Source organism: Wolbachia endosymbiont (group B) of Eupithecia inturbata (assembly GCF_964030915.1).
Lineage (GTDB): Bacteria > Pseudomonadota > Alphaproteobacteria > Rickettsiales > Anaplasmataceae > Wolbachia.
The window spans coordinates 173,015-230,685 of record NZ_OZ034987.1; the positions used below are offsets into that span (position 1 = coordinate 173,015).

41 protein-coding genes and 5 pseudogenes (2 of these 46 running past the window's edge) are annotated in these 57,671 nt (G+C 35.2%); 26 read left to right on the top strand and 20 right to left on the bottom strand.

The window, feature by feature from the left end:
- The 6 genes from uvrB to ACQH21_RS00835 form a co-directional block, all read right to left on the bottom strand.
- Positions 1-1,552: the 5' portion of an excinuclease ABC subunit UvrB gene (gene uvrB, locus ACQH21_RS00810; protein ID WP_425384287.1), read on the bottom strand. The gene continues 383 nt to the left of window position 1, outside the view; 1,552 of the gene's 1,935 nt are visible here — the first part of the coding sequence; its start codon is at positions 1,550-1,552; its stop codon lies beyond the left edge, outside the window.
- Positions 1,553-1,637: 85 nt separating this feature from the next.
- On the bottom strand, positions 1,638-2,399 hold the full coding sequence (locus ACQH21_RS00815; RefSeq protein ID WP_264376048.1) for a cytochrome c1: 762 nt from the start codon (positions 2,397-2,399) through the stop codon (positions 1,638-1,640).
- Positions 2,399-3,625, bottom strand: a complete 1,227-nt coding sequence (locus tag ACQH21_RS00820; protein ID WP_425384288.1) for a cytochrome b — start codon at positions 3,623-3,625, stop codon at positions 2,399-2,401. The genes ACQH21_RS00815 and ACQH21_RS00820 overlap by 1 nt, the downstream gene beginning before the upstream one ends.
- Positions 3,626-3,747: 122 nt before the next feature.
- The gene (locus tag ACQH21_RS00825; protein WP_425384289.1) at positions 3,748-4,920 is read right to left on the bottom strand and encodes an ankyrin repeat domain-containing protein; all 1,173 of its coding nucleotides are present in this window, start codon (positions 4,918-4,920) and stop codon (positions 3,748-3,750) included.
- A 259-nt stretch (positions 4,921-5,179) separates the two neighbouring features.
- Entirely contained in the window at positions 5,180-6,277 is a 1,098-nt protein-coding gene (locus ACQH21_RS00830; protein WP_425384290.1) for an ankyrin repeat domain-containing protein, read from the bottom strand.
- A gap of 91 nt (positions 6,278-6,368) precedes the next feature.
- A complete protein-coding gene (locus ACQH21_RS00835; protein WP_280143668.1) occupies positions 6,369-6,647 on the bottom strand; it encodes a DnaJ domain-containing protein in 279 nt (92 codons plus the stop codon).
- Between the two features lie 142 nt (positions 6,648-6,789).
- Here ACQH21_RS00835 and ACQH21_RS00840 point away from each other — a divergent pair, with 142 nt between their 5' ends.
- A complete protein-coding gene (locus tag ACQH21_RS00840) occupies positions 6,790-7,362 on the top strand; it encodes a NifU family protein (RefSeq protein ID WP_425384291.1) in 573 nt (190 codons plus the stop codon).
- Entirely contained in the window at positions 7,359-8,582 is a 1,224-nt protein-coding gene (gene hisS, locus ACQH21_RS00845; RefSeq protein WP_425384292.1) for a histidine--tRNA ligase, read from the top strand. Before ACQH21_RS00840 ends, hisS begins: the two co-directional genes overlap by 4 nt.
- Positions 8,583-8,673: 91 nt before the next feature.
- Here the strand turns inward: hisS and ACQH21_RS00850 are convergent.
- The 5 genes and pseudogenes from ACQH21_RS00850 to ACQH21_RS00870 all read right to left on the bottom strand — a co-directional run bounded on the left by ACQH21_RS00850 (position 8,674) and on the right by ACQH21_RS00870 (position 15,171).
- A pseudogene (locus ACQH21_RS00850) lies at positions 8,674-9,904 on the bottom strand (IS256 family transposase).
- A gap of 24 nt (positions 9,905-9,928) precedes the next feature.
- A complete protein-coding gene (locus tag ACQH21_RS00855) occupies positions 9,929-10,261 on the bottom strand; it encodes an integrase core domain-containing protein (protein ID WP_425384556.1) in 333 nt (110 codons plus the stop codon).
- A pseudogene (locus tag ACQH21_RS00860) lies at positions 10,262-10,414 on the bottom strand (IS481 family transposase); the annotation flags it as partial.
- A gap of 285 nt (positions 10,415-10,699) precedes the next feature.
- Positions 10,700-13,489, bottom strand: coding sequence for an ankyrin repeat domain-containing protein (locus tag ACQH21_RS00865; protein ID WP_425384293.1), 2,790 nt, complete (start codon positions 13,487-13,489; stop codon positions 10,700-10,702).
- 212 nt (positions 13,490-13,701) lie between these two features.
- The gene (locus ACQH21_RS00870; protein WP_425384294.1) at positions 13,702-15,171 is read right to left on the bottom strand and encodes an AAA family ATPase; all 1,470 of its coding nucleotides are present in this window, start codon (positions 15,169-15,171) and stop codon (positions 13,702-13,704) included.
- A gap of 853 nt (positions 15,172-16,024) precedes the next feature.
- On the opposite strand from ACQH21_RS00870, the gene ACQH21_RS00875 reads away from it, so the two are divergent.
- Together ACQH21_RS00875 and ACQH21_RS00880 are read left to right on the top strand one after the other, a co-directional pair.
- The gene (locus ACQH21_RS00875) at positions 16,025-17,329 is read left to right on the top strand and encodes a hypothetical protein (RefSeq protein WP_425384295.1); all 1,305 of its coding nucleotides are present in this window, start codon (positions 16,025-16,027) and stop codon (positions 17,327-17,329) included.
- Positions 17,330-17,358: 29 nt separating this feature from the next.
- Positions 17,359-23,217, top strand: a complete 5,859-nt coding sequence (locus ACQH21_RS00880) for a hypothetical protein (protein WP_425384296.1) — start codon at positions 17,359-17,361, stop codon at positions 23,215-23,217.
- Here the strand turns inward: ACQH21_RS00880 and ACQH21_RS00885 are convergent.
- Positions 23,161-24,033 carry an IS982 family transposase gene (locus tag ACQH21_RS00885; RefSeq protein WP_425383942.1) on the bottom strand — a complete coding sequence of 291 codons (873 nt, stop codon included), beginning with the start codon at positions 24,031-24,033 and terminating at the stop codon, positions 23,161-23,163. The genes ACQH21_RS00880 and ACQH21_RS00885 overlap by 57 nt on opposite strands.
- A 117-nt stretch (positions 24,034-24,150) precedes the next feature.
- On the opposite strand from ACQH21_RS00885, the gene ACQH21_RS00890 reads away from it, so the two are divergent.
- The gene (locus ACQH21_RS00890; protein WP_425384297.1) at positions 24,151-25,935 is read left to right on the top strand and encodes an ankyrin repeat domain-containing protein; all 1,785 of its coding nucleotides are present in this window, start codon (positions 24,151-24,153) and stop codon (positions 25,933-25,935) included.
- Here ACQH21_RS00890 and ACQH21_RS00895 read toward each other — a convergent pair.
- Positions 25,879-26,751 carry an IS982 family transposase gene (locus ACQH21_RS00895; protein WP_425383942.1) on the bottom strand — a complete coding sequence of 291 codons (873 nt, stop codon included), beginning with the start codon at positions 26,749-26,751 and terminating at the stop codon, positions 25,879-25,881. The genes ACQH21_RS00890 and ACQH21_RS00895 overlap by 57 nt on opposite strands.
- A 198-nt stretch (positions 26,752-26,949) precedes the next feature.
- Here ACQH21_RS00895 and ACQH21_RS00900 point away from each other — a divergent pair, with 198 nt between their 5' ends.
- Positions 26,950-27,594 carry a latrotoxin-related protein gene (locus tag ACQH21_RS00900; RefSeq protein ID WP_425384298.1) on the top strand — a complete coding sequence of 215 codons (645 nt, stop codon included), beginning with the start codon at positions 26,950-26,952 and terminating at the stop codon, positions 27,592-27,594.
- 337 nt (positions 27,595-27,931) lie between these two features.
- On the opposite strand, the gene ACQH21_RS00905 is transcribed toward ACQH21_RS00900, so the two are convergent.
- From ACQH21_RS00905 to ACQH21_RS00915, 3 genes and pseudogenes are all read right to left on the bottom strand, one after another.
- The gene (locus ACQH21_RS00905) at positions 27,932-28,726 is read right to left on the bottom strand and encodes an Rpn family recombination-promoting nuclease/putative transposase (RefSeq protein ID WP_425384299.1); all 795 of its coding nucleotides are present in this window, start codon (positions 28,724-28,726) and stop codon (positions 27,932-27,934) included.
- Positions 28,723-30,270 carry a group II intron reverse transcriptase/maturase gene (gene ltrA / locus ACQH21_RS00910; protein WP_149168704.1) on the bottom strand — a complete coding sequence of 516 codons (1,548 nt, stop codon included), beginning with the start codon at positions 30,268-30,270 and terminating at the stop codon, positions 28,723-28,725. The genes ACQH21_RS00905 and ltrA overlap by 4 nt, the downstream gene beginning before the upstream one ends.
- Positions 30,271-30,903: 633 nt before the next feature.
- Positions 30,904-31,149: pseudogene (locus ACQH21_RS00915) on the bottom strand (PD-(D/E)XK nuclease family transposase); the annotation flags it as partial.
- A 120-nt stretch (positions 31,150-31,269) separates the two neighbouring features.
- Between ACQH21_RS00915 and wmk the strand changes: the two are divergent.
- The 4 genes from wmk to ACQH21_RS00935 all read left to right on the top strand — a co-directional run bounded on the left by wmk (position 31,270) and on the right by ACQH21_RS00935 (position 34,367).
- On the top strand, positions 31,270-32,172 hold the full coding sequence (gene wmk / locus ACQH21_RS00920) for a WO male-killing family protein Wmk (RefSeq protein ID WP_425384300.1): 903 nt from the start codon (positions 31,270-31,272) through the stop codon (positions 32,170-32,172).
- Positions 32,173-32,357: 185 nt separating this feature from the next.
- On the top strand, positions 32,358-33,026 hold the full coding sequence (locus ACQH21_RS00925) for a JAB domain-containing protein (protein WP_264704329.1): 669 nt from the start codon (positions 32,358-32,360) through the stop codon (positions 33,024-33,026).
- Between the two features lie 279 nt (positions 33,027-33,305).
- Positions 33,306-33,458 (top strand): hypothetical protein, encoded by a 153-nt coding sequence (locus ACQH21_RS00930; RefSeq protein WP_425384301.1) that lies wholly within the window; start codon positions 33,306-33,308, stop codon positions 33,456-33,458.
- 36 nt (positions 33,459-33,494) lie between these two features.
- A complete protein-coding gene (locus ACQH21_RS00935) occupies positions 33,495-34,367 on the top strand; it encodes an IS982 family transposase (RefSeq protein ID WP_425383942.1) in 873 nt (290 codons plus the stop codon).
- 90 nt (positions 34,368-34,457) lie between these two features.
- Here ACQH21_RS00935 and ACQH21_RS00940 read toward each other — a convergent pair.
- The 3 genes and pseudogenes from ACQH21_RS00940 to rnhA form a co-directional block, all read right to left on the bottom strand.
- Positions 34,458-34,754, bottom strand: a pseudogene (locus tag ACQH21_RS00940) (helix-turn-helix domain-containing protein); the annotation flags it as partial.
- Positions 34,755-34,821: 67 nt separating this feature from the next.
- On the bottom strand, positions 34,822-36,639 hold the full coding sequence (mutL, locus tag ACQH21_RS00945) for a DNA mismatch repair endonuclease MutL (RefSeq protein WP_425384302.1): 1,818 nt from the start codon (positions 36,637-36,639) through the stop codon (positions 34,822-34,824).
- 89 nt (positions 36,640-36,728) lie between these two features.
- Positions 36,729-37,158, bottom strand: a pseudogene (rnhA, locus tag ACQH21_RS00950) (ribonuclease HI); the annotation flags it as partial.
- Positions 37,159-37,567: 409 nt separating this feature from the next.
- Here rnhA and ACQH21_RS00955 point away from each other — a divergent pair.
- The 5 genes from ACQH21_RS00955 to ACQH21_RS00975 all read left to right on the top strand — a co-directional run bounded on the left by ACQH21_RS00955 (position 37,568) and on the right by ACQH21_RS00975 (position 46,660).
- The gene (locus ACQH21_RS00955; RefSeq protein ID WP_425384303.1) at positions 37,568-38,473 is read left to right on the top strand and encodes an Rpn family recombination-promoting nuclease/putative transposase; all 906 of its coding nucleotides are present in this window, start codon (positions 37,568-37,570) and stop codon (positions 38,471-38,473) included.
- A 264-nt stretch (positions 38,474-38,737) separates the two neighbouring features.
- A complete protein-coding gene (locus ACQH21_RS00960) occupies positions 38,738-40,129 on the top strand; it encodes a hypothetical protein (protein WP_425384304.1) in 1,392 nt (463 codons plus the stop codon).
- 8 nt (positions 40,130-40,137) lie between these two features.
- On the top strand, positions 40,138-42,231 hold the full coding sequence (locus ACQH21_RS00965) for a hypothetical protein (RefSeq protein WP_425384305.1): 2,094 nt from the start codon (positions 40,138-40,140) through the stop codon (positions 42,229-42,231).
- Between the two features lie 182 nt (positions 42,232-42,413).
- On the top strand, positions 42,414-46,448 hold the full coding sequence (locus tag ACQH21_RS00970) for a hypothetical protein (protein ID WP_425384306.1): 4,035 nt from the start codon (positions 42,414-42,416) through the stop codon (positions 46,446-46,448).
- A 35-nt stretch (positions 46,449-46,483) separates the two neighbouring features.
- Positions 46,484-46,660, top strand: coding sequence for a hypothetical protein (locus ACQH21_RS00975; protein ID WP_425384307.1), 177 nt, complete (start codon positions 46,484-46,486; stop codon positions 46,658-46,660).
- Between the two features lie 19 nt (positions 46,661-46,679).
- Here ACQH21_RS00975 and ACQH21_RS00980 read toward each other — a convergent pair whose 3' ends face one another.
- Positions 46,680-47,552 carry an IS982 family transposase gene (locus tag ACQH21_RS00980; RefSeq protein ID WP_425383942.1) on the bottom strand — a complete coding sequence of 291 codons (873 nt, stop codon included), beginning with the start codon at positions 47,550-47,552 and terminating at the stop codon, positions 46,680-46,682.
- Positions 47,553-48,492: 940 nt separating this feature from the next.
- Between ACQH21_RS00980 and ACQH21_RS00985 the strand changes: the two genes are divergently transcribed.
- The 11 genes from ACQH21_RS00985 to ACQH21_RS01035 all read left to right on the top strand — a co-directional run.
- A complete protein-coding gene (locus ACQH21_RS00985; protein ID WP_425384308.1) occupies positions 48,493-48,969 on the top strand; it encodes a Holliday junction resolvase in 477 nt (158 codons plus the stop codon).
- 103 nt (positions 48,970-49,072) lie between these two features.
- A complete protein-coding gene (locus tag ACQH21_RS00990; protein ID WP_425384309.1) occupies positions 49,073-50,293 on the top strand; it encodes a DNA modification methylase in 1,221 nt (406 codons plus the stop codon).
- A gap of 29 nt (positions 50,294-50,322) precedes the next feature.
- Positions 50,323-50,808: a hypothetical protein gene (locus tag ACQH21_RS00995; RefSeq protein ID WP_425384310.1), complete on the top strand. Its 486-nt coding sequence runs from the start codon at positions 50,323-50,325 to the stop codon at positions 50,806-50,808.
- 19 nt (positions 50,809-50,827) lie between these two features.
- Positions 50,828-52,306, top strand: a complete 1,479-nt coding sequence (locus ACQH21_RS01000; RefSeq protein ID WP_425384311.1) for an ankyrin repeat domain-containing protein — start codon at positions 50,828-50,830, stop codon at positions 52,304-52,306.
- Positions 52,303-54,138: a phage terminase large subunit family protein gene (locus ACQH21_RS01005; protein WP_425384312.1), complete on the top strand. Its 1,836-nt coding sequence runs from the start codon at positions 52,303-52,305 to the stop codon at positions 54,136-54,138. The genes ACQH21_RS01000 and ACQH21_RS01005 overlap by 4 nt, the downstream gene beginning before the upstream one ends.
- A gap of 1 nt (position 54,139) precedes the next feature.
- The gene (locus ACQH21_RS01010) at positions 54,140-54,373 is read left to right on the top strand and encodes a gpW family head-tail joining protein (protein ID WP_143688830.1); all 234 of its coding nucleotides are present in this window, start codon (positions 54,140-54,142) and stop codon (positions 54,371-54,373) included.
- Positions 54,374-54,412: 39 nt separating this feature from the next.
- Entirely contained in the window at positions 54,413-54,700 is a 288-nt protein-coding gene (locus tag ACQH21_RS01015; RefSeq protein ID WP_143688829.1) for a hypothetical protein, read from the top strand.
- Between the two features lie 93 nt (positions 54,701-54,793).
- Positions 54,794-54,991: a type II toxin-antitoxin system RelE family toxin gene (locus ACQH21_RS01020; RefSeq protein ID WP_237350101.1), complete on the top strand. Its 198-nt coding sequence runs from the start codon at positions 54,794-54,796 to the stop codon at positions 54,989-54,991.
- A 128-nt stretch (positions 54,992-55,119) separates the two neighbouring features.
- Positions 55,120-56,526 (top strand): phage portal protein, encoded by a 1,407-nt coding sequence (locus ACQH21_RS01025; RefSeq protein WP_425384313.1) that lies wholly within the window; start codon positions 55,120-55,122, stop codon positions 56,524-56,526.
- A 23-nt stretch (positions 56,527-56,549) separates the two neighbouring features.
- Complete coding sequence (locus ACQH21_RS01030; RefSeq protein WP_264376980.1) at positions 56,550-57,575, top strand: S49 family peptidase; 1,026 nt, start codon at positions 56,550-56,552, stop codon at positions 57,573-57,575.
- Between the two features lie 77 nt (positions 57,576-57,652).
- Positions 57,653-57,671 carry the start of a head decoration protein gene (locus tag ACQH21_RS01035; protein WP_264376981.1) on the top strand. 350 nt of this gene lie beyond the right edge of the window, so the window shows 19 of its 369 coding nt (coding positions 1-19); the start codon lies at positions 57,653-57,655; its stop codon lies off the right edge, out of view.

Consider the following 57,671-nt stretch of genomic DNA (forward strand, 5'->3'; position numbering starts at 1 on the left):
TTGCAACCAATCCACACTCGGGAATATCAAGACCTTCCCGCAACAAGTTAACGCCAACAAGAACATCTATTTCTTTAGATCTTAATTTGCATATAATTTCAATTCTTTCCAGTGCACCAATATCTGAATGTAGGTAAGTTACTTTCATACTGAGCTCACTCATATGTTCAGCTAGTTTTTCAGCCATTTTTTTTGTCAATGTGGTAATTAGAATACAAAACCCTTTTTTTATCGTCACTTGTGCCTCATGAATCACATCATCAACCTGACTCCCTGTTGGTTTTATGATGCAGATGGGATCTGTCAGTCCTGTTGGGCGGATAACTTGCTCTATAAATGCGTGATTAGTCTTTTCTAATTCATATTTTCCTGGAGTAGCCGAAACGTAAATAGTCTGTGGCCGTATTGCCTCCCACTCTTCCAATTTTAATGGACGGTTATCAAAAGCAGAAGGTAGCCTAAAACCATAATCTATCAATTTCTTTTTACGTGCTTCATTACCGCTATACATTGCACCTATCTGGGGAACGGTTACATGGCTTTCATCAACAAATAAAATTACATCTTTAGGTAAATACTCAAACAATGTAGGCGGTGGATCTCCGGCTTTCATTCCGTAAAGATAACGCGAATAATTTTCAATACCTTTACACACTCCCGTTGCCATCATCATTTCAATATCAAAATTAGTACGCTGCTCAAGGCGTTTTGCTTCAACAATTTTGTTCTGTGAATAGTAATAATCCAGGCGTTCATGTAGTTCTTTTTTAATCAATTGAACTGCTTGCAAAAGAGTCTCACGTGATGTAGTGTAATAGCTATTTGGAAAAATGGTGACTGTATCTATGCGTCTGATAATATTGCCGTTCATGGCATCAATCTCAGAAATTTCCTCTATTTCATCACCAAACAATGATAAACGCCAAGCTTTATTTTCATAATAGGCAGGAAATATATCAATAATATCGCCGCGCACTCTGAAATATCCTCGCTCAAATCTGACATCAGAACGTTTATATTGGAGATTAACTAAATTATTCAGAAAGTCATTAACATGAATCTTATCTCCAGCACTTAAAGTCAAGGTCATGCTGAGATAGCTCTCAGGCGAACCAAGACCATATATACAAGAAACACTCGCAACTACAATCGTGTCCCTACGCTCCAAAAGAGAGCATATAGCAGAATAGCGTAGCATATCAATTCTTTCATTTATTAAAGAGTCTTTTTCAATATAAGTGTCTGTTTGTGGCGAATAAGCCTCAGGCTGATAATAATCATAATAAGAAATGAAGTATCCAACAGCATTGTGAGGGAAAAATCCTCTCATCTCCTCGTAAAGCTGCGCCGCTAAAGTTTTATTATGTGCTATAATTAATGCAGGCCTGTTTGTTCTTGCAATAACATTTGCCATAGTGAAGGTTTTTCCAGAGCCAGTAACTCCAAGCAAAACCTGATCTCTTTTATTACTATTTAACCCTGCAACTAAGTTGTCTATTGCCTGTGGTTGATCTCCAGCTGGCTGAAAATGTGTAACTATTTGAAATTCCATACCTTTATATTTTCATAATGTATTTATTACTATACAATACATTTACTAGTGTAAATAAGGTATGAAAGAATGAACATAAAAAACTCTATTTTTTCTTTTTATAGAGCCTGCTCCAAATCCTGTTGTTGGTTAATACAAAAAACACCGTCAAAATTATAAAATATGTCACTATTTTTAGCCCAAGTTTATGTCGGCGCTCCAGTTCTGGCTCTGCTGCCCATTGTAAGAAATTTACCACATCATATGCCATATTTTCAACTGTGGCTTGCCTTGTACCATCATATTCTACCATTCCTTCAGAGAGTGGTGGTGCCATAGCTAACCTGCCTGTTGAAAAATATGGATTAAAATATAAACCGTTCTCATCATGTTCACCGTTTTGATAACCAATTAGTAGTGAATAGACATAATTTGCACCATCATGTCTTGCTTTGACAATTAATGATAAGTCCGGTGGAATTGCTCCATTGTTGCTTGCTGCAGCTGCTTCTTTTGTATCAAAAGGTGCAATAAAATAATCCGAAGACACTCCCGGCCTATCAAACATTTCACCCAAATCATTCGGACCATCTTTAACTTGGTAAGAGGCTGCAATTTGTTTTACATCCTCTTCAGAAAAACCAACATCTTGCAAATTACGAAACGCTATTCTATTCATTGAATGGCAAGCAGCACAGACTTCCTTGTATACTTTATAGCCACGCTGAATTGACTCTCTATCGAAAGATCCAGTAATTCCATCAAAACTCCAGTCGATTTTCTTATTTGGTAAAGGTTTAAACTCCTCTGCAGACAAAGAATTAGTGAGAAGTAATATACAAAATACAGCAACTTTAACCAACAGCATCACTTCATCTCCGGAACGGAATCGCTTATTGTTTTTGGTAATTTTTTTGGTTTCTCATACTTACTAAGTAAAGGTAAAATTATCACAAAATATGAAAAATAATAAAGAGTTGAAAGCCTACTTAAAGTAATGTAAGGCTCCTTAACTTCTTGTCCCCCAAGCCAGGCAAGAAATGCAAAATTTATTGCAAAAACCCAAAAAAATTTCTTAAATAATGGACGGTAGGAACCACTTTTAACCTTTGATTTATCAAGCCAAGGCAAAAGAAACCACACTAAAATAGATCCAAACATGGTAAGTACACCAATAAGTTTATTTGGAATTGAACGCAGCATCGCATAAAAAGGTAAGAAATACCACTCTGGCACTATATGTACTGGAGTTACCATAGGATCAGCCTCTATATAATTGTCAGGATGCCCAAGATAATTAGGGGCATAAAAAACAAATCCAAATAAAATTATAAAAAATAAACCAAAAGTTATGCAGTCCTTTGCTATATAGTAAGGATAAAAAGGAATGGTATCCTTATCTGACCTGACTTCTATTCCACTTGGATTATTAGAGCCAAACCTATGCAGAGCAACAACATGCAACATAGCTAAAGCGATAATAATGAAAGGCATAAGATAATGCAGCGCAAAAAAACGATTGAGCGTTGGATTATCAACAGAGAAACTTCCCCATAGCCATATAACTATTTTATCACCAATTAAAGGTATAGCCGAGAATAAATTAGTTATAACTGTTGCACCCCAAAAACTCATTTGTCCCCATGGAAGAACATATCCCATAAAGGCAGTTGCCATCATTGCAAAAAATATAAATATGCCAATAAACCATACCATTTCTCGCGGTCTCTTATAAGATCCGTAATATAATCCACGCATGATATGAACATAGACCACCATAAAGAAGAGCGACGCCCCAACAGCATGAGTATAACGTATCAGCCATCCATAACTTACGTCACGCATTATACGCTCCACACTATTAAATGCATGATCAACATGCGGAGTGTAGTGCATGGCAAGAAATATACCTGTTATTATTTGTAAAATCAGCGCTATACCAGCTAAAGAACCAAAATTCCAAGCATAATTTAAATTTTTTGGTACTTGATAAGAAGCAGTATGTTTTAGAAAAGAAAATATAGGCAGTCTATACTCTATCCAACCTAATATACCTTTTTCTTCTATTATTTCTTTTTTGCTATCATCTTCCATAACTTAAAGCTTTGTCATCTTAACTCATTGTATTGTAACAATTTAACGCTAATAAACAATAAAAAGTTTAAGTTTAAAGAGTAGATTTCACAAAAACAAGCACTCAAATTTGAGTGCTTGTTTTAAAGGGACTTTTGATGACATACACCTTTAGATATTGTTGAATTGCTTAATGAACTTCGAGGACATTGATAAAGTTTTTCACACTTACTGAGTGCCGTCTCGAATTTTTTTTCTATAATGTCAAGTTCTCTTTCTTTATTTTTTTCTGCTGTCAAAGGTGAATCGTCTAGTGGCCTAAAATGTTGTTTTCTTGTGAACTTACTTATTGCTAAAGCAGTTAGCAGAACTGTTCCATTACAATCAATTTGTGAAGAACCAATAGGACTTCCAGTTAAACGTGCAACAGATTGCTGTACAGTAGGTAAAGCAGGAGCGCTGCTGAATAAGCAACTGATGGTGGTAGTCATCCAACTAAATATACTATTAATAAAAGAAGAAGGTTTTACTGCATTGCTTGCAGTGCTGCTAACTTCTTCAAAATTTTCTCTGATAAGAGTGAAGGAAGAATTCACTGTTCTACTTGCCAAGTCTGTGGTATTACTAACTTCCAATTCTATCTTGATTGCTTTGGTAGGGAATAATGAAAGATTCGCTGCACTACTTACAGAATCTGTGGCGTCATTAGCGTCTAACCCTACCTTAACACCTGCTTTTATAGAAGTTAATTTTGCTTCACAATCATCTTCAGTAGCACTGCTCAATACAGATTCTATCTCTTGAATTTTACTATTGCTATTACATCTATCTTTTCTATAACCTCCAACAACATCTAATGCTGTTTTGCCGTACTGACTTTGAATACTAGCATCAGCACCTCTACAGAGTAGGAGTTTTACCATATCTAAATGACAATGGTTAAATGCTAAGTACAAAGGTGTAAAGCCTTTATAATTTGTAGCATTGATGTTAGCATCACGATCAAGTAAAAACTGTGCTATTTCTAGTTTGCCATTAATAGCAGCAATGTGTAAGGGAGTACTCAAATATCGACTGCTAATAGTAGTATTAACATCAGCACCACTATCACACAAAAACTGCAATACCTTTAAGTTACCTATGTAAGTAGCAGAATGCATAGGCTTCATACTATATTTTTCATTATTCAAAATCTCATTTTTTATGTGTCTATGTTCTGCCTCTTCAATATATTCTTTAACTTTCTCAAAATCATCTCTGTTTATAGCAGAAAATAATTTTTTTCTCAGGCTCTCAATTATTTCTTGTCTTTCCATCAAATACCTCCTAAAAGACAACGTTCCCGGCTTTATATCACACAATTTAGTATGTGCAAGTGAAATTTACAGAGAAAAAATTTCAATAGTTAAAAATTAGGTCTTCATCAATCTATCACTTTAACTTTCGTACAAGACATGCTGAGCTTCCTTATTCAAATTTTTTTGCTCTTAATAAGAAGCAATATGCTTTAGAAAAGGAAATAAGGGATAAGTTTTGTAAATAAGCACTCGAATTCGAGTGCTTATTTTAACTGATTTAGAGGGACTTTTGATGCATACCTTTAGATATCGTTAAATTGCTTAATGAACTTTCAGGATGTTGATAAAGTTTTTCACACTTACTAAGTGCTGTCTCGAAGTTTTTTTCTATAGTGTTAAGACTTCTTTCTCTAATTTCTTGTATTGTGAGAAGTGAATCTTCTAGTGGCCTTGAGTATTTTTTCTCTGTGAACTTTCTGATCATTACATCAGTTAGTAGAGCTGTTGAATTAAAATCAACTTGTGAAGAACCAATTGGGCTACCAGCCAAGTGATCAACAGATTGCTGTGCAGGAAGTAAAGTAGGAGCACTGCTGAATAAGCCATTGAGTGTGGCAGTGGTTACCCAACTAAATATACTATTAATAAAAGAAAAAGGTTTTACTGCACTGCTTGGTGCAGGATCTGGAGTATCACCAGCTTCCAATCCTATCTTAGTATTTGCCCTGGTGGAGGCTGAGAAAGGGTTCGCTGTACTACTTGCTGCATCTGGAGTATCACCAGCTTCTAATTCTAACTTAGTATTTATTCTAGCAGAAAGTAATAGTTCTGTACAATTATTTTTATGAAATCTTAACACAGCTAAGAATATTTTTTTTATGTCACAGCCATCACTGCAAAGACTTTCATAACCTGGAATAACCTCAAATGCTATTTTGCCATTTGTACTTCTAATATTAATATCAATATTATTATCAAGCAGAACTTTTGCTATATCTAATCGACACTGATAAAGTGCTAAGTGTAAAGCTGTAAAATTTTGCATTCCTTGAAAGCTAGTGTTGCCGTGAATACAATCAAATACAACTTTCTCCATATCATATGTTACAACAATGGATACGGAAGGAACAATGCACGCATCACTCACAGCATTAACACGAGCACCATTGTTAATCAAAAACTGCAATATCTTTGAGTTAGCTCTGTAAGTAGCAAAATGTATAGGTGCCATGCCATATTGCTTACCATTAATAATATCATTTTGTACACCTTTAATCTTTGCCTTTCTGACACATCTTTTAACTTTCTCAAAATCAAGTTTGTTTATAGCAATAAACAATTTATTCCTTAACTCTTCTATTCTGTATTTTCGCATCAAATACCTCCTATAAGACAATGCCCTTGGCTTTGTATCACATGATTTAGTATTTACAAGTAAAATTTACAGAGAAAACAATAGTTAAAAATTAGGTCTTTAGCAATCTATCACGTGCTGCGTTTAACTTTTGTGCAAAATATTCCGAGCCTCCCTTGTCTGGATGGACCAGTTTCATTAAATTTTGGTATGCCTTATTGATTTCATTTTGGCTTGCCTCGGAATTCAGCCCCAGTATTTTTAATGCTTCATCTTTGGACATATTATCACCAGTGTAATTTTTGGTGTAACTTTTACTGCTGTTAAATTCGTTCAAAAACTTACTTAATATAGAGTTCATCATAAAACTTATGTTATTTCTCTTTGCCAAAAAGAGAAAAAATACAACAACGCTAGGTAAAACAAACGTGATTATTGTGAATATCAAAAAAAGGAAGAAGATGAATGACATGTATATTTTTTTATCATTTTATGATTAAATAGTAACAATTATAATTGTCATGGTAAATAACATGTTTATCCAGATTGAAGAAACACCAAACCCAAACACGCTGAAATTTCTTCCTGGTTTTGAAATTTTAAGCGAAGGAGAAACAGCTGATTTTTCAAATGCAGATGAAATAAAGAACTCCAAACTAGCAGTAAATCTTTTTCAAATAGAACATGTTGTAAGAGTATTTTTTGGTCATGATTTTATTTCGGTAACAAAATCAGATAGAATGAATTGGGATATAGTAAAGGTGGAAATTTTAACTACAATTATGGATCACTTTACTTCTGATGGAAAAGCATTTGATAAAGAAGGAGTAAGTGATAATAAAATGCTAGAGGAAGAATTCTTTAATGAAAATGATATAGAAATTGTAAATAGAATAAAAGAATTGATGGAAAGTTATATTAAACCTGCAGTTGCTCAAGATGGTGGTGATATCAAGTTCCGTGGCTATAAAGACGGAATAGTTTACGTTGAACTGCAAGGAGCTTGCTCTGGGTGCCCAAGTGCTGCAATTACCTTAAAACAAGGAGTGCAGAATATGCTAAGCTATCACATACCAGAAGTTTCAGGTATAGAGACTATGCTATGACTAATCAAACAGTTAGAGGAACAAAAGATCTCCTGTTTGATGAATGGTACAAGTTTAAACACATAGAGCAAACAGCAAGCAGAATCTCAAGTTTATACGGCTTTTTACCTGTTCAAACTCCGATATTTGAATACACAGAAGTCTTTACAAAGACTTTAGGTGATAGCTCAGATATTATCACTAAAGAGATGTATACTTTTATTGATAAAGGGGGAAAGAGCATAACTCTGCGTCCTGAGTTCACTGCAGCTATTGTTAGGTTACTCATTGAAAAAAAACTGCAAACGCCGATAAAATTATTTTCAATAGGGCCTGCATTTCGCTATGAAAGACCGCAAAAGGGAAGACAAAGGCAATTTCATCAGATAAATTTTGAGGTTTTTGGCATAGAAGATCCAAAAGCTGATATTGAATTGATATCACTCGCTCAGCACTTACTAACTGAATTTGGCATCAATAAAAATGTAAAGCTGGAAATCAACTCTCTGGGTGATAGTGAAACAATAACTCAGTATAGAGAAGCTTTGATATCGTATTTAAAAAAGTTTCAAAATGACCTATCAGAAGATAGTCAAAATAGATTGATTAAAAACCCACTCAGAATATTAGACTCTAAGGATAAGACAGATAAAGAAATAATCTCTGACGCACCAAAAATCAGTGATTATTATACAAAAGAATCTTCATATTTCTTTGACCAGGTGTTAAATGGACTGCAAGCTCTTGGCATACCTTACACTGTAAATAGCAAATTAGTTCGAGGTCTAGACTATTATTGTCACACAGTATTTGAATTTGTCACAGAAGATTTAGGTGCACAAGGAGCAGTTTTTGCCGGTGGAAGATACGATAATCTAGTATCTTCAGTAGGTGGAAAACACACTCCAGCAATAGGATTTGCAGGGGGGATTGAGCGTATAATGGAATTAATCAACTATGCTGAAAAAAAAGAGAGGCCTATTTATATAATTCCAATCGGTGGAGAAGTTGAAGAACATGCTCTAACACTTGCAAGTGAATTACGCAGAAATGGTTTATATGTGATTTACGAATATAGTGGAACTCTAAAAACCCGAATGAAAAAAGCAAATCAAGCAAATGCAAAAGTTGTATTAATCTTTGGTGATGAAGAGCTAAGCAGTAAAACTTTAAAAATTAAAAATATGGACACGGGTGAAGAAAAAATGATTGCTCGCGATAAAACCGTAGAAAATATCTAATCAGAAGCAATAGGAGTGTTAGCTATAGAAGAAAATTCCTCTGCACAAGAAATTTTTGGGAATGTTCAAAAAAGTGTGTCAAAGCGAATTTTTAGTTCAACTCAATTTTTAACCTATCAGGAAAAAAGATATCAAGTTGAGATATAGTTAGAGCCCAATTAGGCAAAGCCATAGCCCATTTTTGCTCTATCTTTTTTATAGCACAATATACCAATTTGTACAAGGCATTTGTACTGGTAAATGAACCTTTGGTTTTAGTAAATTTTCTGATTTGTCTGTGCAACCCCTCAATTGGATTGGTGGTATAAATTAGCCTTCTAACAGGGCCAGAATACTTAAAATAACTAGACAAATTTTCCCAATTGTTTTGCCACGATTTTATGACTAAAGGATATTTTTCACCCCATTTTTCCTCCAGTTCAAGTAAATAATTTTCGGCGATTTCTCTACTTGTAGCACGGTATATTTTTTTCAAATCATTCATAAAAACTTTTATATCTTTGCTGGATACGTATTTTAGTGAATTTCTTATTTGGTGCACAATGCATAACTGTACCTCAGCATTGGGAAATACGCTATTTATAGCTGTAGGGAAGCTTTTCAGACCGTCAACACAAGCTATCAAAATGTCTTCTACTCCTCTCTCTTTTAAGTCATTTAATACGCCTAGCCAGAAGTTAGCTCCCTCACTTTCTGCTAAGTAAAAACCCAGTACTTCTTTTCTGCCATTTTGGTCTATTCCTAATATATTGTACATGCATTTACTTATGCAATGTCCATTCTCTTTGACCTTAAAAAACATCCCATCCATAAATACTATCGGGTATACTGATTGTAGGGGACGACTCCTCCATTCATTGATTATAGGCAGTAATTTATCTGTAATTCCAGATATCTCTGCTGCAGATATTTTATGGTCATAGATTTCTTCCACATAGGATGCTATATCCCTGTATCCCACACCGCTTGCAAACATGTTCAAGACCTTTGTTTCAAGTTCTGGATGTAAGCTTGTTTGCCTTTTTTTCACTATCTGTGGTTCGAAACTTCCCTCTCTATCTCTTGGTGTCAATAGTTCAAATACTCGTCTTCAAAGTTTTGCCATTCTTTCCGTTTCTTCGATTCTTTTCTTCTCTTTCATTGGATAAATGATGCTCTATTTCACCTTCTAGACTTGCTTCCAGCAGCCTTTTTACAAATGGTGTTAATGCTCCATCTCTCCCCATCAATGGTTTACCTTCCCTTATTGATGACAGTATATTTGCTTCCAGCTCTTTGTAATCTACCAGGCCAGTCGTTCCATTTTCTATTTTGTAACTCATATATCAAACCTCTATTTTTTGTTTCTATTTTATTTTTATTTCTCGGTTTGACACACTTTTTTGAACATTCCCGAAATAATTTTTTTGTATTTCACTTAGACAAGGAATTGTTTTTTCCAGTTCTTTATATTTTTCCCAAGGAGTCTTTCCCTGAAGAGAGCTATGAGGACGTTGTTTATTATAATATTCTTCCCAATCCCTAAGCTTGACTTGCAGTTCATGATCCTTAATGTTAACGCTACTATAAAATTCATCTAAATCTGTACGCTGCGCTCTTTCTACTTTACCATTTAAATGTGGTGAAAACGGCTTAATTGGACGGAATTTTATTTTCCATTCTTTTAGACACTCTTGCACTTCGTAAGCAAAAAATTCTTGTCCTCTATCGGTTTGAATCCTTTGACAATGAAATGGAGCCCTTTCCCTTAATTGTTTTAAGAAATCCAGAGTATTTTTTGAAGTACGCCTTGAGTATAAGCAGCTAAAACAATATTGTGAACTACTGAGCAATGAGAAAAAGCAAGATCTTTATGAAAAGGTTCTGAAGGCAATGCATAAAAACCAGGAAATCAATCAGGTGAAGAAACTGAACGAAATAGCTGCTGTCATAGAAGAGGCTATTATTGCCCATAAAGATGGAGACAAGAGGGAAGAAAGTTAGATTAAAATCAGTACAACTAGCCTACAAGATCTTAAAGCTAGTGGCATGCTTGAAAGACCATAAATATCAAGAAGCAAGATAACTTTTTTAGAATAATCTTTAAGCTATTAACTCAATATCACCATCTGTCCTTACTATATACAACGGTTTACTGTTTCTTTGAAACTTAAGGCTCCTCTTATTTCGTCAAGCTTTGTCAAAGGACCAGTTTTTCCATTAGATTGACTGATTGCTTCAGAACGCATCAATTTTCCAGACCTTTCAAAATATCCCTTTTCAATAGCATTGTAGACCAGATACCCACCAAGCGAGCAATTCTTACCTAATTCCTCTTTACAATCTTTGAACTTTTCCAGTATTTCCTTTTTATTACTCACTTCTACTATTATTTTATCTTTATCTTTCTTGTCAGGAGACAAATTAACTTCTAATTCTCCTAAACTAGTATAGAAAGTTAATACTATATCGCTACCATCTGCAAGATCAGTATAATACCTTATGCCTTTTTGCGTTATAATCTCTACCTCGCTTTTACCGATCTTTATTATATCTCTTCCGTATTCTATTTCTCCTTGAGTTAGTCCTAAATCCCTTGCCCCATCTGTAATCTTCGCAACATCTATTTTGCTGTTCTCAGAATATTCTAAGTAAAAAGTAGAGTTATCTATTTTTGCATTTTTTACTTTACCATTAGTTGCACTTTTAACAATTTCCATAAACTCTAAAGTATTATTGACATATTCTTCATGAGCTTTTTTCATATTAGTTTTGTGATCTTTAAATTCTGATTCCAGTGTATCGATTACATCTATACTACTTAAGTTATGCAACACCGCTCCTTTTGATACCAATTTACATACTATACCACTAGCAACTTCTATATCATTTTCAACTTTAGAACTCTTTTTTAATGCACTAATTTTTTTCATTACACAATCTGTAAAATTATATGTATCTTGGTACATCATTTTACCTGGATGAATAAGAAAATTAAATCTTACTCCAGACTCTATAGCTTTGTTTACAACTTGTTCTAGTTTCTTCATATCTTGAGCTGCACCTACTTCACCTAAAAACATTTTCAACTTCTGCTGCTGGTTTAATATTAAATTATCCCATAAAGTTCCAGATTCAGGCGAATGTTCTTTTCTATCTAATCTTTCATAGTCAATCGCTTCCGCTTCTAACAGCAGTCTTTTTGCTTCTTCATAAGGAGCTTCACAATCACGAAAATGTCTTGAATAAAAAACGATTCTGAGATTTAGAAGAATTTCTGATTTTCCTTGATAATCACGAAGGTTCAAAATCCTTTTAAGATCTTGAGTACTCTTGTATTTACTCAAAAACCCTTTTAGTTCAGTAAAGTCTGTGAAAAAGTCTTCTGCATCAACAATACGACCAAGCTCTGTGCACAATCTTTTTTGATTGTCAGTTAAAAAGTGCATTTCAACATGGTAGTTATGATTATCAGTTGCAACTTGTAGCGGAGTTTTTTCCTGTTTATCCTTTTTACTGGAGTCAGCTCCATGCTCTAGGAAAATATTTACACTTTTCTCATCACCAATACCAGCAGCACAATGCAAAGGCGTTCTCTTCTCACTATCCTGCACATTAGGATCAGCACCTGCTTTTATGAGAGACCCTATATTATTACACGAAGCATAATGTAATGGTGTTTTTCCTCTATCGTCCTTTTTATTAGGATCAGCTCCAGCCTCTAAGAGTAAATTCACATATTTTTCTGCTAACTTACCATCCATACTTGATATTACATGCAATATTGTTAACCCAGATTCTCCTCTTGGAAGATTAAGGATGTATTCTAGATCGTCATCATCTTTATTCTCTCGTAAAAAATTACGTAAAATATTTTCATCACGATCACTCAAATATGAAAGATCTTTAAGAATACTTAACAATTTTTTATTCAACTCCTTTTGCTCTTGTGTTAAACCAGATACGTCAGCAAACCACGTACATAATAAATTATCAAATGCATCTCTTCTAACATTATCAATTAATGGACAACCATTACGAAACAGCAATGAATATTTAAGCAATTCATATTCATCATCCACTTGCTCCCCTGTTGTTGTTTTCTCTGCTTTTTTCGGAAGATGATTATTTTTGATTAATTCAGTTAAACGCTTGAGAGTTCTATAACTTTTATTTTCCAATAAAGGATTTGCCCCTTTTTTCATTAAAGCCTTAACTGTTTCTGCATGACCATTTTGAACAGCAAGGTATAATGGAGTCACCTTATCAGATTCACTCAACACGTTAACATTTACCCCTTTTTCTATGAGAGCCTTTACTATCTCTGTATGACCCATTTGAGCAGCAAAGTGTAATGGAGTCCAACCGTTTTGATTTACTGCATTAACATCTGCCCCTTTTTCTATGAGATCCTTTACCACCTCTGTAAGACCTATTTTAGCAGCAAAGGGTAACAGAGCACACTTATCAACTGCATTAACATCTGCCCCTTTTTCTATGAGGGTCTTTACTATCTCTGTATGGCCTTCTACAGCAGCGTGATGTAATGGAGTATAGTTATCTTCTCCCACTGCATTAACAATTGCCCCTTTTTCTATGAGAGCTTTTACTATTTCTGTACGGCCATCTGCAGCAGCACAATGTAATGGAGCCCATCCGTATTGATTTGCTTTATTAACGTCAGCCCCTTTTTTTATTAGAAGCTCTGTTACCTTTGCAAGGCCATTTGCGGCAGCTATATGCAACAACGTAAGTTGACTATCTGATAATGTATAATTTACGCCACATTGATTATCCTGCCACTCTTGATATGTGTCTGGATTTTCTTTTTCTAACTTCTCTCCTATTTTTTTTATTATATTGCTCTCATTTAAATCATTGTCAGCATTTATTGAAGTTAATATGCCTAACCACTGCTCATATTCCATAATCCATACCTAAAATTATTTATTTTATAACTAGAAAAACGGTCAATCCATAATGAAATGACTAAAGACATTATGTATAACACATAAAAAACTAATGCAAGCATAATTTTTCTAACTTTATTATTTTTTACTACCATAAACTTCACTGACATTGATGTGCACACCTCTGAGCCTACTATGCTTCTGTTTGTTAATTAGTTATGCTTGCTAGATTAACGACATTGCGATTTACTAATTACTTCAATATCATTATCATCAGAATGCAAAGAGTTCAGTGACTGGCTACGCGATATTGGCGGTACTTCACTTAAATTGCTACTTGGACATGGCTGATCATTATTGCTACCGCCAGGACTTGACAGACTTGACGACCTACTACGGGATACACTTGAGTCATTGGTAACTTGAGCAGGTGAATTACAACGACTACCATAACCCTCATCTAAGTGTAATAAAGGATTAGTTGGCACTTGATTATTGCTTTGCATGTTATTATACTGCTTACTCGACATACTTTTACGAGACTTCGCGAAATTTCTACATTCAGTTATAAACTTAGTCAGTAAAAGTTCTTTACTTTCAATTGCAAGTTGTATCAAACCATTCATATCTGCTATTGACAAACCTACAAAATTACGACATTCGTTCTTAGGTGATCTAAGATGTGCGGGTTTTAATGTACCATTCAGACCCTGTATCAGTTTTCTACATGTGCTTTCTTCTTCTAGTGTAGGAAAATTAATGCATGACAAACGACCGTGCCTAGTAGGCGCAGAATCTAAAACACCTGGACGATTAGTTGCACCAAGCACTGTCATACCTTCCATAGTGTTAAGTCCATCTAATTTCTCTAATAAATAATTTAAAGATCTTGAATATTTTCCATCATCAAAATCATTAGGGCGCTTTGCGCCAATACTGTCAATTTCATCTATAAAAACTATACAAGGAGCGTTCTTCTCTGCTTTCTCAAAAACCTGACGCATATTTGATGTATTAGTCAAATTAGAGGCAGAAACGCTTATAAATGCAGATGTAAATCTAGTTTCATATGCAATCACCTTAGCAGCCGTCGTCTTACCAGTTCCTGGTTGACCGCACAAGATGTATCCTTGTCTTTTTTTTAGAGCATTTGGTTCACAAATCCTTCTCAACTTTTGTTTTATATCGTTTGAAAGTATAACATCATCAAGTGTTATTATCTCTTCTCTTTCCTGACCTTTTTCATAGAAGCCCATCTGCAGCTCTTCTTCACATTTTATTGCAACACCATCGAGCTCTTTCCTTAGCTCTTTATCAAATGTTGTTTTGAAACTACTAAGTTCATTCCTTAGCTCTTCCATTTTATCACATTGAATACTAAGCTTCTTATCTAGCTCTTCCATATTTAGCCCTTTGATTTGATGCGTATTTGTAGCTAATTTAATTTTTTCATTAAATTCTGCTTCTTTGACATCTAATTTTTTATTCTGACTGATTATTTTGTATGAAAGTGCAATTACTGCTGTAGAAAGCGCAAATAAAATCAAAATAACGGGAAGGGATATACCTATGGCTGCAATTGAAGATAAGAATGCAACATAGAGAGCTATAGCAAAAACCCCAGACGTAAGTAACGTAAGAGTAGTAAGGGTACCAGCTATAAAAGAAGGTGTATTAGTTCTATTAAACACACTTTTCATTGTACCACCTCACAAACCAACCAAAAAAGTACTATATAATTTCCTGAATCAGATAAGCCTGATGATGGATTTATGTATAAAATCCTTTTAGCTTATCTTGAGCTTGTAAACATATGAAACGATACCTAATGCAATGTTTTGAAGTTTATATAGTAAAGTTAGGCGTTTGTATACTACCTCCTAATATAACAAAAACCCAATTTTAATTATAATGTGGGGTTTTCATAAGTCAACCACTTTTTAAAAAAATATTTTCAATAAAAATGTAAGCCAATTAGCACCACAAAAAATCTAATTATTGACTTTTTCCAAAAAGCACAAAAAAGTACCTACCTTTGCGAGAACAATTTAAATAAAAGCGGCGTTGTAAAAATAAAAGCATGAAATTGTTACAACAAAGTTGGGCAAAACAGTTCGTATGTAAATGTAGTGAAAATAGGCTAATATAGCTAGTTTTGTGGTATAGTAAAATTATTATATAGAAAAGTTCGTATGTATCGTTTGGTAGACCAACGCATTCCAAAACAAACTCTTCTCTCACTAGCTGGTTTTGGGCGCTGGAAATAGGTATTTTATTTAAGTTATTAGCGATATATAATACTAAATTAATAATAATTCATTTGACAATAAGTATTAAGATAAACTTATAAAAAACAGAATTTAAAAGTGAACAAAAGACCTTATATTAAGCCTGTTAAGAGCCTTTTACTGAAAACTACTTTAGGTTGGAAAATTTTTCTAAAATAGTAATTGACAGTTACAAAGGTGGAGTGTAATGTTGAAATTAGTATAGAGTTTATAAGTTATTATAGCTCTGTATCTTACATATGGTTTTGTTTGTGAGGTAAGAATTATGGACTGTGATGAACTCAGAAAAGCTGTTTTCTCTATTATTAAAGATGATGATCCTTATAAAGAATCTAAACAACTTCAATTGAAAAATTGGTGCGGTGCATTTTTGGAAATATTTGACAGTTGGGGTGAAAAAAAACTTCCGTTCTTTTTGGATATATTATCAAATGAAGAATGTTGGGAAAAAACTGATACAATACATGGTATCAAACTCAATAGAAGAGTAGTGGCTAAAAAGATGATAGAACCAAAAAGTTCTAAGGGTATAAGTAATCCACTAGATGACTTTGATCGTTACCAGGTTGCATGTTGGTGTTGCTTAGAAGAAGACATAATCTCTCTATTTGAACATTTTAAACGGGAAGATGAAATAAATGAGGGAGATTCAGATGCATTAAAAAAGTTAGTCAAATCAGTAAGTGGGAGTTGGTATACGGACACAATGATGCAATTTTGGTCACATTTCGTTAGTGGATATATTTCAGAGTTAGATCTAAAAGATCAGCATCCGTATGTGTTTGGTTTAAACCGTGCAGCGATGAGCTCAGATAGAAGACGTGTAGAAGCAGTGGAATTCTTTTGGGATAAGGTTCAGTCATTACCTGAAAGTGAGTTAAGTGCTCAGGAAAAAGATGAAGTTTTTATGAGAATTGCAGTGCATGCAGCACACGATAATGGCTATCCTGATGTATTTGAATTTTGTTTAAGTCAGATAAGTCCTAATAAATATCCAGAGCTTTTGAAAAGAGATTTAAAGAAAAATACTGAATATGCCTCTTTATACAGAATGCTAGAAATATCTAATTTTGATCAATTTCAGAAGTTATTTGATTTTTTGAAGCCATGCAATGTTCCAGAAGATGATTACTATCTCTGGTTAAAATTAATGGTAAAGGAATGTCCAGAGTATTATTTAAGTACAGCTATGGGAATTTTTATACATGTATGGACAAGAGAGGGTTTTGATGATCATCGTACTTTGACATTGAATAAAGAAATGATGAATAACTCTGTTTTTCAAGGGAGATTTTTGGTGCCTTTGGTTGAAGGAGGTTTTATGAAGCCAGTATGGGGAATGCTAGATAAGGCTAATCCTAGACAAATCGAAGAGTTCATGTCTTCTGAAAAAGCAAATTATATACGTTCTGTATTAGAGCGAGGAGATCATGTTTCATTAAATAAGTTTTTAGCGTATGGTAAGTCTGCTGGTAAAGAACTCGATCAAAAAAACATACCTGGTCCAAGTGGTGATTTAGCTGAGGTAGAGCTTAGTAAACAATCTTATGTGGGGTTAGGTGATCATTAAAAATATTATATGTCTAGAAGGAGGGTTATATGCCTAAAAGAAAACAAGGAGAAGTAGATAATCAAGGAGTGCAAGATTTTGAATTAATAGAGCTACTAATTCGAGAGTCAGTAAAAGCTGGCCCAAGTACTTCAGCCCCAAAAGGGAGTGATTTTGAATCTTTCCAAGCAAGGTTTCAATCTTATGTTGATCAGGTTCCATCGTATTTACATTCAGTAGGTAAAGAAGGATTTTTTCCTCATTTCTTTTTAGGAAGTTTTTCTACTTTGATAGACACAGAAATTGCAGCAAAGCTGAACATTGAGAAAATATATTTTAGTTTTGACAGTTCAAAGACTCTAAAAGTAGCTGTTATTAAAAAAGGAGAAATCAAAAGCCCAGAAGATGTTGCTGATAAAGTAAGGCTCTTTGTTATTGCAGAATCTGGTAGCACAAAGAAAAAGTTTAGCTACGGTGAGCTAGATAAAATATTAGGCAATACTAAAGTTGCCAGGAATGATGTTGTGAGGCTAGCTAGAGATCAAGGTAAGCTAGGTGTGAGATTGGTAGAAATTACTAAAGAAAAAGATGCCAAAGGGAAAATGGCAGGAATATCTGTTAATGTAGAAAGTAATAAATTGGACAATGATGCTTCTACAACACATGAGTTTAAGGAAATAAAAAAGGGGTTATGGAGTAATCCAGAAAATGATATAGCAAAGCTGACTAATTCGAATGCAGGAAAAGTAAAGGAATCTGTTGAAGAAATTTTTAAAAAAGTCAGTAGAATTCACTCTGAATATGGGAATTCACTTATCTATGCTCAAGGGACAAGAGAAGCAGCACATCATGGGTTTATAGCAGGTGCTTTAGTAAATTTTCGCTATAGACATAATCTCAGGGTTTACTTAGAGCAATTTGCAGGAAGAGGTTATGCTGATATTGTTCTAGTGCCTCGTGGTAAGGATAGGTCATTAAACGCTGTTCCCATTATTATTGAATTAAAAGCAGGAACAGGTACTCGTACAACACCAGATGATGCATTAGAGCAAGCAAAAGATTATGCAAAAGGTTTTCAGCCAAACACAATGCGTGTTTTAACCGTTTCAGATAATGTGTTATGTGTAGGGTTAAATTTGGATTCAGCTGAAGGTGAAAAGTTTTCAATGCATATATCTCCACCTGCTGACAGGAAGCCTGCACGACCTACGATACAGAAACTTCTAGAAGTAACTTCAAGTTGGAGTGGTGAAGAAAGTGCGATCGCTGATCTTAAAAAGGAAATAAAGCAGCCACTAGAACGTATTTATCACACATTTCCTGGTACGCCAGAGAAAGGAGGTAATTACTTCAGTAGATTCATGTTAGGGCAACTTCTTCTTGCTAATGAGTTCAAAAGAGTAGATCTAAAGAGATTTATATTTTTATACGATGAATACTCACTCGATTCTACCACAAAATCCGGAAAGCCTGTAACAACTTTTACGTTGGTTAGAGGAGGTCGTAATGAAGAGGTATTTATTTTTCATATTAGAGAAGGAGGAAGAGGGGATCGTAGCAGTAAAAAGATACTTATGCCTGATCGCTTAACAGAACAAAGCAAAATCACAGAGGTGTATATAAGTTTAAGTGAGCAAAAGAAGTCAGATTTTTTTAACATAGAGGAAGTTAATAGGTATGACTCCTTGAGTGAATATAAAAAAGGAAAAGATTTTTTCAAAGGAAAATTAAAAGAAGTTCCCTATCTTAATGGATTGAGAGAAGCATTTGATGAAGCGTTCAAGTCTCAAATTACTCCTGCAGCAGGTAAGGTTCTATCAGTAGATAAATATGATTCACTAACAAAGAAAGTTGGAGAAGGGATGTTTTCTTTTAAGGATTTTATTGGTGAAGAGGCGCATTTTCAAGGAGTGTTACATGGGGCGTTTAGTTATTATAGTGATTTAAAATTAAAAGAATCTCCTAAAGCATTGATATTAACGGAGTTTCAAACTGGCAGAGGAAAACGTATTGATATGGTTGTTCATGGCATCAGTACAGATAAGGATGGAAACGCGAAAGAATACGATCCAGTAGGATTAGAACTTAAAGGACCCAGAGAAGGTAAGACAGCTAATGCATTAAAAGATGAGGCAAATAAACAAATAAGTGATGAGTATACGAAAGGTGTAACTTATAAAACACTTACAGATGGAAAGGAAGTGGCCTTTATGGGTGTTGTGTTTGATAAAGGTGCGAATAATGCAGATTCTCTTATCTTAATGAGCAAAGATGAGTTTGCTTCTGTTAAAGTAGTGCATAGCTCTATCTTTAGTTTTAGTCAGCAACAAGCTAGAAAAAAATTTGATCCAAGTACTTGCGTGGGGCAAGGTGGTAGAAGTAGAAGAAGCATTAATAACTGCTTGTTTTCAAAGGGTGATGTAGAAAAATTCAGTAAAGGAAATATAGATGAAAATAATGTAGACAAAATTATAATTGATAGTGAAAAATTTCTAACTTATGTTAAAAACAGTCAAGATGAAGGGAAAAATGCTCAGTTAATAGAGTTTATTGGAAACAAAAATATTGAGGGTGACTATAAATATTTAGTTGATAAGGTGATTGGAGACCAAGGATATGAGCGCTATATTCAGAATGAGCGTATCAAGGATTTATATGGTGACGTTTTACAGCAAAACAGTGATTTAACAAAAAACCCGAAATTAAAAAGCAGGTTAATGAATGCTGCAGGTGGAATACAATTAATAAGAGGAATTCATGGTGCTATTGTATCTTGCAAGGATGGAACAGCAACAGATTGTGGATTAAATTTAGGCGGAATAGGATGGTCTTTTGTATCTCAACCAATTGAGAATGTGATGGTTAAAACTGCTCCAAAAGTTGTAACATCAGCTGGAAGGGTTGTAGGAAGAATTATACCAGGTACTTTAGGTAGGCAGACAAAATTTGCTGTTCAAGTTGCAGGAGTAAAATTTGGAAGTACAGTAGCAAAAGGTGTGGCAGGGGCTGCAGCTGGTGTATTTGATATTATTGATATAGGCATATCAGCAAACAATCTTGTAGACTGTAAAAATAGAGAAGGTAGTAGTAATCCATGTGGAGAAAAGGAGATAAGGGATAATATAGCTTCTATAGCCTTTTCTGGTGTGTCATTTGTTTCTGGTATTGCTCTTACAGCAGCTAGCCTGCCTGGAGTTGGTATTGGAGTTGGATTTGGACTCATGGTAACTCATGGAGTTTATAGTGGTATTAGCAATATTATAGAGTATGAAAAGAAGTATGATACAACTCATGGTGAGAATTTCGATATCTTTTTGCATACGCTTTTACTTTCATCTATGCCATATGATCTGGAACACCTTGCAGCCAGAAATAATATGGTTAATAGTCAAGCTAAAAGAGCCTGGAAAGCTTTAAGTGATAGCCCTAATGATGTAGTTGCCTATGGAGTTGGTTTTGGGGTGGATAGCGACACGCCATCTCTTCATGCAGGGTATGGAAAGATTCTAATGAATAGAACAGATGCTGATACAACAAACCTTTCACGTGTTATACCTGACCCAATTCAAAATGCTACGATGATTTGCTTACCACAAGTCACTAGCGAAATTTATGAAAAAGGTATTAAAAAATCAGTTCCAACAGCTGTGCATCACTGTGAAAATACAATGGTTATTGCTGATAGAAGAAGAATGCAAAATGGTACAATAATTCTTTATAATTTAGAAAGCATAGATGAAGGTACCATTGTTGGAAGTAATACATTAAATAACTACTTCTTGATTTTTAGAGGAAACACAGGAATAACTGGTGGTAATAATACTGTTAACAAATTTATTCTTGTGAAACCTGGAGGTTTTTCGGGTAAAATTATTGGTGGAAGTAATGCTACTAATATACTTGACCTAAGTCAATCAACAGAATACGACTTTGTACAAGCAAAAATTGACTATCGTTTTAGACCTAACGCTCCCGGTCTTTTAAGGTTAACAACAAATCTTCATCGATTGATCAATGATTATGTTGATAGCAATGTCGATGCTTTCAGGTATAGCTATATTGGAAGGCAAAATAAGACAGATAATGTTTTATGTACATATAATTCTAGGCGCCTTACTAGAAACGATAATCGTGACGTCTTTATAAATAGTGGTGGAGGTTTGAGCAAAAATGAGAAGGATACAGTTGATAATTGTAAAAAAGTAGCTATTGCGCCATACACTAAAGTTACAGGTGCAGAAAATGATTATACCTTTTATATAAAAACCACAGATTACGAGGCTAAAGATTTATATTCAGAAATTGATGTAAAAGGAACGGGAACTGTAATCTTTCCGGAAACTAATCTGCTAGATGATTGTGATGAAATATCTTATTTCTCGACTAATAATACTTTATCTTTAAAAATAGGGCTGGGTCAAGGTAATCAATATACCCTTGATATTAAAAATTATATTAAGCAAGGCAGTAATCAACCTAATTTTATGCTGATAGATAAAAATGGTAGTAATATTATTCCTAAAATTGAGAAACTAGAATCATCCATTACAAAAATTAACTCGTTCGAGTTACATACAGAACATTCTCTTGATAGCTTTGATGCTGCAGAAAATCATTACAAGGAAATACTCATTAATAATAAGGACTATAAAGTCTTTGGTGTTGTTAGAGCAAAACTACAAAGCAATAGCGCATTCCAACATATGGTATTTGGTTCTTCAGGAGAAGATATAATAAATTTTGACCAAAGGAGTATGTTTGCTAGAGGTGGAAATGGAAGTGATATGTATGTTATTGATAGCAACACAGAGAAAAGAGAGATTATTATTGATAATAACTCAGATGATAAAAAATTAGATATGTTGGTTATGCCAGAAGTTCCTGAGGAGTTTTCAATTCAACAGTGTAACTTGCATTTAAACTATAGTAATACTCATGTTCAAGTAAGAAATTATCTTAAGGGTAACAGCTATAGGCACCTTATGGTTATGAACAGTAAAGGAGAAACCTTTATTCCTTATGTACAATCAATGTCATGTGCTGGCTCTTCCGTAGAAAGTGGCAAATTATCTCCCTTTTTCCATGCCACACAGACTCAGAATATGTTTTTGTTGCCTAAGGATTTTGAAGGTGATCATGTAGTGATTGATTCTAATCTTGAAGATATCGAGAAATATAAAGATGAAGATGATCTCTTATTAACAAGAGAAGGTGAGATTCCTTTTATTATTAGAGTAGAAGATTTTTATAATGACCAAAGTAAATGGAGAGATGTTAATTTTCTTCTGTGGAACAATGGTAATTTTTTTTCATATTTAGGTTTACAGCAAGAGGTTGATGGAATAATGGACTATCAAGATAAACTTAAGAATGATTATGAAAAAATTATAAAAGAATATGTTATAGATTTCACTAAGTCTATCAGTATCACACATAATCAAGATGGCACTTTAACTTCGGTGGGGGAAGATGAAGAACGCATAGGAGTAGTGATATTAAAAGATATTACTCCAGATCAGATTAGGGTTTCCAGTAGTAATACAGATTTGGTGTTTTCCGACGAAGTATCTAACCATGTAATCAATGTAAAAAATTGGAATAATTCTGAGTCTTATAGGATTTCTACATTGGAATTCGATTTAGGGTTAGAACCAATAATAATCCGGAGATTAGACAGGTTTAGTTTGTCTGATATAGCAGAAATACAAGGTCTGATTAATAAAGCTTCAGAGATTTGCCAAAAGAAGGCTGGGTGCGAAGCTAACATTGAAGCTAAAAATAACGATGGCCAAACACTTTTTCATGTTGCTGCTCAAGAAGGCAAATTGCGTTCTATTAACCTCAGTTGCGGATTAGCCAACGAAGTAAAGCTTAGAAATGCAGGGCTTTTTCGGCTGCATGGAATATGAAACAAGCGTAGAAAAAATGTGTACCAAAAAATTTATCGGTGATCTATGTCTTGTATGCTCAATCTCAAAGTTGTTTTTCAGAGAGCCAAAAACTGTCTCAATAATCGATCTTTTTCTTAACAAAATCTTCTCATTTAGCGCCATTAATGAGTTTTTCATACCCTTTTTTATACTGGTTACAAGCTTTAACCCTCTATCGAATAATTCGTGAAAAAGATCTTTTTTGATATATCCTTTATCTCCAAACAATAATCCAGTCAATTTCTGAGTTAAATTTGGCACAGGTTTTCTATCATCAATGTTGCCTTTTGTCACCGTAACCCCTTGAATTTCGCCAGCTTCGTTGATTACTAGATGTAGTTTAAAACCGAAAAACCACCCATAGGTAGTCTTTCCAATCTTTGCCAACCCTTTGAAAACTTTATTTCTCGAGGTCCTTTTTGGATGGCAAACAGCGATAGATGTTGCATCTATGTACGAAATCCCTGTCACTTTTGACTGTTCGCAAAACCATTGCATTAAGAGCACTAAATACCATAAAACCCTAGATTTTAGCCTAATAAACCTACTATAGGATGGCAATTTTGGAAACGCTGATTCGTATAATAATTTCAAATAATGCACATAGAAAATTTTAAAATTGTCGCACTTGGATTGGTGATATAGCAATATTATGGTAAGAATCTCTGAATGCGTAATCTCTGGCGTCCTGGTTGGTTTTTTGCTACTTGGTAGAAGTTTTTCTGCAAAATTCTTGTCAACTGAATTGCAAAAATCGTCGATCAGGCAAAATAATTCTGTTATATTTTCATTCATTGGTAACCTCTCTATTTTGTAAATAATTTTCCGAGGTTACCCTATTTTCCTGGCTTTTTCACTGATTTCTAATCCGCAACTGGGGTTATTAGGTTTCTTATAGGTAAAATTGAAAGTATGAATTTTGAAGATAATTTGTATTCAGAACCTGATGAACTAGTAAAAGCAGTTCGCCAAAGAGAAAGATTAAAGTCTCTCATAAATGAAAAAGATAAGTTCGGTTATACACCGCTGCAATATGCTGCTAAAAATGGCAAGTGGGATATAGTTAATCTTTTCCTTGATAAAACTGCTGAAAGAAATCAAGATGACGTTGCAGATAAAGATAAATTCTCAACAAGCTGGACTACCGTGCACTATGCCGTTTACAATGGTAATATGAGTCTATTTAATGATATATTTCAATTTCTTTCAGATAAAGAAACTATCGTTAATACTAAAGACAGTAGTGATTGGACACCTCTGCACTATGCTGTATATTACAATGCTTTAGATGTGGTAAAATTTCTTGTGAACAAAGGAGCTGATATCAGTGTTAAAGATAAGGATAGTAAAACACCTTTAGACTTAGCTGCTCAAGAGAATAACACAAGTGTAGCAGAGTTTCTAAAGCAAACGGAATTAGATAAAAAATTGTTAGCTGCAGTGCAAGATACAGGTCTTAATGAAGTTAAAGATCTTATTAATCAGAAGGCTAATATTAATGCTAAAGACATGTACGGTTGGACGCCTTTACACTTTGCTGCTTCTCGTAATAAACTTAGTGTAGTTGAGTTTCTCTTCAATAACAATGCTAATATTAATGCTAAAGATGTGTATGGTAATACACCATTACATGTAGCTGCCCAGTACAGTAGTAATCTTGAAATAGTTAAGTTTCTTTTAGACAAGGATATTAGCGGTATTAATAATATAACCAATAATGGTTGGACACCATTGCATGTAGCTATACAAGGAAACAAATTAAATACAGTCGAACTCCTTCTTGGCAGAGGTGCTGACATTGAAGTTAGAGATATTTATAACCAAACATCTTTAGATTTGGCTACTCGAAAAGGTTACCTAGATATAGCAGGAATTTTGAAGCAAGTACAATTAGATAGAAAATTGTTGACTATTGTGGAAAGCGGTGGTTTTAATGAAGCTAAAGGTCTTATTGCTCAGGGTGCTAACATTGATACCAATGACAAGAACGGTAATACACTACTGTATTCAGCTGCTGAAATCGGTGATTTAAACCTAGTTAAACTCCTTCTTGATAACGGTGCTAATATTGAAGCTAAAAACGGAGAATATCAAGCAACTCCATTGCATGGAGCGGTTGAAAACTACAGGATAGATGTAGTCAAATTACTTCTTAATCGTGGTGCAAATGTTAACGCTGAAGACAAAGACAATTGGACACCTTTACATTATGGTGCTGATACCAACAGTCCTGATATAGTAAAAGTTCTTGTCGATGCTCATGCTAATCTTGGTGCTAAAGGTAATTACGGTAAAACACCGCTAGATATTGCGAAAGACAAGGGGCACAATAAGATTGTGGAATATTTAGAAGAAAAGCTCAGTGAAGGAAGAGGAGGACGCAAACGCCGTCATCATCATGGAGATCATAGTCGTCATCACTTATCACGTAAACCTCTTGCTATAAATTCAAGTAATCAACCTGAAATAGCAGCAAGCAGTGGTATAAGACCATTTTCATGGATAAATTATTGTATTTCTTTGGTGAAAAGCTCTGTAGGTAGATTATTGAGTTCTCAATCTGAGGGGACTGCAAGTTCAGTATCACAATTTGATGGGCAATTTGCCAAAGCGTCGATAAGTAATAACCTCAGTTGCGGATTAGCCAACGAAGTAAAGCTTAGAAATGCAGGGCTTTTTCGGCTGCATGGAATATGAAACAAGCGTAGAAAAAATGTGTACCAAAAAATTTATCGGTGATCTATGTCTTGTATGCTCAATCTCAAAGTTGTTTTTCAGAGAGCCAAAAACTGTCTCAATAATCGATCTTTTTCTTAACAAAATCTTCTCATTTAGCGCCATTAATGAGTTTTTCATACCCTTTTTTATACTGGTTACAAGCTTTAACCCTCTATCGAATAATTCGTGAAAAAGATCTTTTTTGATATATCCTTTATCTCCAAACAATAATCCAGTCAATTTCTGAGTTAAATTTGGCACAGGTTTTCTATCATCAATGTTGCCTTTTGTCACCGTAACCCCTTGAATTTCGCCAGCTTCGTTGATTACTAGATGTAGTTTAAAACCGAAAAACCACCCATAGGTAGTCTTTCCAATCTTTGCCAACCCTTTGAAAACTTTATTTCTCGAGGTCCTTTTTGGATGGCAAACAGCGATAGATGTTGCATCTATGTACGAAATCCCTGTCACTTTTGACTGTTCGCAAAACCATTGCATTAAGAGCACTAAATACCATAAAACCCTAGATTTTAGCCTAATAAACCTACTATAGGATGGCAATTTTGGAAACGCTGATTCGTATAATAATTTCAAATAATGCACATAGAAAATTTTAAAATTGTCGCACTTGGATTGGTGATATAGCAATATTATGGTAAGAATCTCTGAATGCGTAATCTCTGGCGTCCTGGTTGGTTTTTTGCTACTTGGTAGAAGTTTTTCTGCAAAATTCTTGTCAACTGAATTGCAAAAATCGTCGATCAGGCAAAATAATTCTGTTATATTTTCATTCATTGGTAACCTCTCTATTTTGTAAATAATTTTCCGAGGTTACCCTATTTTCCTGGCTTTTTCACTGATTTCTAATCCGCAACTGGGGTTAATAGTAGTCTCACAGGTACCACATTACCATCTGATGATACAGATAAAAGACAAGAAAATGGAGGTTTCTTTCGAGACAACGTTGATTATGTAAATGCAAATCTAAAACGAATGTGTGAAAGGCAAGCACCTGTTAAATTTAAGCCTAAGGATAGAAATACAATATTAGAAATGGGAGATCACTATCTATCACAGGTTGACTTTAATGGTACAATAACTTTATTTGACTTATTGATTAGAAGGGTTACAGGTCAAAAGTATATTTCTACAATAGATCAGTCTATATCTCCACTAGAGGCACAGGAATATACACTCAATATTACAAAGGGATTTGAGAAAGTAGTAGAGCAAGCTGGATTAAAAAGTGGTGTGTCAATGCATCGATTAAATATTGATTTTGTGGAAATACAGAAAGAAGTTACAGGAAAAATCATGAGTGGTAAATTTGATGAGATTTCGGGGATTTTCAACTCATATGTAGAGAAAGCATGTTCTGGTAAAGAAGCTGGTAAATTAAGTCCGAAGAAATTTGAAAAGTTTATAGCTCAATTTAATAAGGGTCTGCTAAATCAATCAATAGAGCAGATATTACACAACAGAGATGGTAGATTAGAAGTTGATGGTACAAAAAAACAGCAGATAAGTTTAGAGCCTCAAAGTTATTTAAGTAATGCTTCAGTTCACAGCCATTCAGAAGTATCAACTTGTCTTTCTGAGATAGGAGTAACCAAGCTTGGAGGTAATATCAATAGGTAGGTTATAATATAAGAGGTGCAGCTATAAAATGCCAAGTAGTGGAAAATTTAAAGTGAAGGTAGCCAAAATAATTAGGGATACCAGACCAAGTTTGATGGTCCTAATACTAAAATGGATGAAGTAGACATTAAATGCTAAGTGGTTAATGTGTTTTCCATATTGAACTTATAGCACATAGCTTTGATATAGAAGTTTGGGTAACGTTATGATAGTAATTTATATAATTCTATGTGCAATCTTTATAGCTGTTTTAGACAGTTCATTAGACTCTTAATTATAGGATATGTTTAACTGAGGAAAGATTTTCATAAATGTTGAAGTGAATAAGTTGTGGTATTTATGTTTTTTCCCTGAGTTGTAAAATTTCAGAATGAGAGAGACCGGTAATTTGAGCTATAACATCTATAGGGACACTGGCCTTGAGTGAGTTTTTGGCTACTTCAATATCCCTTTCTTTGCGACCTTCCACTCTGCCTTTTTCATGGCCGATTTGGATGCCTTCTTGTCTACCTTCATGTTTAGCATCATCGAGTTTTTGTTCCAAGATAGCAGCTTCTTTCTGTAAATCCATTACCCTTTCTTCATAAGCTACAAGATCTTTCTCATTCCAATGAAACTTATCTAACTCGTCATATGCTAACTTTATTATCGGTGACTTTTCTGCTATTTTTCTCAAATCTTCATCAGTTGTTTCTTCTGCATATTTAAAGAAAAACAGCCAACGATCTACTACATTTTCTAGCTGCTCTTCTCTATTCTTAGGAAACTTTGGCAGCTCAATGAAGATAAATTGAAAATCTTTTAAGTCATGCTCATTAGTTTTTTCATCTCTTATGGTATGGCTAGATATATAATCAAGCTTGTCAGGAAATAAATTACAATTAGAAATAGCAATAAAGAAAACCTTCTTTAAATCAATGTACTTACCACCTTTATCAGCCTGCCTTGAGTAAGCCTTAGCAGCATAAAGTTGAGCGCGTTTTTCAAATCCTTTATCACGAGCGAGTTGGTCAGGTAAGGAAGCAGTATTACTACTACCCCCTCCCTTAGAAACGCAGCATGCAGGTTTCCCCACACTACGCTTGAGCCCCTTATCTAAGTTCTTCTTTTCTAGAACCGGCTTGTCCTTCATGATTCCTCAGGAAACATCATTCTTAATGGTGACACCAACAGTAGAGAACCTTCTCTTGAGAAAGAGCTTGCTAACATTCTTGTTCGTTTCACTCTCTCATCAAAATACTTTTTCCATTTTAAGTCAAGGGGATTTGCATCCGCTCTGATTTTAACATGTCGTCTGATAGGTATATCAATCAGCTTAAGCAGTCTTAAATACCGTATCTCTTTTGGTTTGTTCTTGCATATGGGTGCAGCAAAAACCCATTGGCGTTGACCCATTACTTTGAAGTAACGATTCTTTATCCAACGTAATCCTTTACGAGGATGTCTTTTCTTTGCCCATTTCCATAAACTATGCCAAATTTCATTGTCGATCTTTCTAAACGCTTTTTTAGCACACACATGGTGATAGTAATTTCCCCATCCTCTCAGTAGAGAGTTGAGTGACTTAATTACTATAGCCTGAGTGTTCGCTATATTTGCTTTTATCAATGTACGTGCTTTATTAAGAAGTCTTTTAATACTTTCTTTCGAAGGTTTAATAATTAACTTCTTATTATATCTACGTACATTACAACCAAGAAAGTCAAACCCTGTTGTGATAGATGTAATCTTTGTCTTCTCTTCTGACAGAATTAAACCTCGCTCATGAAGAAAAGATGATACTAAAGGCTTAACTTCCTTTTCCAGTACTTCATGTGTGAAACCTGAAATAATAAAGTCGTCTGCGTATCTGATTACATTCACTCCACTTCTGATTTTGTTTCTTTTTCTACTGCCGAGTTTACCAAATCGACTTTCCAATAACTTTTCAAGTCCGTTTAAGGCTAAATTGGCTAGTATTGGAGAAATTATACCACCTTGCGGGGTACCTGCAGTTGTGGGATACAGAGTTTTTGATTCTAGGAAGCCAGCTTTTAACCAACTATGCAGAATTTTTTTCTCCATAGGAATATGCTTCATAAGCCATTCATGATTAATGTTGTCAAAGCATCCTTTGATATCACCTTCAAGTATCCATTGTAGTTGATTACGACTTGCCAGTAACAAATGACAAGCTACTGTAGCATCTGCACAGGATCTTTTAGGTCTAAAGCCATAGGAGTGACGATCACTGATCGTTTCAGCTATCGGTTCCAGAGCAAACAGATATAATGCTTGCATGGCTCTATCTTTTATCGTGGGTATTCCAAGAGGTCTTCTTTTGCCATTAGATTTACTGATATAAATCCGTTTTAGCGGAGAAGGTTTATATCCTCTTTGCTTTAACTGCTTTATTCCTTGAAATTTAGCATTGCAAGTTGACCATAGTTGACGATCTACACCTGCTGTGGTTTTTCCTTGGTTTTCAGTTACTCTCTTAACAGCCAAAGCTTTTCCGCTAAAAGAGCGTGTGAGAAGATGTTGTAAAGCTTTTACCTTACCCCATCTTCCTTCTTGGACAGCCTTAACAATACGTCTTTGTAGCCTCACAATAACTTTCTGGCATTTCTTCCATGGCAATTGCTTCCATGCTTCAAAGCTTTCGGTAGATGCACTTACGGGTTTACTTGTAATCATCTGCTTTCCTACCTTAAGTGGTTAACAAAGTTTCTTGTCACGAGGGACCAAATGGAAGTCTGCTCGTTTTCACGCGAATTAATGTTACAAATTCTATCCATTTCGTTACAAAATGGCATTCGCTTTCTCCATTCTCCTTTACCTGCACTTCCATCAGCATTCCTTGCGGTTTGCTTGCCATGTAGGCGAAAATACAGGCTTACCCTGTTTCTCCAGTCATACAACAGTGGGTTAGGTGGCTTCTCTATACCGGTGGAGTTATTATTTGCGTACATCTAGAAATGAAAAATGTAACTTATCCACATTACCTTTTGGTCAGAGCTTATCAGCATCTTTAGCTCTTTCATCGTATCGGTACTTATAAAGCTTCACTTACGTTCACCATACCACTAGCCTAGCCCTCCAACCACATGATGCTTGCAGTTTATGCCCCTCTCACGATTGAGCATCTTCTTTTTCAAGAGGAGGTTCATTGTCCGCATCGCTTGGCACCAACCGGTTGCCCGATTCGCACTGATGCGTAGACTCAGACGGCAAAACATCTGGTTTAATAAGTTTTAGAATCCTTTCAGTTTCTTTCTGAATGAATTCCTCTCCTTTTAAACAATATGACCGAAGACTTTCAGGTCGCACCATCTCAATCACGTACCTTGCTCCAGTAGAATCCTTGCACAGAACATCAACAATACTCTGCTTATCAGAGGCAATTTCAGGATCCATAATGGTGCTAAGGAATTCGACATCTTGTATAGTATTTATTTCAGTAAATCCCAAAATATCATTCAAAAAATGGATAAGGATATTCTTATTTTTTTCAGTACCGAAGATTTTCTTAAATGTTAAATCTAATTTCGGATCAAGAAACTTGGAAAGAGCCATGATAAGTTAACCTAGAAAGCATTAATAATTATACACAATTGTGAAGAAATATTCAACTAAAATGCAAACATAGAAGTTTTTGTATATCTTTATTTGATAGTATTAACCTATATAATATTTATGGCAAATATCTCGATAAGGTATCAGATAGCACAAAAGGTAAGGAGCTGGAGGTTAAAGAGAAAATATACTCTAAAAGATTTAGTAGGCAAAGCAAACATAAATTATCATACACTGCTAAGATACGAGCAAGGAACATGCGGCATTCCAACTGAAAAGCTAAAAGTTATAGCCGAAGCGTTATCAATTCCTATTAGAAATCTCTTTCCTAGACGAAAGGTGCTAAGAGAAGATAGTTGTTTTGACAAATCTAAGACCCAGGAAATGTATAATTTCATAGAAAAAACAGGAGGACACAAAGCAATTTATGCATTAACCAAATCTGTCCGAGCTGAGGAAGAAAGTAATATAAAAGCAGCAAGAATAAGAATTGCAAAAGATCTAGTTAAGGCAGGGTTTGATACTGAGGTTATCTATCGAGTAACAGGCTTATCAATTGAAGAATATGCTGATAAAGAGAGATACGAGCCAAACGGAGGACAAGAGATCAAGAAGTGGAGAATAATTAGAGGATATACGCAAGAAGAGTTAGCAAAAAAGCTTAATATAGGGCCCTCACAGATACATCACTATGAACAAGGTAGTGTTACTATTTTAAGTGAAAGGTTGTGGGAGATAGCAAGAGAATTGTCAGTGAATGCTGAAGATCTAATAAAGGAGTACAAAGAAAGTGATTGCGAAGGAGAAAGTGAATTATTAAGTTTGGCAAGAGAATATAGAAAAATTGACAATCAGGAATCACGAGATGAGCTGGATACATGGGTAGAATTTTTATCACAAAGAAAGCAAATTTACAAAGAGAAGATTGATAAAATAGAGGGAATGAAAGTTGCAAATAATTTACTCAAGTTAGGTTTTTCTACTGATGTTATTTCTAAAATAGTAACAACTTCTTTTACATAAAGAATTAATTTTCAATTAGATAAATAAGCATATATTAATATCTTAACTTTTTAATGAAAAAATAAGTAAAAAAGATTTAAAAATTGATTTGACTTCACTCGAAAGCTATGGCTCTATGCCAATGCTGATAAAAAAACAGCAGTAAATAATTAAAAACAATTTGTTATTAACGAGGAGTATATTTTATGAATAATAGTGAAAAACTTACAGAAGAAATAGAGAGAGTATTACAGAGTGGAGGAGGAAGTGCTCTATTTGATCGTGAAATAGTGTCAGTGCTTCTAGGAGCAGTTCATGACAGAAAGCAAGCACAAGATGTTACTAAAACTCTAATGGATAATTGCCCAGGAATAGGAGAAATTTTAGGACGAGAAATCGATGATCTGAAAATGATAGAAGGAATGACTGAACATGCAGCTGCAGCAATTGAATGTGTAAAAGAAGCTTATAAAAGAGCACTCAGAGAAGGATTAAAGAGAGGCCCGGTAATGGATAGCCAAGAAAAGCTGATAGAGTATGTAAGGGTAAACATAGGCTTTTCAGCAAAAGAAGCTGTCTTGATAATATACTTGGATAAACAGAACCGTCTGATAAGAGATGAAGTGTATTTTGGTACAATAGATGAAGTACACCTATCTGAAAGGAAAGTGGTAAAAAAGGCATTATCAATGGAAGCAGCATCGATAATATTATCTCACAATCATCCAGGAGGAAGTTTAGAGCCATCAGAAGATGATAAGGTTATGACTAGAGAATTAGTGTCAGCATGTCAAGGAGTGGGAATTGAGCTAGAGGATCACATTATTATGACAGACAAAGGATATTGCAGTTTTAAGGAAAGAGAGCTGTTATAAACCAAATTTCAATTGCTTGAGAAGTTTGGCTACTACACAGTAGCAAAAAAACTTAATCAAGAATCTGGAGAGAGATATTGGAGAATTACAAAATATAAAAGATCTTTGTATAGCTTGTATATTAAGTCGTGATTAAAGAATAAAAGTCTTAAAGAAACTATTCTTTTATTATAAATAGTTGCAAGATATACAAGATCTTTTTATAATTTGCGTATTAAGTTAATCATAAAGCAATAAATTGCTCTGTAGACTTGAATAACATGCTTAATAGGAGGCTATATGACTACTAAAAAAACAGTATCATTTGATGATACAGATGGAAATACTTATGAGTTAATCATTGATTCTAAAAAGTTACCAAAAGGACTATATAGTGCTATTAACCCCAGTTGCGGATTAGAAATCAGTGAAAAAGCCAGGAAAATAGGGTAACCTCGGAAAATTATTTACAAAATAGAGAGGTTACCAATGAATGAAAATATAACAGAATTATTTTGCCTGATCGACGATTTTTGCAATTCAGTTGACAAGAATTTTGCAGAAAAACTTCTACCAAGTAGCAAAAAACCAACCAGGACGCCAGAGATTACGCATTCAGAGATTCTTACCATAATATTGCTATATCACCAATCCAAGTGCGACAATTTTAAAATTTTCTATGTGCATTATTTGAAATTATTATACGAATCAGCGTTTCCAAAATTGCCATCCTATAGTAGGTTTATTAGGCTAAAATCTAGGGTTTTATGGTATTTAGTGCTCTTAATGCAATGGTTTTGCGAACAGTCAAAAGTGACAGGGATTTCGTACATAGATGCAACATCTATCGCTGTTTGCCATCCAAAAAGGACCTCGAGAAATAAAGTTTTCAAAGGGTTGGCAAAGATTGGAAAGACTACCTATGGGTGGTTTTTCGGTTTTAAACTACATCTAGTAATCAACGAAGCTGGCGAAATTCAAGGGGTTACGGTGACAAAAGGCAACATTGATGATAGAAAACCTGTGCCAAATTTAACTCAGAAATTGACTGGATTATTGTTTGGAGATAAAGGATATATCAAAAAAGATCTTTTTCACGAATTATTCGATAGAGGGTTAAAGCTTGTAACCAGTATAAAAAAGGGTATGAAAAACTCATTAATGGCGCTAAATGAGAAGATTTTGTTAAGAAAAAGATCGATTATTGAGACAGTTTTTGGCTCTCTGAAAAACAACTTTGAGATTGAGCATACAAGACATAGATCACCGATAAATTTTTTGGTACACATTTTTTCTACGCTTGTTTCATATTCCATGCAGCCGAAAAAGCCCTGCATTTCTAAGCTTTACTTCGTTGGCTAATCCGCAACTGAGGTTTGTTTCATATTCCATGCAGCCGAAAAAGCCCTGCATTTCTAAGCTTTACTTCGTTGGCTAATCCGCAACTGAGGTTTTATGTCTTCTTACTAGATTTAGTACCTCCTCTTCCTCATAACTTCCCTCATTTGATACTTCTTGTCCGCAAGCTAGATCTCTAGCAGTTGTTGATAATGCTTCTGCTAATTCATATAACTTCTTAATTGAAATTCTGCGTGTTCCTTTTTCATATTGCAGTATTACTTGATATGTTGTATCGATTTTTTTTGCTAAATCTTTTTGAGTATATCCCTTTGCTAACCTACGATTTCTTACTTCCTGTCCTATTACTTTGTAATCTAAAAAATTAGAGCATTTATTCTCTTTTTTCACATTTTATACTCATAATCAGAAGAGCCGTTACTTATACTTAATTGGGAACCTTTTTGACAAACTGAACTCATCTCCTTTCAAACAATTTTTCTATATCACTTAGTTTCATTTCTATATACGTTGGTCTTCCGTGATTGCATTGCCCAGCATAAGGTGTTTCCTCCATTTGTCTCATCAACTCATTCATCTCCTCCAACTTCATTTCCCTTCCAGCTCTAATTGACCCATGGCACGCAATGGTAGCTAGTATCTTGTTCACTTTTTCTTCTATAGGTAGCGTATCTCCTATCTCCATTAATCTATCAACTATATTCATCACCATCTCTTTCACATTTATTGTTCCTAAAATTGCAGGTATTTCTTTCACCCTTACTTTATCTTCTGATTCTATTTCAATACCAAAACCCATTTCAAAGAGCCTATCTTTATACATTCCAACCATCTCCATTCCTGCTTGGTTTTTAATCTCAACTGTTTCAGGAAGAAGAAGTTTTTGTCTTTTTATGCTTGATTTTTGCTTTAAGCACTCGTGTATTAATCTCTCATGGGCTGCGTGCTGGTCTACTATAATTAATTTTCCTTTAGCCTCAGCAATAATGTAAGTATTGTAGACCTGACAGCGTGCATATCCTAGAGGATGATCCGCTATTAAATCAATTTGCTTCCTTTCTAAAACCATCGTTCCCTTTTGGGGTAGAGATTCTCCATATTTAAACGTTTCTGGTAAGCTTCGCCTTCTTTCATCTGGTGCATTGAATTCTTTCATTAGACGATTTTCTAAAAGACTTGGCCTCTTCTCATAAAACTCTTTTTGATTTTTTTTCTCTTCACTATTAACCTTCTCTTGACTATCAAACTCTTCAATACTTTGAGACTTAACATCACTTGCTGCGAACGTGCCTATTCTCGTCGATAATGCTTTTATTAGCCCTCTTCTCACTATTTCATATACTAGCCTCTTGTTCTGAAACCTTACTTCTGATTTATTTGGATGCACATTTACATCTACTTGATCGTATGGTATCTCTAAGTGCAACACTGCAAAAGGATACCTCCCACTTAGAATAAAATCTTGATACGCATATCTAATTGCACCAATAAGTAGATTGTCTTTTATTGGCCTTCCATTAACAAACGTATAGATCTGAGTTGAATTGCCACAACTAATAGTTGGTTTACAGATGTGTCCCGTAAGTTTGATTCCTTCTTCTTCCTCTTTAACTTCCAGCGAATTGCTCTGAAATTCTTCTTCTGTTTCACATAGTCTGTTAAAGAATGAAGTTTGTTTAGCATATTTTAAGAGCTTTTTATTACCGGAAGTGAGAGTAAACCCAATACTGTAGTTAATCATTGCTAAGTTATTTACAATGTCAACAATGCTTTGTGTTTCTGCCCTCTCGGTTTTTAGAAATTTTAGTCTATTTGGTGTGGCAAAAAATAAGTCACGAACTTCAATATATGTACCCTGTAATAAAGAACAAGGGATAACCTCTTCTATTTTTTCTCCTCCCTCATACCTTATAGACCATGCTTCCTTTGCTCCACTTGCCTTAGACGATAATTTCATTCTACTTACTGCTGCAATTGAAGGTAAAGCTTCTCCTCTGAACCCAAGGTGCTTGATTTCTATTAACTCACTATCGCTTAATTTTGAAGTAGCGTGGCGCATAAACGCAAGTTCCAAATCTTCCTTTTCTATTCCATTTCCATTATCTGTCACAGTTATAAGATTGCGCCCACCACTTTCTATTTTGATCTCTATCTCTGAACTTCCAGCATCTATTGCATTTTCTACTAATTCCTTTACTACACTCGCTGGCCTTTCTATTACCTCTCCCGCTGCTATACGATTTATAGTTTTTGTGTCTAAAAGAATTATTGCCATAATACCCCACCCAATCTATGAAACTTAGAGTTCCCTCTATTTTTTGGTGATTTTTTGACCTCACAATCTCTATATTTTAGCTTTTTAGATTCCTTTCTAGCAAGTCTATTTTCCTCCTCGTTGTACATATTACCGTTGTGAGCTCTAACCCACTTCCAATTAATATCATGCTGCAAAGCAACTTCATCTAGTTCCTGCCATAATTCTCTGTTCTTCACTGGCTTTTTATCGGCTGTCTTCCAACCATTTACCTTCCATTTATTGATCCACTCTGTTATACCTTGTTTAATATACTGACTATCAGTGTGTAAAACAACTTCGCAAGAAACTTTCAACATCTTTAGCCCGTTAATCACAGCCTTTAACTCCATTTTGTTATTCGTTTTCACCTCCAGAGATACGTTTCTTGATAAAGACACTTTTATTTTCATACATCACCACGGCTGCCTATCCACCAGGCCCAGGATTTCCGGAACATGCTCCATCTGTATATATTGTAACCTTCTTTTTTTCGCCCATACTTACAGGATATAGATTCAACGTAAATTTGCTACCGAAATATGTTGATATTATTTTTTGAATATTTTAAAATGTAAGGTGTGAGAGATTGACAAACCTGTCCTCTCGATATTAGGTAAATCGTAATTGAGCTTTTGGGCTCTTATTTTTATTAGGAGGTTAATCTCTCACACTGAAAATAAATATTTTTAAGCTCTTCACAGCTCATTAATTCATTTGCTGGGGTTTTAAGGTGCTTTATAAGGCAGTTATAGAAAGATGATCAAAACACCTACATCTAAAGCCTAAAATGCAATTCTCAGATGATCTCTGACAGACGTTTTTTCTTTAACACATTTAAAACAATAAAAAGATTGAACATTTCCTCACAATTGTGTATAATTATTAATGCTTTTTATCTTACTTTCTCATGGCTCTTTCGAAATTTCTCGATCCTAAAAATGATATAGCATTTCGCCGTATCTTTGGTACTGAAAAGAATAAAGACATTCTCATTCACTTCCTCAATGATATCTTGAGCTTTACTGGCAAAAATGCAATACAGGATATAGAGTTTTTAAGTACTATTCAAGACCCTGATATTGCTTCTAAAAAACAAAGCATTGTTGATGTTCTCTGTAGAGATGAAAATGGGCTGCAAGTGATAGTCGAAATGCAGGTCGCTAAAACCAAAGGCTTTGAAAAACGTGCCCAATATTACGCAGCTAAAGCTTATTCAAGACAAGCTAGTAAGGGTGATCAATACCATGACCTTAAGGAAATTATCTTTATTGCTATAGCAGATTGTATTTTATTTCCTGATAAGTCCGAGTATAAGTCAAAGCATACTATTCGCGATGAAAATACTAATGAACATGATTTAAAAGATTTTTACTTTATATTTATTGAGTTGCCTAAATTTCCAAAAACTAAAGAAGATCAGCTTTCAAGTATAGTTGAAAAATGGGTCTACTTCTTTAGATATGCAGACGAAACTAGTGAAGAAGAGCTAGAGAGAATAATAGGAAGTGATTTAATAATTAAAAGAGCATATGAAGAACTAAATAGGTTTAACTGGTCAGAAAAAGAATTTATTGCCTATGAACAAGAGATCAAGCGTATTCGTGATGAACAGGCTGTCCTTGCTCAAAAACTCGATGATGCTACTCACAAAGGTAGACAAGAAGGCATTCAAATGGGCCATGAAAAAGGCAGAAAAGAAAGAGAAATCGAGGTTGCAAAAAACTTACTTAAAGCAGGTATATCTGTTGATTTAATAGCTGAGTCTACCGGTCTTTCTCAAGCTGAAATTTCAAAACTTAAGGAAAAAGCCTAAGTGCTGCAACTCCATTAAAGCTCTTTTTAACTTATTGTATTTCTTTATCTACTAGTCTAGAGCCTATATCTAACTCTTTCGCTATTCTCGCTATGGCCTATTTGATTTTCTCACTAATTTTATGGATCAGTTAAGTGCAAAATAGATGATATTTAAATATAAAAAATGTTTTTCATAAAAATTTCTTATCCTTGATAATTTTAGTGTTGATATTTGATTCTAACTTTTGCATAATGCAGTAAATATTTTCATATAGGGGGTACAATGCCAAGATGGACAGATCGTCATGCTACAATACTTAAGAAATTACAGAATATCATTAAACATCCAGATTCTAATATTGCTGCCGGAAGGCGTTTAGCTATCGAAAAATGGGTAAAAACCTATACTGGAGAAGTAGAATATCTTAAAGATGATGAACTACAATTCTTATACAACGTATTTCGTGATGAGAATTGTTGGTCAGGTACAAGGTTAAACACTTCTGCTCTAGGAAGAATGTTAACTGAAGAAAAAGCAGGTGAAATAAATAATCCACTTTGTAGATATAATATGGCATGCAGGTATTGTGTGACAGATAAGATTCCTCAGCTTTTTCAGGAACAACTTGAGTCTTACAAAAGTGGCTTCTCTTCTGAAGAAGTAGATGATGATGGCAGGCCTGCAACTAACAACCGCAAATATGTTAGAAACGAATTATTGGATGCTATGAAAAGTGTAGACCCTGTGTTTACTTTCTGGATTGATAAAAAATCTGGAGGATTTAAAAAGCATGATAATGCAGTAGAGGGTTTTAATAAAGCTGTGGAATTCAAATGGAGTGAAGGAGTAGAATATTTCTATCGTCGTATAAATCAGGAAGGAAAGAAAAAGATTGATAACCTGATGGTTAAAGCTGTTGCTAATTTATCTGCTATTCAAGCTAACCATAATGTTGCTACCGTTTTAGATTTTCTTCTGCATGAAATAATCACTGATCCAATAAAGCATAAATTACTACTTGAGTTATCAGATAAAGGCAAAGGAGTTATGTATAAACCTCTTAGCATATTAATACAGTGTGGTTTCGTTGATACAGTTCAAGATGTAATAAAGCAGTTATTTCAGGAAAAAGTTTTAGTGTCTGAGGAGAAGAAAATACTTTCACATTGTGGTTACGCGTTTCTCCTTTCCTCGCTTTCAAATTTGATGTTAGAGGATCCTGAGATAGATATTCAAATTAAGGCAAGAATGATTGTTGTGAATCTTTGGAAATGCGATCTTTTTGATGAGCATAAAAAAGCTGTGGTTAAATTTTCCAAGAACATAGATCCGATAACAGATGTGCTTGCAGGGTTAATTGTTGATTGGCAACGTGATAATAGCAGTAATAACATTGTAAGGAAGCGTGAAGTACTGGTAATTTTGCAATTTGTCAAAGATTTTTGTTCAGACAAGGATTTTAAATTATTTAAAGATGGTATCACTAATGATCTAAAAACGGTTTATGTGTCAGGTATGAAAGATGGTGTCGACTATAGCAAGGTAGCAGAGGGGTTATTTTCTCAGCTAGGAAAGTCTGCGCATTTGTCTCCTGAAGGTAGTGGTTTTAGTGATCCACAGACCGTGTTAGAAAGTGCTGGTGTTAGTGGTGTGTCTAGTCGTAGTTATAATTAGGAGTGTTTATGCGAAATAATGATGAAGATACTGAATTAATTCAAGATTTGTTAAATGGAGATTGTGATGAGCTAAATAGAAAAGTTGGACTTTTTTTAGACCAGTGTCCATCTTTTTTACACTCGGTTGGTAGGAGCCGTTTTTTTCCTGCATTCTTCTTCGGCATGTTTGCTACTGCATTTGATTCTGGTATTATAGATTTTGACCCTGATATTGCAAATGGTGAAAGAATTTACTTTCGTTTTGATAATTATGATAATGGGAAAGGAAATCTAAAAATTGCTGTTCTAACCAATGACGCAAATGAAGATGGCACGAGAATAGTAAGATGCTACACTATTGCTGATAATGAGAACAGTCCTGGATCAAGATTCAGTGAAGAAGAAAGGCTATGGATAGAAGAGAATCAGCTACAGAACTTACAGGAGGATTTGGCTTGGAAAGAGTATAAAATATTTCAGCGGGGAGAGGAGTGTGTATTTTTTCCTCAAGGAAGGGATTTTGGTGGAAATCATGCATCTCCTATCGATAATTTTAGAGAAATTGCTCCAATCATGCAGCAAGGCAACTTATTAGATCGAGTAAATGGGTTAGCAAATAATAACAGTCAAGAAGTAAGAAGAGACATTAGAAGAATTTTACAATACATCGTCAATGTATACGATGAATATCGCCAAGAATTGAATTTTGATAATGAGTCTGACGATCATGGTTTTTTATCCGGATTTTTAGTAAATTTTAGATATCGCGCTATGGCTGATATCTACCTAGAATTACTCATAGGAAGGGGATATGCAGATATTAGTTTGCTTGTACGTGGTCAGGAAAAATTAAATAATTCAGTTCCCATTATAATTGAGCTCAAAGCAGGTCAAGAACACGCTGGACAAGCGTTGGAACAAGCTAGGGGTTATGTTAGAAATTGTCCCATTTCATCTGTATCCATTCATACCTCATCAAGAAATGCTGTTTGTGTAGGGCTAAACTTTAACCATAATGCTCAACGTCTGCAGCTTGATACAGAACACTTTTTAGAGCAAGAACCTTCTTTGATAAGAAGATTAATGAATCCTATTGAGGGAGAAGTTGTAAGAGATGTAGAAAATTATTTATTATATCCAGCCTCTTGCACACGTGCAGTACCTGGTTCTAATCCATTTTCCTACACATCTAGGTTTGCATTTGCAAGTATTGCATTTGAAAAAGGTACTGTTCGAATAGGTGGAAATTTGGTAAGAGTAACAAAATATCTGTTCAATTACCATGATGATGATAGAATGCTAGGCCAGCAAGGACAAGGAATTACAAGAATAAATGTTCGAGAGAGAGCTTTAACCATGGTTCTATTTGCACTAAGTATTAATTCACTAGTTGTGCTTAACATCCGTCGAATATTGCGTCACCAATTTCCAGTAATGGCCTTAGATCTGTTACGTCCACATTGGCAAGGTGCTAGAGTGCGTGAAGTATTGTGTAGAATGGTTGATGGTAATCCTGAAGTAAACGTTATTTTAACACCATTTCAGTCACCTGATGATTATTCAAGAAATTATCCTAGGCATTTCCAAGGTGGTCTTTTACGGATAGGTGGCGTTGGACGAGTACACAGAGCTGCAAGTGTGATGATGAATACCGGCTGGCAAGATGCCAATAGGCATACGGAATTATTTCAGGAAATTTCTAATGTGTTGTTTCCGTTAAGGCAAGGATTGGTAACAAGTGAAGCTGAATTTCAAGCTGTATTACATGGGTTATTTTATACTCTTGGTAATCCTGCTAGAGTAATTATTGAGTTTCAATTAGAAAGAGGTGGAAGAATAGATCTAGTGTTGTCAAGATTTGTGGAAAGAGATGATACTCATCCAATTGGGATAGAGCTAAAATTTGCCAGAACTGCAGGGTATGTACGACAAAGAAGTGCAGAAGCGGATCGACAATTACAACGATATACACGATGTGGAGGATGTGAACGTATTACTGATGGAGATCAAATGATTTTATCATATGCTGTATTCAATAACGGTGCGCAAGGACCAGATACTCTAATATCAGTTAAGGATGTTCTTAACGTAAGAGATAACTTAGGACAGTTTTATAGATGATCTTCTACCAGTGAATTAACATTAATTTTATGATATATGATGCTAATCTGTTGAATAACACAATCACTTCCAATAAGTAAGAACCATGTATAATCACGTTCTCTGGAATCACACATTTAGTAACCCCTTCTTAATTATTATGTATTATGTTCTTCAACTTAAAGGCTTATTAGGTAGAAAGTATGCAGAGGTATAGCTTTAACATTGTCTGTACTAGAGATATAGTAGGTAACAATTCCGGGTATACAAGGGTAAAGCTTGAGCATCAAGATGATAGACAAACAACAATCAAGTTGTGTGGTCCTTACTTTGGAGCATATAGCATTAGTCACGAATGGAATGGAAATTTTTTTTATCTATTGATTGAAAAAGGAAAATATGAATTCCATGAAGGCAACCTCTGTGATAACTGGACAGATATAGAGTTTTATAAGAAAGAATCTATTCCATTACAGAACGTTAAAATAAAGGTAATACTTGATGACGTTTGTGAATACAAAATCGCTGTATATTTCCAGAATGATGGATGGATTACTTTATCTAAATCTTCATTAATCAGTGAAAATCTTAACTTAAAGAAATATTATAATAAGGAACTACAATTATCGGAAGGTGAAGCATTCTCAAAACATGAAAATTCCATCCACTATATACCGCGAGTTATGTATGGTAAAATAGAGATTTGTCAATTAGCACACTTTAGCTTTCCAAGCTGTAATCAAGGCACAGCTGGATTTGAGAGTGCTTCAGTTCCTTGGATAGATGTAGAAGATAGAAAAATAGTTATTGAAAAGAACCATGAAGGTAAGCTTTCAATTTACTTTGCTCATCAAAACGGTACTGCTGTGAATTCTATATATGACATGCAACAAAGCTTCACAGATTATGTCAATTCGTCTTTTTTAAAAGCAGTATTGCTTGAAAATTCAAACATAAGAGAAGTTTTGCCTGAGCTGGAGCTTGATGATGATTTAGATATAGATAAAAGGCAATTAAAATGTTTGATATATAAAGTAGCCTCGATGCAAATTGCTCGTGACTTAGTTACTACCAAAGCGACTGAATTGGGACGTATGATTCTAGAAGCAAAAGATAGGAAAAATGAAGAAATCTTAGTAAACAATCTAGATTTTCAGGAAGGAATAGCAAAAAAATTAAGAGAAAATCCTGGCAATATAAAAGGTAATAAAGGTGAAGTTGGAACATCAGGAATGCCTGGGCTCAAAGGGGATGCAGGTCCGAAAGGTGATAGAGGTTTAGAAGGTAAAACAGGTCCCAAAGGTGAGCAGGGTATTAGAGGAGTAGATGGTAAGCCAGGAATCCTTGGTCCTAAAGGTGAAAAAGGTGACATTGGATTACCAGGTCTTGTGGGTCCTAAGGGCAATATTGGTAATAAAGGAATAGATGGAGTAGCAGGAATATCTGGTCCAAAGGGAGATAGAGGGATACAAGGTCCAAGAGGCTTACATGGTGGAGAAGGCATTCCAGGTTTGCAAGGGCTAAAAGGGGATGCAGGTCCGAAAGGTGATAGAGGTTTAGAAGGTAAAACAGGTTCCAAAGGTGAGCAGGGTATTAAAGGAGAAGATGGTACCCCTGGTAAAGATGGAAAACCAGGGATTCATGGAGAAAAAGGTAACAAAGGAGAGGTTGGTCTAAAAGGTGATAAGGGAGATACTGGTCTAGTTGGTATGCCAGGAACATCTGGATTGCCTGGACTTCAAGGTCCAAAAGGTGAGCAAGGGCATATTGGTTTAAAAGGGGAAAATGGGTTAGCAGGAATACCTGGTTCTAAAGGAGTAGATGGAGCACCTGGTAAGGATGGTATACCAGGAATGGCTGGACCAAAGGGAGATAAAGGAAATATTGGATTGCCGGGAACAGATGGATTACCTGGCTCTCAAGGTCTAAAAGGTGAGCAAGGGCATATTGGTTTAAAAGGGGAAAATGGGTTAGCAGGAATACCTGGTTCTAAAGGAGTAGATGGAGCACCTGGTAAGGATGGTATACCAGGAATGGCTGGACCAAAGGGAGATAAAGGAAATATTGGATTGCCGGGAACAGATGGATTACCTGGCTCTCAAGGTCAAAAAGGTGAACAAGGTAATATTGGTTTAAAAGGGGAAAATGGGTTAGCAGGAATACCTGGTTCTAAAGGAGATACTGGAATACAAGGTACTCCTGGACAGAAAGGTGATCATGGAGATATAGGTTCTAAAGGAGTAGATGGAGTTCCTGGTAAGGATGGTGTACCAGGAATCGATGGAGAAAAAGGTAACAAAGGAGAGGTTGGTCCAAAGGGTGATAAGGGAGATACTGGTCTAATTGGTATGCCAGGAACATCTGGATTGCCTGGACTTCAAGGTCTAAAAGGTGAGCAAGGGCATATTGGTTTAAAAGGGGAAAATGGGTTAGCAGGAATACCTGGTTCTAAAGGAGTAGATGGAGCACCTGGTAAGGATGGTATACCAGGAATGGCTGGACCAAAGGGAGATAAAGGAAATATTGGATTGCCGGGAACAGATGGATTACCTGGCTCTCAAGGTCAAAAAGGTGAACAAGGTAATATTGGTTTAAAAGGGGAAAATGGGTTAGCAGGAATACCTGGTTCTAAAGGAGATACTGGAATACAAGGTACTCCTGGACAGAAAGGTGATCATGGAGATATAGGTTCTAAAGGAGTAGATGGAGTTCCTGGTAAGGATGGTGTACCAGGAATCGATGGAGAAAAAGGTAACAAAGGAGAGGTTGGTCCAAAAGGTGATAAGGGAGATATAGGTTCTAAAGGAGTAGATGGAGCACCTGGTAAGGATGGTATACCAGGAATGGCTGGACCAAAGGGAGGTAAAGGAAATATTGGATTGCCGGGAACAGATGGATTACCAGGCCCTCAGGGTCCAAAAGGTGATAGAGGTTTAGAAGGTAAAACAGGTTCCAAAGGTGAGCAGGGTATTAAAGGAAAAGATGGTACTCCTGGTAAAGATGGAATGCCAGGAACAAATGGATTACCAGGAATATTAGGACAAAAGGGAGAAAAAGGCGATGTAGGCCCAGTAGGTCCTAAAGGAGAAAGAAGTGATAAAGGAGAACAAGGTCCAAGAGGCTTCAATGGTACGCAAGGTATTACAGGTAGCCCAGGACAAAGAGGTGATCAAGGCTTGAAAGGAGATACAGGTCCAGTAGGTCCTAAAGGAGAAAGAGGTAATAAAGGCGAACAAGGCGCGAGAGGCTTCAATGGTACACAAGGTATTACAGGTTTGCAAGGACAAAAGGGAGAATCAGGGTTAGATGGATTACCTGGCCCTCAAGGTCTAAAGGGAGAGGATGGAATAGGTGCTGTAGAAGCAGATCAGTTTTTGTATGAGATAAACAAAACAAAACTTGAAATCCAGAACACTCAAAAAGCAGTGGAGTCAGCTAGAAATGTTTCTCAAAGATTCGCTAAAGAAGCTCATGATGCCAAAAATAAGACTACAGAATTATATGCTAAAGTAGTGAAATTGCACAATATAACTGAAGTTATAAAAAAGGATGCTCAAAAATTTGCAAGTAACGCATCTATATCAAAACAAAATACCGAAGCCCTTTATGGTCAAGTAAAAAATATGTTTTGTGGGATAAAACCTACAGATTCAGTATGTACTGCACGTAGAAGGAAGAGGGAAACTAGAAATTCAAATAATCAACCAGTAACAAGTGGAGCAGGTAGAACAACTTCATTTATATCTCAAATAATAAATTTCTATTATCCTTCTATAACACAAGATAAATATAAAATAGAGAATAAGATACATGAACTCAATCAAGTGGTAAGAGTAGTAGATGCAGCAAATGTTGTTTTAAAATTTGAAAAAGTATTGGAAGAGGCAGCTTCAAGATGTGGCATTCCAAAAAAACACTTAAACTTAGATCCAGCTGAACTACAGTCAGCTATTGTGAGTAGGTCATTACTTAATGATGAAAATCGTAATGAGATTTTGAAATTCTTGTGTGAAACTGCAAAAAAGTCATGTCCAAATTACAAACAAGCTGATAAGTTTTTAGCTCTTTTCAAAGATAATATGCAGAGAACACTAGTAAATAATGAACAACAAAGGGGTTGTGTTAGTATGGAGGAAACAGCGACAGATAATATGCAGCCAAGGAGTTTTATGAGTAACATAATTCCTCCAACTAGCCTCAGTTCCATTAGTCAGATGGCAGTTGGTTATTTAAGGTAAGAAAACTGTTAAAGTAATAATCGGGTAAGGATAGCATGGGACAGTATACGTTTAAAGTAGATGGTAAAGATCCGCTCTATAAGAAGCTAATAAAACTTCCTACTGCATACTATAGATTAAAACAAGATAACAACAGTTATAACCTCAGTTGCGGATTAGCCAACGAAGTAAAGCTTAGAAATGCAGGGCTTTTTCGGCTGCATGGAATATGAAACAAACCTCAGTTGCGGATTAGCCAACGAAGTAAAGCTTAGAAATGCAGGGCTTTTTCGGCTGCATGGAATATGAAACAAGCGTAGAAAAAATGTGTACCAAAAAATTTATCGGTGATCTATGTCTTGTATGCTCAATCTCAAAGTTGTTTTTCAGAGAGCCAAAAACTGTCTCAATAATCGATCTTTTTCTTAACAAAATCTTCTCATTTAGCGCCATTAATGAGTTTTTCATACCCTTTTTTATACTGGTTACAAGCTTTAACCCTCTATCGAATAATTCGTGAAAAAGATCTTTTTTGATATATCCTTTATCTCCAAACAATAATCCAGTCAATTTCTGAGTTAAATTTGGCACAGGTTTTCTATCATCAATGTTGCCTTTTGTCACCGTAACCCCTTGAATTTCGCCAGCTTCGTTGATTACTAGATGTAGTTTAAAACCGAAAAACCACCCATAGGTAGTCTTTCCAATCTTTGCCAACCCTTTGAAAACTTTATTTCTCGAGGTCCTTTTTGGATGGCAAACAGCGATAGATGTTGCATCTATGTACGAAATCCCTGTCACTTTTGACTGTTCGCAAAACCATTGCATTAAGAGCACTAAATACCATAAAACCCTAGATTTTAGCCTAATAAACCTACTATAGGATGGCAATTTTGGAAACGCTGATTCGTATAATAATTTCAAATAATGCACATAGAAAATTTTAAAATTGTCGCACTTGGATTGGTGATATAGCAATATTATGGTAAGAATCTCTGAATGCGTAATCTCTGGCGTCCTGGTTGGTTTTTTGCTACTTGGTAGAAGTTTTTCTGCAAAATTCTTGTCAACTGAATTGCAAAAATCGTCGATCAGGCAAAATAATTCTGTTATATTTTCATTCATTGGTAACCTCTCTATTTTGTAAATAATTTTCCGAGGTTACCCTATTTTCCTGGCTTTTTCACTGATTTCTAATCCGCAACTGGGGTTTAATGGGGTCTAAAAGCTGATCTGAATTTTGTAATTTCCATGATTTCCAGTAAAATTTGAGAATTTGGAAATAAAAGCATGCTTAATATAAGCTATTGAATTTCAATACTTTTTATAATTAAGTATATGGAGAAATTGCATTTCCATTGCCAAAAAATTTGGCAGTTCAGAACGCTTTAAAATCCTCTAAAATGGCCAGCTTTCCGGTTTCCGAAAATCTATATATATTATATAATATATGTAAATATATATGCATATATATATAGAATAATATAAAGTAATGATGAAATGTAATATACTATGAAACTGATAATTTATAGTTAGGTGGAGTAAAAAGTTAAAAAAGAGGAGCTTGGCTTATTTGCATTTCAATAACTTTGATACTAAAGAAATTTTATAATTCTAAGTTTTTTTTGCTTTCCTTTAGAAAAAATGAAACTTGCTTTGTATATATATAACATATTACTTTGTGAGGTAAGTATGAGGTTTAGCGAGGAATCTTTCAAATTCTCTTCTTTCAAATTTTACAATACAGGTTTCAATACTAACACTAGATCTAGGCAAACAAACAGATCTACCTAAAGAAATTTTATAATTCTAAATTTTTTTTGTTTTCCTTTAGAAAAAATGAAACTTGCTTTGTATATATATAACATATAACTCAAATTCTCTTCTTTCAAGTTTTACAATACAGATGTCAATACTAACACTAGATCTAGGCAAACAAACAGATCTACCTAAAGAAATTTTATAATTCTAAATTTTTTTTGTTTTCCTTTAGAAAAAATGAAACTTGCTTTGTATATATATAACATATAACTCAAATTCTCTTCTTTCAAGTTTTACAATACAGATGTCAATACTAACACTAGATCTAGGCAAACAAACAGGATGGTCTATTCTTCACAACGGAGTGATTCAAAGTGGTAGTGAAAGTTTTCATGGTAGTCGTTTTAGTGGTGGTGGCATGCACTTCTTAAATTTTCGTAAGTGGTTGAATCAAATGAAGGAAAAATTTCCAAGTATTGAAACCGTTTATTTTGAGGAAGTTAGAAGACACTTAGGAACTGATGCTGCTCATTGCTACGGAGGTTTCTTGGCACATTTGTTTGCTTGGTGTGAAGAGAATCATATTCCCTATCAGAGTGTTCCTGTTAAGACTATAAAACGCTTTATCACAGGCAAAGGCAATGCAAGTAAGAGTGAAGTTATTGAAGCTGTAAAGGAAAAAGGTTTTTTATCCAAAGATGATAATGAGGCAGATGCCCTTGCTTTAATGTTTTACGCTATGAATCTTGGTAAAGATTTTAACATATTAAAAATACCATAGAAAGTGGGTCCTTTCGGCCATACTGGCGGGTTTGGTGGGTCAGACCCCAGGCCTTCTTTAGCGTCAGAGATATTTTGAATATTAACTTTTTAATTATTAAGATATGAATTTAGCAATCCACTACTATCCTGTTGAAAACCTCGTCGAATATAAGCGTAATCCTCGTAAAAATGATGATGTAGTAAATAGAATGTGTGCTTCTATTCGGGAGTTTGGTTTTCGTATACCAATAGTTGCAAAAAGCGATGGCACTGTGGTTGATGGTCATTTAAGACTTAAAGCAGCAAGAAAACTTGGTATGGAGAGTATTCCAGTGGTTTTAAGTGATAATCTAAATGAACCACAAACCAAAGCTTTTCGATTACTGGCAAATCAATCAGCTAATTGGGCAAAGTGGGATGATGATCTTTTAAAGGTAGAAATTCAAGAGCTAGAAGATTTGCAGTTTGACCTTAAAATGACAGGATTTGAATTAGAAAAAATTCAACATTTCCTTGATGATTTAGATAGTGAAAAAGAAGATCTTTCTGACTTAGTTGTTGATGACAAAAAAGTAGAAATAACAAAACCAGCTGATCTATGGATTTTAGGTGATCATCGAATCTATTGTGGTGATAGCTCTATAGTTGAATCATATAAAGCGCTGTTAGATGATAAAATGGCAGATATTACTGTGTGTGATCCTCCATATAATGTTGATTATGGTAGCAGTCAGGAGAGAGAAGATAAAAAAATATTAAATGATAATCAAGGTGAAAAGTACGAACTTTTTCTCTACGACATCTGTTCCAATATTTTAGCATATACGAAAGGTGCAATTTACATCTGCATATCATCATCAGAGTTTTCAACGTTGCAAAAAGTATTTGAAGAAGCAGGTGGTCGTTGGTCAACATTTATCATTTGGGCAAAGAATCATTTTACACTAGGCAGATCAGATTATCAAAGACAATACGAAGCAATGCTCTACGGTTGGAAAAATGGCAATAAACGTGAGTGGCATGGAGGAAGAAATCAAAGTGATCTGTGGTTTTATGATAAGCCAACGCACAATACACTACACCCAACGATGAAGCCAGTAGAGCTAATGGAGAGAGCAATAGTAAACAGCAGCAGATCAGGAGACATAGTTCTTGATCCATTTAGCGGCTCTGGAAGTACACTGATTGCATGTGAGAGAACAGGAAGAATTTGTAGGACAATAGAGTTAGATTCAAAATTTGTAGATGTAACCATAAAACGTTGGCAAATATATACCGGAAGAGATGCCCTTTTAGCCAGTACTGGTAAAACTTTTGCAGAAATTCAAGAAGAAAATTCGTAAAAAGGAGCAATAAAGAGAGGAGGAAAAGAGTGGAAAAAATCACACAAACAGAGTGGGCAAGAGAGATAGGAGTATCAAAGCAATATGTCTGTTATTTAGTAAAAAAAGGAATAGTTAAGTTGGAGGATAGTTTGATCAATAGAGAACAAGCAAATGAAGCGGTAGCAGCAATAAGAGATCCAAGTCAGCCACTTAGGAGGAAAAATCCAGAAAACGAAAATACAAGTAATCTTTCTACAATGTTGCTAAAAACGCGAATAAAAAATGAGATGGAACGTGGTAAACTGCTTGAGGCGAAAGCTAAGGCTGAGATAGGAGAACTTGTAGCAGTAGAAGAAGTAAAAAGTGAGGCATTTAACGTAGCAAGAGTTGTCCGTAATAATTTGCTTAATATTCCAAATAGAGTTTCAGCGCTGCTTGCATCACTGAGTGACACTGAAAAGATTCATGGAACATTGACTGAGGAAATTACAAACTCACTTGAAGAATTATCTAACACTAAATTTCAAATATAAAAAAGATTTTGAATATAAAATGGCTGATAACTTAAGTTTAGAGTTAATCAAGTGTCTCATTAATCAACCTGGATTAGATGTTAATGTCAGAGGGTTAAACGGAAAAACTCCACTGCATTGCGCTATAGAGTTTGATGAATTAAGCATGGTAGATTTGTTACTCACGAAAAAGAATATTAATCCTTTTGTGGAAGATAATGAAGGTAAAACATCTCTTGATTACGCCAAAGAAGGGAAAAAAGTAGAAATATTACAAGCACTAATTAATAACAAATACGGGTCAGAACAAGATAGCTTACTTCATTTAGCTGCAATGATAGGTGAAGTTAATGCAGTTAGATATTTGATCAGAAAAGGTATTGACGTTAATGTACGAAATGCTTTGCATCATACTCCATTACATCTAGCAGCAGGAATAGGACATGCAGAAGTTGTAAAGATTTTGATAAGAGAAGGAAAAGCTGAAATAGATGTCTTTGATGCACGAAATCAGACACCAATGCACTATGCAGTTAATAACAAAAAGTTGGAGATAGTAAAGTTACTGCTAAAGCTTGGAGCAGATGTAAATAGCGCGCGCATTGGACAAAACTCAATGAAATTGTCGCCTGTGCATATAGCTGTAAGTAATACTAATTATGATGAAAGAGACTTATGTCTTGATATCCTCAAATCCTTAATAAAGGAGCCTAATGCTCAAGTCAATTTGCAAGACTATGAAAATAAAACACCACTACATTACGCTGAAAGACTTAAAACAATAGAAGTTTTACTAACGCGAGAAGATATAGATCCATTGGTAAAAGACGATAGCGGCAAGACACCATTTGATTACGCTAAACCTGAGATAAAGAAGACTTTGATGAGCAATAAGTATGGTTCTGAGAAGAATAGTCTACTCCATTTAGCTGCACAAATGGGAGAAATTGAGCTTGTAGATACAATTTTAAAAGAAGAAATCGATATTGATATTGTAAATAATAAAGGTTTATCACCGATTTACCTTGCTGCGGAAAAAGGGCATTTACATGTAGTAAAGTTATTGCTGAAAAAAGGAGCAAATTATACACCTGTTCTGCACTTAGCAATCAAGTCAAATAATTTAGAATTGCTAAAAACTTTATTTAAAGAAAAGAGCATCAAATTACCAGATGAGATAGGCAGATCTGTACCAATTTATTATAGGTGTATAGAGCATAGAGATGCAAAAGTAAGAAAATACAATAGTGTGATCTGTGTTTTTACCTCAGTAAGTGCAGTAGCAATGGCAGCATATATAGGTTTAACAGCAACAACAATAAGCAATGCAATCATTTTTGCAACAATAACAGGAATACTTGCGCTTATTATAGCAATAATGATAAGTGAGATGAGCAAAAGATATATAGAAAATGAATTTCAGAAAAAGATGTTTATGGAATTGGAGGAGTGTGGAGGAATAAACTCTACTGTTAACAATATTGAGATAGAACCAATTATGAGTAGATGCAGACAATGATATACGCTAGAGCTTTTTCTGAAGGTTTAAAACCAGATCCAGAGCTTAAAGTATCAGAGTGGGCGAATGAGTATCGAGTTTTAGCGCCAACTGCAGCATCAGAGCCAGGAAAATGGAGAACAGAGAGAACGCCATACCTTAAAGAAATCATGGATTCACTATCTCCGTCTTCAACTGCAGAAAAAGTAGTATTCATGAAAGGAGCGCAGATTGGGGGAACAGAAGCTGGCAACAATTGGATTGGCTATATCATCGATCAAACACCAGGTCCAATGCTGGTAGTACAGCCAACAGTTGAAATGGGAAAACGTTGGTCGAAGGGAAGATTTGCACCGTTAATAGAGAGTACACCATGTTTAAAAAGTAAAGTAAAAGACCCAAGGTCAAGAGATTCAGGGAATACTGTACAAAGTAAGGAGTTTCCAGGTGGAATAGTAGTAATAACTGGAGCGAATAGTAGTGTAGGACTGAGATCTATGCCAGTAAAATATCTCTTTCTTGATGAAATAGATGCCTACCCAGGAGATTCAGGAGGAGAAGGAGATCCAGTACTGCTCAGTATTGCTCGAACTAATACATTTGCAAGGCGAAAGATTTTTTTAGTATCGACACCAACGATTCATGGAATAAGCAGAATTGAGAAAGAATTTGAAGCAACAGATAAGAGATATTTTTTTGTTCCCTGTCCGCATTGTAATTACTATCAAGTTCTAAAGTGGTCACAAATTAAATGGGAAAATAACGATTCAAGAACAGCACATTATGTCTGCACTGAATGTAGCGGTAAAATAGAAAATCATCAAAAGACAGAGATGCTAGACCGTGGAGAATGGAGAGCAACAGTGGAAGTAGCAAAAAAAGGGACAAAAAAAGGATTTCATCTTTCAAGTCTTTACAGTCCAGTTGGCTGGTATAGCTGGACTCAAGCAGTAGAGGATTTTCTTCATGCAAAAGAAAGTGAACAATTACTAAAAGTTTGGATAAATACCACTTTAGGAGAAACTTGGGTAGATAAAGGAGAAGTACCAGACTGGAAGCAATTATTCAACAGAAGAGAATTTTTTCCCGTAGGCACAGTACCAAAAGGCGAAGTAGTTCTTACAGCAGGAGTAGATGTACAAAAAGATCGGTTAGAAGTAGAAGTTGTAGCATGGGGAAAAAGCCGCGAAAGTTGGTCAATAGACTATCGAGTATTTGAAGGAGATACAGGAGGAGGAGAAGTATGGGGAAAACTTTCGGAGCTTCTGAGTCATCATTTTATCGGTAAAAATGGGCTTGAATATATGATAAGCATGATGGCGGTAGATGCTGGATATGCAACGCAAGAAGTATACAACTGGGTAAGAGGTCATCAAGGATCTGGAAGAGTAATGGCAGTCAAAGGTGTAAATAAAGCACTAGTACCACTTAGCAGCCCAAGTAGAGTAGATATAACAGTTGGTGGTCAAAAGCTAAAGAGAGGAATAAAGCTCTGGCCAGTGGGAGTATCGATATTAAAGTCAGAGCTTTTTCAATTACTTAATATTTTGAAAGAAGAAGAGGGAAAAGCTCTGCCTGGATATTGTCATTTTCCGGAGTATGCACCTGAATATTTTAAGCAGCTAACGGCAGAGCAATTAGTCAGCAAGGTAGTAAAAGGATACACCAAACAGGAGTGGCAAAAGGTAAGAGAAAGAAATGAAGTATTAGACTGTAGGATTTATGCAAGAGCAGCATCGATAGCACTGGGAATAGACAGATGGCCAGAGAGTAAGTGGAATAGTTTGAGTGGAAAAATGGAAAGTAAAAAGCCTAAAAAAGTGAGACAAAGTAAATGGTTGAATGAGAAGTAAAATGTACAATCAGGAATATTTAAGTCAAGTCGAAGAAGCGATAAAAAAACTGCAAAGCGGAGAGCGAGTAGTATCAATTGCATATGGTGACCATGTGGTGAGATATGCTGAAGTTCAGATAAATGACCTGCTGAATCTACGGCAACGTATTAAGGCTGAACTGAAAGTTGCAGGTGTGAGACCGAAGAGAAGAATTGTGATTGCGACAAGTAAGGGAATTGACAAAATTGTGTAAAAATGTTATAGTTTAAAATTGGTATTTTCTAGTTAAAATATGGATCAAAGTCAAGAAAGGCTTAATGTTAATGTAAATTTTGAGGGGGAATTTGCTCACTACCTTATAGAAATGGCAAAAGTTCAAAATAGAACTATAGAAGAGGTTGTAAAGGACCTAGTGGAAGAAGAAATTGAAGCAAGTAAATTATCTGAAGAAGATGATGAAATAGATGAAGTAGATATAAAGTTGGCTAAGCTTTCTCTTGAGCGTGATGCTAGAGGTGATGAAGAAATTAGAAGTGAGGATGTAGATTGGAATAGAATATTATCTGCAAAAACAGTCTAAAGGTGGAGATACAAGCTGAGATACGATATTATCTATTCAAAAAAAGTTCTTGAGGAAGACTTTCTTGCATTACCACCAACGATAAGATCTAGAGTGAGAAGAGCTGTAGATAGTCGTCTTGCAACCAACCCTAAAGCAATAGGTAAAGCATTATCGCATGAATTCAAAGGGTATTTTAGGATACGAGTAAGTGATTATCGTGTAATTTATAGGATAAATTACTCAAAACACACAGTAACTATTACTGCAATGGGACATCGGAAGGACATTTATGAACGCAGCCCAGAATAAGCGTTGGTATTTGTGCAAGAGCCTCATGCATAATTTATAAAGTGTTAACAGCCAGACTCTCCAGCAGCTTGCTGTAATTTTTTAATGTCAAATTGCGCAACAAACTGCTGCATAATCAAAGAGGCAAAATGCTATTAAAATCGTTCAAACAACTATTTAGTAAGCCAAAAATCAAAAGCTCAGCGTGGGATGCAGCAGGCTCAGGAAGAAGATTTTTTCACTTTCAACCAGAGTTAGGAAGTATAAACAATTTGCTGTCTCAAAGCCTTGAAACTTTACGTAGTAGATCACGTGATATGGTGAGAAAAAATCCATATGCAGCAAATATTATTGATACAATAGTAAGTAACTCTATTGGAACAGGAATAAAACCACAATCAAAAGCAAAGAATGCAGAATTTCGAAAGAAAGTGCAAGAATTATGGCTAAAATGGACAGATGAAGCAGATAGCTGTGGACTAAGTGATTTTTATGGATTACAAGCTCTGGTATGTAGGAGCATGATAGAAGGTGGAGAGTGTTTTGTACGCCTCCGACATCGTAAACTCGAAGATGGATTTTCTGTACCATTGCAACTTCAAGTATTGGAATCAGAGCATTTGGACAATAAGAGCAATCAAACACTAGCCAATGGTAATGTAATAAGAAACGGGATTGAGTTTAACAGGCTTGGGCAAAGAGAAGCATATTACCTATTTAAAGAACACCCTGGTGAAAGTATGTTTGGAGAATCAGTGAGAGTGCCAGCAAATGATGTTTTACATATCTATAGACCATTAAGACCTGGGCAAATTAGAGGAGAGCCATGGCTTTCTAATATACTGCTAAAGCTTTATGAACTTGATCAATACGATGATGCAGAATTAGTGAGAAAAAAGACAGCAGCGATGTTTGCAGGGTTTATTACGAGACTCGATCCAGAAGCAAATATCATGGGAGAAGGTGAAGCAAGTGAGCAAGGAGTAGCATTATCTGGCCTAGAACCTGGAACAATGCAGCTTTTAGACCCAGGAGAAGATATAAAATTTTCAGAGCCGTCTGATGTTGGAGGAAGTTATGAAGCATTCATGAGACAGCAACTCAGGGCAATAGCGATTGGTACAGGGATAACATATGAGCAGCTAACAGGAGATTTAACCGGCGTTAATTATTCATCAATCAGAGCAGGATTAATAGAGTTTCGTCGTCGATGCGCTATGCTGCAACATAACATTGTGGTATTCCAATTTTGCAGACCAGTATGGAATAGATGGCTAGAGTTAGCAGTACTTTGTGGAGAACTCTGTATAGATGAAAAAGTAGTAAAAGCAGCGAAAGAAGAAGTAAAATGGATACCACAGGGATTTGATTGGGTGGATCCACTGAAAGACCAGCAAGCACAGCAAATGGCAGTAAGGAATGGATTTAAGAGTCGATCGGAAGTAGTATCAGAAATGGGTTATGATGTAGAAGAAATTGACCAAGAAATAGCAGAAGATCAAAAGCGAGCTAATTCTTTTGGACTTTGTTTCGATTGTGACGTTAATGTGCCATAAAATACAATAAGGGGAGGAAGGTGATGTGGATAAATAAACCAATAATGGTAGAGAGAAGAAGTTTTGAACTACTATCATTATATAACAGCAAACAACCTATCTTTAAGAACTTAAAGCATTTTCATATAAACCCAAAAGGAATAGCAATAATACGTATTTATGGAGTTTTGACAAAAAAAACAGAAGCTTTTGATCATATTTTAGATATGACTTCGTATGAAAATATTCATGAAGAGATAGAGAGTGCTTTAGAAGATAAAAGCATAGAGACGATTCTACTTGACATAGACAGTCCAGGAGGGGAAGTAAACGGTGTCTTTGACCTAGCTGATTTTATCTATAGTGCAAGAGGAAAAAAGAGGATAATAGCAATAGCAAATGATGATGCATATTCTGCTGCATATGCTATAGCTTCTAGCGCTGAAAAGATTTTTCTCACCCGCACTTCAGGAGTTGGGAGTATAGGAGTAATAGCAAGTCATATAGATCAAAGTAGGTTTGATGAAAAGCAAGGTATTAAGTACACCACAATCTTTGCTGGTAGTCGAAAGAATGATTTAAACCCACATGAGCCAATGACGTCTGAAAGTCTGGGAAGCTTACAAAAAGAAGTAGACCGACTATATGAAATGTTTTTGCAGCTAATAGCAAGGAACAGAGGTCTTTCAATTGAAAAGATTCGATCAACAGAAGCAGGTCTATATTTTGGCGAGAAAGCAGTAGAAATAGGTCTTGCAGATGGAGTTACAACATTTTTTGAATTTATCAATAATCATAGGAGTGTTAGCATGACAACTAATGAGTTAACTGAGGAAGGCTACGAGAACTGTAGTAGAGAAATTTTAGAGATAATAAGATTATGTAATATATCAAAGATGCCAGAAAAGATAGGAGAATTTATTGAGCAGGGCGTAAGTGTTGAGCAAGCACGGGAAGTTTTAATGGAACTGCTAGCAGAGCGAACGAAGAAGACAGAAATACTGAGTGCAATACCACAGAATTCAGGAGAAGATTTAATGATACAGGTAGCAAGAAGTCGTAGGAGTTAAAGTATTTTTATAACCGCCGCGTACAATAACTACAAACATGGCGGTAAAACTAAAGGAAAAAAAGGAGAAAAGAAAATATGACATGTATAACCGAAC

Bases quoted from the DNA above. Each gene is read 5' to 3' on its own strand.
- ACQH21_RS01000 (WP_425384311.1), top strand. From the start codon at position 50,828: ATGGCTGATAACTTAAGTTTAGAGTTAATCAAGTGTCTCATTAATCAA.
- ACQH21_RS00925 (WP_264704329.1), top strand. From the start codon at position 32,358: ATGAATAATAGTGAAAAACTTACAGAAGAAATAGAGAGAGTATTACAG.
- ACQH21_RS00885 (WP_425383942.1), bottom strand. From the start codon at position 24,033: ATGAATGAAAATATAACAGAATTATTTTGCCTGATCGACGATTTTTGC.
- ACQH21_RS00990 (WP_425384309.1), top strand. From the start codon at position 49,073: ATGAATTTAGCAATCCACTACTATCCTGTTGAAAACCTCGTCGAATAT.
- ACQH21_RS00895 (WP_425383942.1), bottom strand. From the start codon at position 26,751: ATGAATGAAAATATAACAGAATTATTTTGCCTGATCGACGATTTTTGC.
- ACQH21_RS01010 (WP_143688830.1), top strand. From the start codon at position 54,140: ATGTACAATCAGGAATATTTAAGTCAAGTCGAAGAAGCGATAAAAAAA.
- ACQH21_RS00890 (WP_425384297.1), top strand. From the start codon at position 24,151: ATGAATTTTGAAGATAATTTGTATTCAGAACCTGATGAACTAGTAAAA.
- ACQH21_RS00880 (WP_425384296.1), top strand. From the start codon at position 17,359: ATGCCTAAAAGAAAACAAGGAGAAGTAGATAATCAAGGAGTGCAAGAT.
- ACQH21_RS00870 (WP_425384294.1), bottom strand. From the start codon at position 15,171: ATGAAAAGTGTGTTTAATAGAACTAATACACCTTCTTTTATAGCTGGT.
- ACQH21_RS00830 (WP_425384290.1), bottom strand. From the start codon at position 6,277: ATGCGAAAATACAGAATAGAAGAGTTAAGGAATAAATTGTTTATTGCT.
- ACQH21_RS00840 (WP_425384291.1), top strand. From the start codon at position 6,790: ATGTTTATCCAGATTGAAGAAACACCAAACCCAAACACGCTGAAATTT.
- ACQH21_RS00935 (WP_425383942.1), top strand. From the start codon at position 33,495: ATGAATGAAAATATAACAGAATTATTTTGCCTGATCGACGATTTTTGC.
- ACQH21_RS00900 (WP_425384298.1), top strand. From the start codon at position 26,950: ATGTGTGAAAGGCAAGCACCTGTTAAATTTAAGCCTAAGGATAGAAAT.
- ACQH21_RS00960 (WP_425384304.1), top strand. From the start codon at position 38,738: ATGCCAAGATGGACAGATCGTCATGCTACAATACTTAAGAAATTACAG.
- ACQH21_RS01030 (WP_264376980.1), top strand. From the start codon at position 56,550: ATGTGGATAAATAAACCAATAATGGTAGAGAGAAGAAGTTTTGAACTA.
- ACQH21_RS00975 (WP_425384307.1), top strand. From the start codon at position 46,484: ATGGGACAGTATACGTTTAAAGTAGATGGTAAAGATCCGCTCTATAAG.
- ACQH21_RS00965 (WP_425384305.1), top strand. From the start codon at position 40,138: ATGCGAAATAATGATGAAGATACTGAATTAATTCAAGATTTGTTAAAT.
- ACQH21_RS00930 (WP_425384301.1), top strand. From the start codon at position 33,306: ATGACTACTAAAAAAACAGTATCATTTGATGATACAGATGGAAATACT.
- hisS (WP_425384292.1), top strand. From the start codon at position 7,359: ATGACTAATCAAACAGTTAGAGGAACAAAAGATCTCCTGTTTGATGAA.
- ACQH21_RS00905 (WP_425384299.1), bottom strand. From the start codon at position 28,726: ATGAAGGACAAGCCGGTTCTAGAAAAGAAGAACTTAGATAAGGGGCTC.
- ACQH21_RS00865 (WP_425384293.1), bottom strand. From the start codon at position 13,489: ATGGAATATGAGCAGTGGTTAGGCATATTAACTTCAATAAATGCTGAC.
- ACQH21_RS00825 (WP_425384289.1), bottom strand. From the start codon at position 4,920: ATGGAAAGACAAGAAATAATTGAGAGCCTGAGAAAAAAATTATTTTCT.
- ACQH21_RS00875 (WP_425384295.1), top strand. From the start codon at position 16,025: ATGGACTGTGATGAACTCAGAAAAGCTGTTTTCTCTATTATTAAAGAT.
- ACQH21_RS01025 (WP_425384313.1), top strand. From the start codon at position 55,120: ATGCTATTAAAATCGTTCAAACAACTATTTAGTAAGCCAAAAATCAAA.
- ACQH21_RS01005 (WP_425384312.1), top strand. From the start codon at position 52,303: ATGATATACGCTAGAGCTTTTTCTGAAGGTTTAAAACCAGATCCAGAG.
- ACQH21_RS00970 (WP_425384306.1), top strand. From the start codon at position 42,414: ATGCAGAGGTATAGCTTTAACATTGTCTGTACTAGAGATATAGTAGGT.
- ACQH21_RS00815 (WP_264376048.1), bottom strand. From the start codon at position 2,399: ATGCTGTTGGTTAAAGTTGCTGTATTTTGTATATTACTTCTCACTAAT.
- ACQH21_RS00980 (WP_425383942.1), bottom strand. From the start codon at position 47,552: ATGAATGAAAATATAACAGAATTATTTTGCCTGATCGACGATTTTTGC.
- mutL (WP_425384302.1), bottom strand. From the start codon at position 36,639: ATGGCAATAATTCTTTTAGACACAAAAACTATAAATCGTATAGCAGCG.
- wmk (WP_425384300.1), top strand. From the start codon at position 31,270: ATGGCAAATATCTCGATAAGGTATCAGATAGCACAAAAGGTAAGGAGC.
- ACQH21_RS01015 (WP_143688829.1), top strand. From the start codon at position 54,413: ATGGATCAAAGTCAAGAAAGGCTTAATGTTAATGTAAATTTTGAGGGG.
- ltrA (WP_149168704.1), bottom strand. From the start codon at position 30,270: ATGATTACAAGTAAACCCGTAAGTGCATCTACCGAAAGCTTTGAAGCA.
- ACQH21_RS00955 (WP_425384303.1), top strand. From the start codon at position 37,568: ATGGCTCTTTCGAAATTTCTCGATCCTAAAAATGATATAGCATTTCGC.
- ACQH21_RS00985 (WP_425384308.1), top strand. From the start codon at position 48,493: ATGTCAATACTAACACTAGATCTAGGCAAACAAACAGGATGGTCTATT.
- ACQH21_RS00820 (WP_425384288.1), bottom strand. From the start codon at position 3,625: ATGGAAGATGATAGCAAAAAAGAAATAATAGAAGAAAAAGGTATATTA.